The sequence below is a fragment of the Caulobacter sp. genome (genome assembly GCF_039596335.1).
Lineage (GTDB): Bacteria > Pseudomonadota > Alphaproteobacteria > Caulobacterales > Caulobacteraceae > Caulobacter.
In genome coordinates, this window is record NZ_JBCNJZ010000009.1 from 168397 (window position 1) to 225100 (window position 56704).

Sequence of the window (56704 nt, forward strand, 5' to 3'; positions counted from 1 at the left end):
GAACGGCGCGACGTCGCGAACCGGAGCCCCATGGGTGGGCCACAGGGTGTCGAAGTTCCGCGCTCGCACCTTGGCCAGGCTGGCGAAATAGTCGCCCATGTCGCCGTCGGGCGGGGTGATGACTGTGGTCGACCAGCCCATGATGTGGTCGCCGGCGAACAGGGCGTTTTCTTCCTGTAGTGCGAAGCAGACATGGTTGGACGTGTGTCCCGGCGTGAAGATCGCCTCCAGCGTCCAGCCCGGACCGGTCAGCACGTCGCCGTCGGCCAGGGTCACGTCGGGCCGGAAGCGGTCGTCGGCGCCTTCTTCCAGCGCCGGCGCGTCGCTGGCGTAGGGCGACGGGGCGGGCAGGCCGTAGACCTTGGCGCCGTGCAGCTTGGCCAGCGGATGGGCGAGGGGCGAGTGGTCCAGGTGGTGGTGCGTGACCAGCACATGGGTCACCCGCTCGCCGGCCAGGGCCGCCTGCAGGGCCTCCAGATGCTCGGGCTGATCGGGGCCGGGATCGATCACCGCCACCTCGCCCCGGCCCACGATGTAGACGCCCGTGCCGGTATAGGTGAACGGCCCCGGATTGCGCGCGATCACCCGGCGGATCAGTGGCGAGACTTGGTCGCCGCGGCCGTACTCGAATTCCAGTTCGCGGACGAAGGGGATCATCGGGACCTCAGAAGCGGCGCCGGTCTTGCGATTTAACCTCCCAGTAACCCTAGGAGACCGGCCATGGCGGCGGATGCGGCGATTTTTGTCTCAAAACGGCTTCAGCGCGCCGCCTTTGCCGTCCTGTGTATCATCATGGCGCAGTTCGCGCTGGCCAGCTGCCAGCCCGAACCGACGCCGATGGCGGCCCGCCAGGCGCTGGGCCAGTAGACACTAGACGTTCAGGGGATCAGCCGGGCAGCACGCCCGACAGGTCATAGCCCGCCTGGCGGCCTTGCTCGACCAGGGTCGCGCGGTCCTCGCCGGCCAGGGCCTGGCCGATCGACCAGGTGACGATCGAACGGGTGCCTGAGCGACAGAAGGCCAGCACCTTGCCCTCGGCCGCTTCCACCGCCGCCTTCACCGCATCGACCTGCTCCTGAGTCGGGCCGCCGCGCACCGGCGCGTGCAGATAGTCCATGCCCGCCGCGCGCACCGCCGACTCGATCGCGGCGCTGGACGGCTGGCTGGGGTCCTCGCCATCCGGACGGTTGTTGATCACCAGCACGAATCCCTCGGACGCTGCGCGCGCCATGTCGGCCTCGGTCACCTGCGGGGCGACGGAAAAGGAGTCGGTGACGGGGCGAAAATCGCTCATGGGCGGGTCGAGGCTCTTACTGGCGCGGCGCGATCCGCCGCGGCTGACATCTTCGGGGGCAGGGGGCGCCTACGCAATGGCCAGGGCGTGGTGAAGGGTGTCCAGAAATACAGCTCATCGAGGCTGGAAACTCTTGCATTCAGCTTGGTTGTTAAAAAACTTTCACACCTAACAGCGCTCATCGAGGCATGATTTGGTGGAAGTCAATCGCTGAGCGCAATTAATCGGCGGCTTTTGGGCTTCCTGTAAATTCGGGAAACGATGATTTTCTGAAGTCGAAAATTCCTGAAAAATCAGTTCCCTGATCCGAGCTTCGGCGGGGCGATCATATTTGCCGACCGCGGATCTACGGAAAAGCGGCGACGCTGTGGCGTTTTTGCGACAGCTGGGCGGGATGTCGATTACATTTTTGCAATGACAATTGACCCTAAGCGGCGGCCGCTCCTAACGTCGCCTCCAACCGGGGGAAATGTTTTCCGGGACACCAGTGATCTCGTGGCGCACTTCGGCGGATTTCCGCTCCAGGTCGGACAAAGTTTCTAGAGGGGTTTTTGTCCGATTTGCCGCCTGCGCCACGTACAGAGGGGATTTTGATGAACATGAATTCCACTAAGGGCAGCGTTCGCGCGCGCCTGATGACGACGTCGCTGCTGGCTGGTCTGGCCGCAATCGCGACGCCTGTCGCCGTTGGCGTGGTTGCCACGGCGATTCCGACCCTGGCCAGCGCCCAGGACTACACGAGCGGCACCCTGTCGGGCACCGTCGTCGACAGCAATGGCCAAGCGGTCTCGGGCGCCCAGGTGACCGTGAAGTCGACGGCGCAGGGCTTCACCCGCACGGTCGCGACGGACAGCAACGGTCAATTCCGCGTGCCGCTGATCGCTCAAGGCGCCTACTCGGTCGCGATCACCAAGGAGGGCTTCCGCCCGACCAGCGATGGTTCGCTGGGCGTTCGCGCCGGCGCCGAGAGCTCCTACAACTTTACGCTGGCGGCCGTTGGCGAGTCTGTCGATGAGGTCGTGATCACCGCGACCGCCAACCCGCAGCTCGACTTCTCGCAGACCACGACCGGTCTGGCGATCGACGTCGAAGACCTGCAGAAGCAAGTTCCGATCGGCCGTAACATCACCTCGCTGGCCCTGCTGGCGCCGGGCGCGGTTGAAGGTTCGTCGACCAACTTCCGTGGTCAGACCTCGATCAGCGGCTCTTCGGTCGCTGAAAACGCGTTCTATTTGAACGGCATGAACATCACGAACTTCGATAACTATATCGGTGGTTCGCGCGTTCCGTTCGAATTCTACAAGTCGGTCGAAGTGAAGACCGGTGGCTATTCGGCCGAATTCGGTCGCGCCACGGGCGGTATCATCAACGCCGTGTCGAAGTCGGGTTCGAACGACTTCACCTTCGCCGTGCACGGCAACTGGTCGCCGGCTTCGCTGGAAAGCGCCCAGAAGGACACCTACCAAGTCCGCGGCAAGCTGCGTGAGACGAACAACAAGGACATGGTGATCGAAGCCGGTGGCCCGATCATCAAGGACCGCCTGTTCTTCTACGGTCTGGCCCAGCTGAACGACAACGAATCGCGCAGCGCCTCGATCGCCGCTGGTTCGTACAATGTCGACCGCATGAAGGACCCCTTCTACGGCGTGAAGCTGGACGGTTACATCACCGACCGTCAGCACCTGGAATTCACCCTGATCGACACGCAGCGCGTGACGAAGCGTGAGAGCTTCGCCTACACGTTCGCCAACAACACCGACACGATCGGCGCCGCCCTGCCGGGTACGCGCTACGAAGACGGCGCCACCAGCTACGTCGCCAAGTACACCGGTTCGTTCACCGACTGGTTCACCCTGTCGGGCGCCTACGGCCTGAACAAGGACCGTGGCGCGACGCGTTCGGCCCTCGGCGGCTCGCCGCTGGTTCAGTCGTCGGTCGCCGCTGGTTCGAACAACTCGACGGCGACGCGTCGCGTCAGCTTCCAGAACTCGTCCGCTCAAGACGCGCCGCGCAACACCACGCGCGAATTCTATCGCGTCGACGGCGACTTGTACTTCAAGCTGCTGGGTGATCACCACATCCGCGCCGGCTATGATCGTGAAGACCTGACCCTGATCCACCAGTCGGTTCGCAACGGCGGTGGCAACTATGTCTACCGCGAAGGCTCGTCCACCGATCCGCGTGGCGTGCCGGCGGGTCGCTACTACCTCGACGTCCGCACCTTCACCGGTGGTGGTTCGTACTTCTCGCGTAACCAGTCGATCTACATCCAGGACTCGTGGGACGTCCTGCCGAACCTGACCCTGAACCTGGGCGTTCGTCGCGATAAGTTCCAGAACCGCGGCATCGACATCGCTGGTGAAAAGGGTCCGGTCTTCGTCAACTTCGATAACGAAGTCGGCGCGCGTCTGGGCTTCACCTGGGATCCGGGTAACGACGGCGCGAACAAGATCTTCGGTAACTACGGCCGCTACTATCTGCCGGTCGCGTCGAACACGGCGTACCGTCAGGCTTCGGCGATCCTCGATCAGACCTCGTACTTCCTGCTGCCGGCTGGCTTCCAGCTGTATCTGCCGGGCACGACGACCGTGAACACCGCCCAGGTGAACCCGGTCACCGGTCTGCCGCTCGCCGGCATCGGCACCCAGATCACCGGTTTCGCCAACTCGGGCATCTGTCTGCCGGGCGGCGTCGGCACCGCGGGCGTCCGTGGTTGTACGGTCCGTAACAACGGCACCATCCAGCCCTTCGAAGCCAACATTTCGAAGGACCTGAAGTCGACCGCCGACGACGAGTACATCCTGGGTTACGAGCGTCGCTTCGACTCGCTGTGGAAGGCCGGCGTCACGCTGACCTACCGCAAGTCGCTGCGCGCCGCCGATGACGTGGCCGTCGACTCCGCCGTTCTCGCCTACTGCGCCGCCAACCGCATCGCGGGCTGCGAGGACACTTGGAGCGGCTTCCACCAGTACACGATCATCAACCCGGGCCTGGGTCAGACCATCACCCTGTCGGACCCGCTCCCGGGCGAGACGACGGCGCGTACGATCACCTTCACGGCTGAGCAGCTGAAGTACCCGAAGGTTGACCGCCAATACATCGCGCTGCAGTTCCAGTTCGACCGCGCCTTCGACGGCAAGTGGGCTCTGAACGGTTCGTACACCCTCTCGGAATCGAAGGGTAACTACGAAGGCTACGTGAAGACCGACTACGCGGGCGGCCAACAGGACGCCGGTATCACGGCCGACTTCGACACCCCCGGTCTGACCGAGGGCGCCTACGGCCTGCTGCCGAACCACCGTGGCCACGTGTTCAAGGCCTTCGGTTCGTACCAAGTGTTCGACAACTTCCTGGTCGGCGCCAACGCGCTGGTCACGTCGGGCCGCAAGTACGGCTGCATGGGCTTCAACCCGAACGACCCGATCCTGAACAGCGCCTACGGCGCGCTGTCGCACTACTGCGATGGCAAGATCTCGCCGCGCGGCTCGGTGTTCAGCGACCCGTGGACCTACCGCCTCGACCTGTCGGCCCGCTACACGGTTCCGTCCTACGGCTTCCTGCCGGAGAACGGCCTGACCCTGCGCGCCGATATCTTCAACGTCTTCAACACCCGCCGCTCGGTCGAGCGGAACGAGTTTGGTCAACTCGACAGCGGTGCGATCAACCAAGACTACCAGAAGGCCATGTCCTACATGCCGCCTCGCTCGGTTCGTCTGGGCTTCGACCTGGTCTTCTAATTCGAAGATCGGATCGTCCGAAAAGGGAAGGGCGGGCCGCAAGGCCCGCCCTTTTCCTTTGGTGGCGACATAAACAAAAAGGGCGGCGCGAGAACGCGCCGCCCTGTGTCGTTCAGGTCATCAAGCTTCAGGGGGGCGGCTGGCCATAGGTCGCGAAGAACGGCGCCAGGTGTTTCTCGTAGCGCTTCCACTGATCGATGGCGCGCGTGTTGATCGGCTGGCGAACCTGGCTGGCGCTGGTGGTGATGACTGCGCGTTCGGTCTGGTGGAAGGCGTCCAGCCCCTCCTGGAAGGGCAGGCCGCAGTGCTCCAGGATCCGCGCGATCCATGGCTGGGGATCGGCCACCAGCTCTTCGTAGGGCACGGTCAGGATTGCATCCGGGAACAGCTGGGACCAGTGTTCGTAGAGTCGGTCCTCGTCGGCCATGTGACGACCGATGTCCTCCAGCGACCAGCTCCAGGCCAGCCCGCCTGCGAAGTGGCTGCGGAAGCAGGACAGCGCCACGTCGCCGGGCGAGCGTCGCATCCAGATGAAGCGAGCGTTAGGCAGAACCTGGTGGATCACGCCCACGAAGCGGGTGTGGTTCAGAGTCTTGTCGACGACGCGGCCGGTCGGACCGAAGCGCTCATTCAACAGATGGAGATAGGCCGCGCCAAATCGAGCCCACGCCTCGGCGCCGTCGGGGCGGAAAGCCATGCGGGTAATGTCGGCGGGGGCGTAGCCGCCCAGCTCCGTCGTCGCGACCCGGAACAGGTTCAGCTCGCCGCCGTCGACCACGTCGGCGTGGCTGGCCAGGATCTGCTCGACCAGAGTGGTGCCCGAGCGGGGCATGCCCAGAACGAAGATCGCCCGGTCGCTGTCCACGCCCGTAGCCGGCAGCTTGGCCAGCGCATCGGCCGTGAAGCCGGCGATCACCTCGTCCACGAAACGTCGGGAGCCGGCGGCGTCGTGGGGCGCTCGGGCGCGCGCGAGGCGAGCGCCGCGCGCATAGGTCTCGAACGCTCGGTCAGTGTCGCCAAGGTCGTTATAAGCCTTGCCCAAGGCGTAGAGCAGGGCGCTGAGGGTCTGGTCGCCCAGATCGGTGGCCAGGCTCTCCATGGCGGCGATATCCGCATCGCCAGCCTCGAAGCGCTTGAGATCGGCGATCGTCAGCCAGCTGACCGCGGTCAGCTCCGGCTGCTCAGACAGCGCGATCGCCATCCGCAGGTGCTCCAGGGCCGACTCTGTCTGGCCAAGCTGCGCATAGCCCGTGCCGATCAGATGATGCAGGCGCGCGTCGGGACGGGGGGCGTTGGGCAAGAAGGCTTCCGTCGCCTTAATCGCCCCCGCCACGTGACCCAGTTGAGCCAGCATGGCCCCATAGGCCAGACGCCGCTCGGTGTCGTAGGGCTGCATAGCCACGTAACGTCGCATGGCCGTCCGGGCGGCGGAGACCTCGCCCAGGGTGGCGGCCAGCTTGGCGACGTCGCCCCAGCGGTCGTCCAGGTGCCCATCCTGTTCGGCGAGCTTGACGATGATGGCGGCGGCCCCGGCGCGGTCGTTTGCCGAGAGGCGACGTACGGCTTGGGCCAGCGGGTCGGCAGCGCTGAAATTCATGGACGTCTCGAGAAATCGGTTAGGAGAACGCAGACGGCGACCGCAGTGCATACGGTCGCCGTATCGTGCTTAGTTTAAACTTACCGCACCGGCGTGTCGGCCAGCACCGAGGCCCCGCCCGGCGCGGCGCGGAGGCGGGCCTTGGCCATCTCGTCAAGGATCGCCTGCGAGCGCGGATCGCCCATCACCCAGGCCGCGGCCGCCAGGGTGCGGGCCGAGGTCTCGCTGACGCCCAGGATCTTCTCGAAGGCCTCGAACGGCGACGGCGCGCCGTCCATGCGCTTGAGCCTGACGTCGTCCTTCAGCTTGGCCAGGGCCTTGGCCTTGTCGACCGCGTCGTAGAAGCCGCCCAGCTGGTCCACCAGGCCCAGGGCCTTGGCCTGCTCGCCCGTCCAGACGCGGCCTTTGGCGATCTCGCGCACGCGGGCCGGCGGCAGCTTGCGGCCCTCGGCCACGCGATTGATGAAGCCGGCATAGATGTGGTCCATCCAACCGGCGAACTTGGCGCGCTGGTCGGGCGTAAAGCCCTGACCCGCGGCGAAGGCCTCGGAATAGTCGCCGCCGACGTGCAGCGGGCGCGAATCCACGCCGAAGCGGGCCAGGGCGTCGCCCACCGCGAACTTGCCGCCATAGACGCCGATCGAGCCCGTCAGGGTCGAGGGCTGGGCGACGATCGAGTCGGCCGCGCTGCTGATCCAGTAGCCGCCGGAGGCCGCATAGGTGCCCATGCTGACCACGACGGGCTTGCCGGCCGCCTTGGCCGCCTTCACAGCCGCCAGGATCTGCTCCGAGGCGGTGTCCGAGCCGCCGGGCGAGGAGACGCGGAAGACGATCGCCTTGACGTCCTTGTCCTCCGTCGCAGTCTTGAAGGCCTGGGCGACCTCGTCGGAATAGACGTTGCTGTCGCCGCCGAACGGCGAGGCGCCGCCACCTGCGCCGGTAACGATCGCACCCTCGGCGCCGATCACGGCGATGGCCGGGCCGGTCTTGATCGTCGGCGGCTTGGAGCGCGAAGCATAGTCGCTGAAGTCTATCAGCTTGGCGTTCTTGCCGGCCTTTTCCAGCGCCAGGGCCTGGATGTCGCTGACTTGGCCGACCTTGTCGATCAGGCCCTTTTCCTGGGCCTCCTGGGCGCTGTAGGGCCCGCTCTCGAGGGTCTTGATCAGCTGGGCCGGCTCACGCTTGCGATCGACCGCGGCGTGGGTCAGGGCCGAGCTGTAGACCGAGCCCATCCACGACAGCGCCGACTCCCGGTGGGCCGGGGTGTAGTCGCTCTGCAGATAGGGGTTCACGGCGTTCTTGTACTCGTAGCGCTGCTCGTAGTCGGCCTTGACGCCGTACTTGTCGAAGAAGCGCTTCAGGAACATCGTCTCCGACGAGACGCCGACCGCCTGGAAGCTGGAGTCCGGCTGCATCCAGACCTCGCTGGCGGCCGCGCCGACCATGTAGGTCGAGGTGATAATGCCGGCCGGATAGAGGCCCTGGCTGTGGGCGTAGACCGGCTTCTTGCTGGTCTCGCGGAAATGCTTGAGGGCCAGGCGCAGTTCGTCGGCCGCCGCGGGGGCCATGCCGCTCTCGGGCAGGCGCACCAGGATCGCCTTGACCTTGTCGTCCTTCTCGGCGCGCCGCATCGTCTCGATGACCGACAGCACCGATGTGCCGCTGGAGCCGAAGGCCGCGAACGGGCTCTTGGGCGCCTGGTCGGTCAGGCCGCTGCGCAGGTCCAGCTGCAGCACCGCCTGGGCAGGCACCGGCGTCGGGCGCGCCGCGCCCGCGGCCATCACGATCAGCAGGAAGGGCACCCCGACCACGAACAGCAGAAGGCCGACGAACACGCCGGCGACGGTCAGGAAGAACTGCTTCATCGGAGAACCTGCTCTCGAAAATCAGCGACAAGCTAATCATGGTTCGCGTTGCGACCAAATGAAGAGCGCGCAATGCGGGAGCGTTCCCGCGACTCGAACGCAAAGCGCCGCTTTCGCGGCGCCCAGTGTTCTGTATTCTCTGAGATTTTTCCCGCTTCTGGTTAGCGGGGGAAAGTGGTCGGAGTGGCAGGATTTGAACCTGCGACCCCTGCGTCCCGAACGCAGTGCTCTACCAGACTGAGCCACACTCCGACTTGGAGGCCGGCCTTATAGGCAGGGGTTTCGGAGGACGCAAGCGCCTTTTTTCAGGTTCGTGTCAGGGGCTGAAAAAAGATCTGAAATGGCCTGTTGCATCCGTCCGAGTCGTGAGCTATCTCCACCGCCTCGCCGAGCCCTGACGGGTTTCGCCGTTCCTGCTGGGGAATGGTGTAATGGTAACACTGCGGTTTTTGGTACCGTCATTCTAGGTTCGAGTCCTAGTTCCCCAGCCACTTCTCTCCAAGCGATCAGAATTCGTTCGGGCCCCGCCGGGGGCTTGGCTTGGTCTGCGGATCCCCTGAATTCGACTGTGCTGACGGCTGCCTGAAATCCCTGGCTCCGCAAGGGATAGGCCAGGCCTGCCGCTCTTCCCGCAAAGTCGAACTGCGCCGTCGCCTAGTCGACGCATGAGTGTATAGCGGCGTTCGCGTTCAACGCTTACGTGCTGATCGAATTTCGATTCGCCGATCTCCGGTATTGGCGCGCTGTAAGCCTGTTGAGTCGGCAATCGAGTTCGCAGTTGCGAGATAGAGCGGCGTCGGATCGAACTGCGATGGGTCGACCGTGTCTGAAAACAAGATCATCGTCGCTATAGTTGACGCGAAATTTGCCTCGTTGACCGATCTCAATGACCGTCAATTGTTACGATATGTCACGAACCTGGAGAGTTTCTGACGTCGAACTACTTGTTTTTCTGATGAGAGGGTGTAACTCCGGACAAATAGGGGAATGGAGTTATGATCGTGGAAGACAAAGCGACCCTGATCGAGCTTACGGCTGAAATCGTCGCCAACTATGTGGCCAATAACTCTACGCCGGTGTCGGACCTGCCTGCGCTGATCCGCGCGACGCATGATGCGCTGGCGAACATCGGCGCTCCGCCCGCGCCGACCGTCGAGACGGTCAGCAAGGCGACGCCCGCCCAGATCCGCAAGAGCATCACTCCCGAAGCCCTGATCAGCTTCGAGGACGGCAAGCCCTACAAGACCCTGAAGCGCCACCTGACCACCCACGGCATGACCGTGGCCGAATACAAGGCCAAGTGGGGTCTGCCCAACGACTACCCGACCACGGCTCCGGCCTACAGCGAGGCGCGCTCGCAGATGGCCAAGGCTCTGGGGCTGGGCCAGGGCGGCCGCAAGACCAAGGCGCCGCGCAGCCGCAAGGGCTGATCGGCTCCAAGCCTTCGAAAATACGAGAAGGGGACGCTCTAGGGGGCGTCCCTTTTTTGTTGGGGATGAGTTGGCTCGCGGATCAGGCCGCGCCGGCCTGATCTTCGGCGGAGCTTTCCTCGACGCACAGCACACGGGCCAGGGTCTCAACCAGGCGCGGCACCTCCACCGGCTTGGCGACCAGAGCGTCCATGCCCGCATCGCTATAGAGTGTGCGTTCGTGGCTCAGGACGCTGGCGGTGACGGCGATGATCGGGGTGCGAGGGCGGCCGGTCTGGCGCTCACGCTCGCGGATCATGCGGCTGGCCTGGACGCCGTCCATGACCGGCATGTGGATGTCCATCAGGATCGCGTCCCAATGCCGGCGCTCCCACATCGCCACGGCGTCGTGACCGTCCACCGCGAACTGGCCCACCACGCCCAGATGGCCCAGCAGGGTCAGCAGCACGGCGCGGTTGGTCTGGTTGTCGTCCACGACCAGGATCTGCGGCGCGCCGGCCTCGCCCAGGTCGGGGCTGGCGATCTCGGGCAGCGGATCGTTGGTCGAGGCGACGCGGGGCAGGGGCACGCTGACGGTGAAGCGCGCGCCGCCTTCCCGGGGCGCGGAGAAGGCGATCGTGCCGCCCATCAGCTCGGTCAGGGTCTTGCTGATCGCCAGGCCCAGGCCCGAACCGCCGGCCTGGCGGGTGCTGGAGCTGTCCAGTTGGGCGAACTTGGTGAAGAGGCGCTCGCGCTGGCTCTCGGGGATGCCCGCGCCGGTGTCGGTCACATGGGCCGTCAGGTTGGTCTCATCACCCTCGATCAGCACCCGGACGCCGCCGAAATCGGTGAACTTGACAGCGTTGGAGATCAGGTTCGACAGCACCTGGCGCAGGCGCTCGGCGTCGCCCAGTCGCCAGCCGGCCGCGCTGGGAGCGATGTCCAGGCTGAAGGCCAGGTCCTTCTCGCGCGCCAGGCCGTCATAGAGCCGACGCAGGGCGTCCAGCTGGGCGCACAGGTCGAACGGTTCGGCGACGATCTCGACCTTTCCGGCCTCGATCTTGGAGATGTCCAGGATGGCGTTGATGACGCTCAGCAGCGACTTGCCGGAGGCGGTGATGGTCTCCAGGCGCAGGCGCTGGTCGGGCGTCAACTCGCTCGAGGCCATGATCTGGGCCATGCCCAGCACGCCGTTCAGCGGCGTGCGGATCTCGTGGCTCATGGTGGCCAGGAACTCGGTCTTGGCGCGGTTGGCGGTCTCGGCCGCAAGGGCCAGCTCCTGGGCTTCGGCCTGCAGACGGCGCTTGTTGGTCAGCTCACGCTGCAGTTCCTCGGTCAAGGCTTCGCTGGCCAGGCGCGCGCGCACTTCGCGGCCCATGGCGCCGCGCATCATGCTCGACATGCCGATGGCGGCGAAGGCTCCGGCCAGGCCGATGAACATGTACTGCGCCACCGGATCGCCTGGCGCGCGTCCCGCCATCCAGGCCAGGCTGCCGACGGACGCGGCGACGCTGGTCAAGGCGACGCGGCGGCTGGGCGCGGCGGTCGCGAAGACCACAGCCATCAGCACGAAATAAACCAGCTTGGCCGGTTCGAAGTGCAGCAGCTGGTAGGCTAGGGTGTTGCCCAGGAACAGGGCGTTCATGCCCAGCACCAACAGTTCCAGCCCAGGACCGGTCAGCCTCCCTTTGCCCAAGGCGAACCAACTGGCGAAGGCATAGAGGGCCGAGACCGCCGACAGGCCTTCCAGCACGGCGAAGGCCGCGCCGGTCTCGTAGTAGGGGTGGGAGAGGCTGATCAGGGCATAGTAAATCGCAGCCGCCATCAGGTAGCCGCGCGCGATCGGCACATAAGCGCGCATCAGCGCTACCTGCGCCGGCCGCGTTTCTTCTGTCCGTGACGTCGCCAAACCTGATCCCCAACTGGATATCGAGGCCGAGATCTAGCGCCTACTGGTTAAACTTTGCTTGGAACGCGGGTATTTCAGACGCCGCTGAGCCTCATTCCGGGGGCGTCAGGGGGCGTCTCGCCGCCGCCGTTCAACGGCCGCTGCATCCAGACCAAATCCACCCAGCGGCCGAACTTGTGGCCCATCGCCGGGAAAACGCCTTGCTTTTCAAAGCCCATGGCGGCGTGCAGGCCGATCGAGGCGGTGTTCTGGCTATCGCCGATCACCGCGCACATCTGCCGTAGGCCCAGGCCCTCGCAGGCTTCAATCAGCGCGCCCAGCAGCGCCTTGCCGACGCCCTTGCCCACCGCCTTGGGCGAGACATAGACGCTGTCCTCGACCGTATAGCGATAGGCCGCGCGCAGGCGGAACGGGCCGGCGTAGCAATAGCCGACCACCTCGCCGTCCAGTTCGGCCACCAGATAGGGCAGGCCGCGGTCCAGGAAGGCCGCGCGCCGGCGGCCCATTTCGGCCTCGTCCGGCGGGACCTCCTCGAACGTGCCAAAGCCGTTCAACACGTTCCAGGCATAGACGGCGGCGATCGCCGGCACGTCGGCGTCGGTCGACGCCCTGATCAGTAAGCTCACGCCTTGGTCCAACCCTTCTCGACCGCCCAGACGGCGAAGGCGTAGTCCAGGGCGATCTCCTTCAGGAAGTCAAAGCGTCCCGACGCGCCGCCGTGGCCGGCGTCCATATTGATCTTCAGCAGGACAGGATTGCCGCTGGTCGTGGCAGGTCGCAGCTTGGCGACCCACTTTTCCGGCTCCCAATAGGTGACGCGCGGGTCCGACAGGCCGCCGGTGGCCAGCACCGCCGGATAGGGCTTGGCCTCGATGTTGTCGTAGGGGCTGTAGCTGGCGATGTAGTCGTAGGCCGCCTTGTCCTCCAGCGGATTGCCCCATTCGGGCCACTCCGGCGGGGTCAGGGGCAGGGTGGTGTCGCTCATGGTGTTGACCACGTCGACGAACGGCACCGCCGCGATGATCCCGGAGAACAGGTCCGGGCGCATGTTGGTGATCGCGCCCATCAAGAGGCCGCCGGCCGAGCCGCCATAGGCCACGGTGTTGGCGGGCTTGCCGTAACCGGCCGCGTGCAGGTGCTCGGCGCAGGCGATGAAGTCGGTGAAGGTATTCTTCTTCTTGAACTTCTTGCCGTCCAGGAACCAGCCCCAGCCCTTTTCCGAGCCGCCGCGCGGGCAGGCCGTGGCCCAGATCCAGCCGCGATCGACAAGACTGAGGTTCCGGATCGAGAAGCTGGGCTCCATGGCGATGCCATAGCTGCCGTAGCCGTAGAGAAGCAGCGGGGCCGAGCCGTCTAGCTTGGTCCCCTTCTTCATCAGGATGAAGATCGGCACGTCCGTGCCGTCGCTGGCCTTGGCGTTCAGGCGCCGGGTCTCGTACTGGGCCGGATCGTGGCCCGAGGGGATTTCCTGGGTCTTGCGCAGGGTGCGGGTGCGCGCGGCCATGTCGTAGTCGAACCACTGCCGGGGCGTGGTCATCGAGTTGTAGACGAAGCGCAGGGTGTCGGTGTCGTACTCGTAGCCGCCTTCCAGGCTGAGCGCGTAGGCCTGCTCGTCGAAGGCTATGGCGTGCTCGGCGCCATCAGCGGCCGTGACGGTGACGCGGTTGAGGGCGTCGACCTTCTCAAGGCGCACGAACCACTTCTTGAACGCCATGGTCCCGGAGATCAGGCGGCCCGGCTTGTGGGCGACCCAGTCCTTCCAGTTGGCCTTGCCCGTCGCGGTCTCAGGCGTCGTGATCAGCTTCCAGTCGACCGCGCCGTCGGCGTTGGTGCGGATCACGAAGTGGTCGTTCCAGTGCTCGACCTCATAGCGCACGCCCACCTCGCGGGGGTGGAACACCACCGGCGCGGCGGTCGGGGTCGCGGCCGGGATGATCAGCGCCTCGCTGGTCTCCTGGTTGCCGCACGAGATGACGACGAACTTGTCCGAGCTGGTGACGCCGACACCGATGAAGAAACCTTCGTCGGGCTCGTCATAGATCAGCACGTCGTCCTTGGCCGTGCCCCTGGCCGGACGGCGATAGATCTTGGCCGGGCGGCCATTGTCGTCGCGGAACGTCCAGAACAGCCACTGGCTGTCGGGCGAGAAGCAGAAATCGCCGGTCGAGCTTTCCACCGGGCTTTCCAGCACCGCGCCGCTGGCCAGGTCCTTGACGTGCACGCGGTAGACTTCCGAGCCCTGCTCGTCGACGGCATAGGCATAGAGTTTGTGGTCGGGCGAGTGGCCGGCCGCGCCGACCTGATAGAAGGCCTTGCCCTTCGACTCCTTTTCCTCGTCCAGCAGCACCGTCTCGGCGCTGCCGTTACGCGGCTTGCGGGCGTGAATCGGGTGCTGCGCGCCCTTGTCGTAGCGGGTGTAATATTCAAAGGCGCCGTCGGGGGCGGGCACCGAGGCGTCGTCCTCCTTGATGCGTCCCTTCATTTCCGCAAATATTTTGGCCTGCAGCGCCTCGGTCGAGGCCAGCATCGCCTTCGTGTACGCATTTTCTTCGGTCAAGTGTGCCTTGACGTCAGCCTTGATCAGGCTGGGGTCGCGCAGGACCTTTTGCCAGTTGTCGTCCTTCATCCAGGCATAGTCGTCGACACGCGTGCGGCCCAACTGCTCGATGGTCTTGGCGACCTTCTTGGCGACCGGCGGCTGGGGGCGTGCGGCGTCTGAAGACATGGGAGATCCGAAAGCTGTTCCAGGGAGGACTGTGGAGGCAGACGTAAGCGTCGCGGCGGCGCTCGTCATCATTTGGCGGCGGTTCATGCGCAAATTTCCCCCGATCGGACACAACGCGCGACTGCGTCAGAACGACAACTTGCGATGCGAGATTCCTGTGGTCAAATTCACTCACGCGTCGGGCGCGTCACTTTAGTAAGCGTAACAAGGGGGCGACATGGTCTGGGATCTTTCCGTCGACCTGATCAAGGCGACGGTCCAACTCGAGCAGCCGTTAGGCGACGGTTCGCGCACCGTCGGCACGGGTTTCCTGATTTCCGATCCGACCCCGGACGGCAAGCCGCGCACCATTCTGATCACCGCCGCGCACGTCTTCGAAAAGATGCCGTCGATGTCGGCCAAGATCGGCTACCGCATCCAAGGCTCGGAAGGCGCCTGGCGATATGATCCCGAGACCCTGAAGATCCGCGACGGCGACCATCCCCTGTGGGTCAAGCACCCCAGCCGCGACGTCGCGGCCATGGTGGTTGAGGCCCCGCCGGAGTTCGTCAAGGCGGCGATCCCGATCAATTACCTGGCCCAGGACGACACCTTCAACCAGTACAACCTGGGTCCGGGCGACGAGATGATGGCCCTGGGCTTCCCGCGCGGCCTGGCCGCCAACCCGGCCGGCTTTCCGATCCTGCGTTCGGGCCGCGTGGCCAGCTATCCTCTGGCCCCGGCGACCAGCTTCCCGACCTTCCTGATGGACTTTGCTGTGTTCCCCGGCAATTCGGGCGGCCCGGTGTTCATGGCCCAGGGCGCGCGTCGTCGTCCGGGCGGCAGCGAAAGCCAGGAGGTCCAGTTCGTGGCGGGCCTGTTGACCCAGCAGGTCGAGCTCTCGGGCGAGCGCCTGGAAATCGGCATCGTCACTCACGCCAAGTTCATCCGCGAGACCCTGGCCATCCTGGACAAGCTTCCGGGCGCGACCATCACCCAGGCGCGGGCCGCCAAGCCCGAACCGATCATGCCGGGCGCGACCCCGGCGGCGGCGGTCTCGGCCATGGCGATGGGCGCGTCACACTAAGCTCTGCTGGAGGAACAAGTTTCCGACCCGGCCCGTTTCTTCTGCAACGCAATATCGCGCAGCAAACAGGAGCGAGAGCCATGAGCACCAATCGTGTCGAAGGCGCTATCGATAAGGGCGTGGGCGCCGTGAAGGAAGCCGCCGGCAAGGCCACGGGCAACGAACGCCTGGAAGCCGAAGGCGCTGTCCAGAAGGCCAAGGGCGACGTTCAGAACAAGGTCGGCAAGGCCCAGGACAAGATCGGCGACGCGATCAAGCACTGAACACCCGCCTACGACTAAACGAAGCGGCCGCCGGAGCGATCCGGCGGCCGTTTTGCGTTTCTATTCATCCGTCTCCCTATTCGCCGGTTTCATTGACGAAGATGAAGACCGTCTTGCCGCGCGACAGTGGCTCCCAGCCGGCCTCGATGGCCGAGGCGATCGCCTTGGCGATCAGGCGCTGCGGGATCTGCGAGGGCTTCAGCTGCGGTGCGTTGAACTTCGGGCGCGGACCGGGCGGAAACTCGATCACGACCTCGCGCTGGCCTTCCTTGTGGTGGACGCTGATCGCCTTGCCATGCCGCTCCGACGGGTCGTGCGACCACTGGGGCTGACGGTGGAGGTGCCAGACATAGAGGTCGCCATCGACCTCGATCTCGAATTCCGGAGCGAGTTTGTTGCTTGCCATGGCGCGGTGTTAACGCGACGAGCGCGTTCAGGCCACCCCGGCGTGCCTCACGCCTCTTCGTAGGTCGCCGCGTAGTCGACCGGGAAGTTCACCGAACGGGCGATGAAACAGACCTTGTGGATCTCGTGGTGGATCGCGTCGGCCTTGACCAGGTCCGCGCCGCGCTCGACGATGATGTGCGGCTTCAAGGTGGCGCGGACGAAGTGACCGGCGCCGTCGGGCGTGCTCTCGCCGACCCCGATCGGCTGGTCGCGATAGCCGCGCACCACGATGCCGGCGCTGCTGGCCAGGTGCAGGTACCACAGCATGTGGCAGGCGCTGAGCGATGCGATCAGCAGGTCCTCGGGATTGTGCAGGGTCGGGTCGCCGCCCAGCAGCGGGTCGTTGGAGCAGGCGACCGGCGGCTTGCCCGGCGTGGCGATGGTCCAGGTGCGGTCATAGCCGCGATAGGTCCGCGTGCCGTCGCCGCGGTCGCCGGTCCACTCGATTAGACTGGTATAGTCGTGCTGCTTGGCCATCAGCGGTCCTCAGGGGCGACGTTCTTCAGCCGCGCGGTCATGGCGGCGATATCCTCGCGGCTCCAGCGGCTGTGTTTGCGCGTCGCGCTCGCCGGATGGAAGCCCAAGCCCAGTGAAATGTCCGGATGGCGATAGGCCTGCCGCGGCCGGATTGGGCGCGGTGTCAGGCCGCCGCCGCAGGTCGGGCAGACATTCTCCAGCACCGCGTCGGCGCAGGGCGCGCAATAGGTGCATTCGTAGCTGCAGATCCGCGCGCTCGTGGCGTCGGGCGCCAGGTCGCGGTCGCAAAGTTCACAGTTGGGACGCAGGTCGAGCATGCAAAACCCCTGGCGGTAGGTCCGCTCGCTAACGCAAGCCGCCGCCAGGGGAAATGACGTAGATCCCTCGATTTCAGCCGGACTTTAGGCCCCGTAGATCACCGAGATCGTTTCGGCCACGCAGGCCGGACGTTCTTCGCCCTCGATCTCGATGGTGCATTCATTCTTCATCTGCAGGCCGCCCGACTTGGGCTCGGCGGCGAGCAGCTTCTGGCGCATGCGCACCCGCTTGCCAACCCGCACCATGCCGGTGAAGCGGACCTTGTCGCAGCCATAGTTGATGCCGCGCGTGACGCCGGTGACGCGCAGGATGTCCGCGCCCAGCATCGGGATCAGCGACAGGGTCAGATAGCCGTGAGCGATCGGGCCGCCGATCTCCTTGGTGGCGCGCTCGACGTCGACATGGATCCATTGATGGTCGCCGGTGGCCTCGGCGAACTGGTTCACGCGCTCCTGGCTGACCTCGACCCAGTCGGACACGCCGATCTCCTGGCCGACCAGCGACGCGACGTCGGCGTAGGCGACTTCCTTCATGGTGTTATCTCCCTCGAACAGTTGTTTGGATAGTGACCAGCCCAAGGGAGGAAGGTCAACCGGGGACGGCGCGCCTCAGACGATCCGGCTCTCGCCCTTGCCCCAGTAGGCGTCGCGGATCAGGCGTTTGTAGAGCTTGCCGGTGGGGTGACGGGGCAGCTCGGCCATGAAGTCGATGCGGCGCGGGGACTTCACGTGGCTGAGATTGGCGCGGGCGAAGGCCATCAGTTCGGCGGCCAGCTCGTCGTGGTCGCCGGTCCAGGCCAGGGGCTGGATCACCGCCACCACCTGCTCGCCCATCTCCTCGTGCGGCGCGCCGACCACGGCGGCGTCGGCGACCTTGGGGTGGGTGATCAGCAGGTTCTCGATCTCCTGCGGATAGATGTTCACCCCGCCGGAGATGATCATGAAGCTCTTGCGGTCGGTCAGGTAGAGGTAGCCTTCCTCGTCGACCCAGCCCACGTCGCCCAGCGTCGTCCAGCCGTGCTGATTGTAGCTCTCGGCCGTCTTGTCGGGGGCGTTGTGGTAGTTCACCGCCGGCCCGTTGGCGAAATAGACCGTGCCCTCGGTGCGCGGCGGCAGGGCGTCGCCGCTCTCGTCGCAGATGCGCAGCTCGCCCAGCACGGCCTGGCCGACGCTGCCCTTGTGGGCCAGCCAGTTCTCGGAATTGATCCAGCAGAAGCCGTTGCCCTCGGTGCCGGCGTAGTATTCGAAGATCACCGGCCCCCACCAGGCGATCATCTGTTCCTTGACCGGGATGGGGCAGGGCGCGGCGGCGTGCACCGCCGACTTCATGCTGGAGACGTCGTATTTCGCCCGAACTGCCTCCGGCAGTTTAAGCATCCGCACGAAGTGGGTCGGGACGAACTGGCCGCAGTTGACCTTGTGCTGCTCGATCAGGGCCAGGGCCGCTTCCGGCTCGAACTTTTCCATCACGATGACCGTGCCGCCCAGCTTGTGGACGGTCATGCACCAGCGCAGCGGGGCGGCGTGATAGAGCGGGGCAGGCGAGATGTAGACGCTGTCGCCCGAGAAGCCGAACAGCCCCTGCGCCATCATCTGCAGGGCGTGCGGGGCGTCGATCGGCCCGCCGCTGAGGGCCGGCTTGACCCCCTTGGGGCGGCCGGTCGTGCCCGACGAATAGAGCATGTCCGAGCCGGCGGTCTCGTCGGCGACGGGCGTGGTCGGGCAGCCGGCGCGGGCCTCTTCCAGTCCTGCATAAGGACCGTGCGGACCGCCGACGGCGAACAGGGCCAGATCCGGGACCAGGGCGGCGATCTCGTCGATCAGAGGACCCATGGCGGTGGAGGTGATGAACACCCTGGCCCCGCAATCCTGCAGGATGTACTCGGCCTCGCTGGCCGTCAGCTTGGTCGAGATGCAGACGAAATAGAGCCCGGCGCGCTGGGCCGCCCAGGCGACCTCGAAGAAGCGGGCGTTGTTCTCCATCAGGATGGCGATGACGTCGCCGGTCGTCAGGCCCAGCGACCGGAACAGGTGTGCGCCCTGGTTCGAGCGGGCGTCCAGCTGGGCGTAGCTCACGACCTCGCCGGAGCCGGCCATGATGTAGGCCGGCTTGTCGGCCTGGCTCTGGGCGTGGAGGTAGGGGTGCATGTCCGGGACCTCTTTTTGAACTGTCATCCCGGACGGCCAAAGGCCGAGCCGGGACCGCAGGAAGCTCTGAGTTTGCTGCGGTCCCGGCTCTCCGCTTCGCTGCGGCCGGGATGACAGCTTGGGTTAGGCGGCTACCGCTTGCTTGGCCGCTTCGCGGATCATGTCGCTGGCCTTTTCGGCGATCATGATCGTGGGGGCGTTGGTGTTGCCGGAAACCAGGCGGGGCATGACCGAGGCGTCGACGACCCGCAGACCTTCCAACCCACGAACGCGCAATTGCGCGTCCACGACGGCCATCGGCCCCTGACCCATCTGGCAGGTGCCGACCGGGTGATAGATGGTCGAGCCGCTGAGCCGCGCGAAGTCCAGCAGCTGCTCGTCGGTGCGGACCTCGCCGCCCGGGTTCATTTCGCTGTCGATGTAGGGGGCCAGGGCCGGGGCCTCGCCGATCTTGCGGCCCCACTTCAGGCCCGCCACCGCCACCTCCTGGTCCAGCGGATCGGCCAGGTAGTTGGCGAAGATCGCTGGGTAGACCGACGGATCGGCCGACCTGATACGGATGTGGCCGCGGCTCTCGGGACGCAGCTGGCACGGGGCGATGGTCAGGCCGGGCGCGGCCTCCAGCTCCATCTTCTGCTCGTTGACCAGCTTCTCCAGGTCCATGGTCGCGGGCAGGATGTGGAACTGGATATCTGGTCCGGCCAGATCCGGACGAGACTTGCAGAAGGCGGCGATGTGTGCGGCCGATAGGGTCAGCAGGCCCTTGCGCTGGAAGAGGTAGCGCAGCGCCTCGCCGGCCAGGCGGCCGCCCTTGGATAGCTCGTTGACCGAGACGACGCCGGGCTTGAGCCGATATCGCACGCTCATCACGTAGTGGTCCTGCAGGTTCTCGCCGACGCCGGGCAGGTCGGCGACGAGCGGAATGCCGTGCTGGGCCAGCAGCTCGGCCGGACCCACGCCCGACAGCTGCAGCAGTTGTGGCGAGTTGATCGCCCCGCCGGCCAGGATCACTTCCGCGCGGGCCTTGGCGACGCGCTTGACGCCGTTCTGGGTGAATTCGACACCGACGGCGCGCTTGCCCTCGAACAAGACCTTGCCGGCCAGGGCGTTGGTCTCGACCTTCAGGTTCGGACGGTTCATGGCCGGGTGCAGATAGGCCACCGCCGCCGAGCAGCGTTGGCCGTTCTTGACCGTCAGCTGGTAGTAGGTCGCGCCCTCCTGGGCCGAGCCGTTGACGTCGTCGTTGCGCGGGATGCCGGCCTGGGCGCAGGCCTCGACCACGGCGTCGGAGACGGGATGCTTGGTGGTGACATCCGAGACGTTCAGCGGTCCGCCCGTCGCGTGCCAGTCGCAGCCGCCGCGCTCCTGGTGCTCGGCGCGGCGGAAGTAGGGGGCGACGTCGTCCCAGGCCCAGCCTTCGCAGCCCAGCTGCCGCCAGCCGTCATAGTCGGCGTGCTGGCCGCGGATGTAGAGCAGGCCGTTGATCGAGGACGAGCCGCCCAGCACCTTGCCGCGCGGCCACACATGGGTGCGGCCACCCGTGCCGGGGTCGGGCTCGGTCTGGTACAGCCAGTTGACCTTGGGATCCTTCAGCGTCGACGAATAGCCGACCGGAATGTGGATCATCATGTTCGAGGCGAACTGGGAGAGGTTCTTGGTGGGGCGATCGTCGCCGCCGGCCTCCAGCAGCACGACCTTGAACTTCCCGCCCTCGGACAGGCGCGCCGCCAGCACGCAGCCGGCCGAGCCTGCGCCCACGATCACGTAGTCGGCCTCGATGATCCCGGTCATCGCTTCTCTCCCTTTGCCGTCCGCGTGTCTCCGCGTGATCGGCGTTCAGTTGAGAGCATGAACCCAGCTTTTGCGATCGTGCAAGTTGCCGTCGCGGCGCCGTTGGCGGGGCAGGGGGCTTGTCTATCGTTGGGTCAAGGAACGACGTTCGTGAAAAGCGCGGGAGGAACGCCATGGACCTGATCAGCCAGACGGTGGTGGACGGCATTGCCGGTCCCGGTGCGCCGCCGACCTACCCGACCCTGGGCGACATCGACCTCGCCGACATCTTCCGCTTCACCCAGGGCCAGCCCTGGGCCGACTTTGCGCGGATGCGCCAGGACGCGCCAGTCATGTGGCATCCCGAGCCGTTCGGCGGGCCGGGCTTCTGGGCCCTGACGCGCTACGAGGACGTGCAGCGGGTCAATGGCGACCCCGAGACCTTCTCGTCGCAGCGCGGCGGGATCCTGATGTCGATGGGCGCGCCGGAAAAGCGTCACGCCCTGCTGTTCCGGGCGTCGATGGACACCATGATCAATCTCGACGCGCCGCATCACCTGCAGCTGCGTCGCGAGCACATGCCCTATTTCACGCCGGGCTATCTGCGCGGCCTGACCGACCGGGTGAAGGGCGAGGTCACCCGCCTGCTGGACGCCATGGAGCCGCAGCTGGCTGGCGGGGCGGCGATCGACATGGTCGAGACCTTCAGCTCGATCCTGCCGCTGTTCACCCTGTGCGAGATCCTGGGCGTGCCGCCCGAGGATCGCCCGCGCTTCCTGAAGTGGATGCACTATCTGGAGCGCGCCCAGGACCTGGCGGTGCAGAATGCCGCCGCACCGGTCGCCCCGACCCTGGAGCTGATGCAGTTCGTTCAGGACTTCAACAACGGCGTCGAGGAGATGTTCGACTACGGCCGCACGATGCTGAAGAAGCGTCGCGACGACCCGCAGCAGGACCTGATGACCGCCATCGCCCGCGCCCAGGTCGACGGCTCGCTGCTGGCCGACGAGTATCTGGACGGCTCGTGGCTGCTGATCGTGTTCGCGGGCAATGACACGACCCGCAACACCCTGTCAGGGGCGATGAAGCTGCTGACCGAGTTCCCGGACCAGAAGCAGCGGCTGATCGGCGATCCCTCGCTGCTGCCCGGGGCGGTGGACGAGTTCATCCGCATGGTCAGCCCGGTGATCTACATGCGCCGCACGGCTACGCGCGATGTCGAGATCAACGGCCAGCTGATCCGCGAGGGCGAGAAGGCGGTCATGTACTATGGCGCGGCCAACCGCGATCCGGCGATGTTCGAGAACCCTGATCAGCTGGACGTGACCCGCGCCAACGCCGGCAAGCACATCGCCTTCGGCTACGGACCGCACACCTGCATCGGAAAGCGCGTGGCCCAGATCCAGCTGGAAGAGGCCTATCGCCAGATCCTGGCGCGCTTCCCGGATCTGGCCTGGACCGGTGAGATGGAGATCGCGCCCAACAACTTCGTGCACGCCATCAGCAAGCTGGGTGTGCGGCGCGGCTAGGGCGGTTGCGAGCCTTTCATACGCATGTTTGAGTGACGTCAAAGCCTGGAGGACCACCCATGTCGCAACCGACCTTCGAGACCCTGCTGTACGATGTCGAGGACGGGATCGCGACGATCACCCTCAATCGCCCGGACCGGATGAACGCCTTCACCGCCCGGATGATGAAGGACATGATCGAGGTGTTCGACATCACCGACGCCGACGACGCGGTGAAGGCGGTGATCGTCACGGGCGCGGGCCGGGCGTTCTGCGCTGGGGCCGACCTGGGCGGCGGCGGCGGCACCTTCGACCGCTCCTCGCCCCAGGCGGTGGAACGCGAAGAGGGCAAGGTCGGCGACGTCTATCGCGATGGTGGCGGTCGCGTGACCCTGCGCATGTACGACAGCCTGAAACCCATCATCGGCGCCATCAATGGCGCGGCGGTCGGCGTGGGCGTGACCATGCAGCTGCCGATGGATATCCGTATGGCCTCGACGGCCGCCAAGTTCGGCTTCGTGTTCGCCCGTCGCGGTATCAATCCCGAGGCCGCGTCCAGCTGGTTCCTGCCGCGCCTGGTCGGCCTGCAGACGGCGCTGGAGTGGTGCTACACCGGCCGGGTGTTCGACGCCCAGGAGGCGCTGGACCGCGGCCTGGTCCGCTCGCTGCACCAGCCCGACGACCTGCTGCCGGCCGCCCGAGCCCTGGCCCGCGAGATCGCCGACAACACCGCCCCGGTCTCAGTGGCGATCACCCGCCAGCTGCTGTGGCGCATGGCCGGCGCGGCCCACCCGATGGAAGCCCACATGGCCGACAGCCGGGCCATCCAGTCGCGCGGCGCGTCCGGCGACGCCAAGGAGGGCGTGACGTCGTTCCTGGAGAAGCGCACGCCGGTCTATCCGAACAAGGTCTCGGCCGACCTGCCCGACATCTGGCCGGAGTGGAAAGAACCGGAATTCCGGTAGGGCGAACACGGCGCGGGGGCGCTTTGTCGCGCCTCCGCTCACGGCCCGTTAATCACGTTCTGCTCTCTTCCGACGGATGAGCGATCCCGCGCTGACACCGCCGTTTGCAGAGCCCGAGGCCCCCAAGCCGGCGCCGCGCTCGCGCACGACCCTGCTCAAGCGCCTGGCTGACGTGGTCTGCCTGCCGACCAGCCGCATCAACGCCTTCGAGCGGTCGATGACCGCCGACCTGCTGGTCGAGATGCTGCGCGACGCCAATGTCACCGAGCGCGAGAAGGTCGCCCGGCGTCTGGCCATGCTCAACGAAATGCCCGGCGTTCTGGTGCGCCTCTTGCTACGCGACGAACTGCCGGTGGCCCGCTGCCTGTTGGTCGACGCCGAGAAGCTGTCGGACGCCGACCTGATCAGCTGCCTGTACCACGCCTCGATGGATCACCGCCGGCTGATCGCCCAGCGGCGCGGCGTCAGCGAGGTGGTTGCCGACGCCCTGATCGACATGGCCGAGGCGCCGGTCATCGAAACCCTGCTGCGCAACGACCTGGTCAAGATCAGCCACCAGGGCGTCGAGAACGTCGTGGCGGCCACGCGCGACGCCCAGCACCTGATCCCGCTGCTGCTGCGCCGCGCCGAGCTGCGGCCCAGCCACGCCTATGTCATGTTCTGGTGGGCCGACGCCGAGGCGCGCAGGACCATCCTCCAGCGCTTCGCGGTGTCGCGTGAGATCCTGCAGGACGCTGTCGGCGACGTCTTCGCCCTGGCCTCGGCCGAGGGCTGGCAGGACCCGCTGTCGCGCAAGGCTCTGCAGTTCATCGAGCGCCGCCAGCGCAACCGCGCCGCCATCGCCAAGAGTCCGTACGAAAGCCTGGACGAGGCCGTCACCGCGGCCGAGGGCGGGGTGACCCGCGAGATCGCCGAGGAGATCTCGTATCTCTCGGGCCTGAAGCCGATGACCGGCGCCAAGATCTTTACCGATCCGGGCGGCGAGCCGCTGGCCATTCTGTGCAAGGCCACCGGCCTGCCGCGCAATTGCGTGCGCCAGTTGTGGCGCGGCCTGCGCCGTCAGGAGGTCGACCGCAGCGGCGTGATCGACCACGCCCTGGAGCGGGTGCTGACCGTCTACGACACCATCGCCGTCGATCGGGCCCAGACCGTGCTGCGCTACTGGAACTGGTCGCTGACCTCGGCGCTGACCCCGGCGCTGATCAAGGCCATCCGCGAGGGCGACGAGGCGGCGATCGACGAGTACTCGGCTCCGCAACGTGCCGCTATGCTGGCGCTTGCTCGCGACTTCGGACGATAAAAAGGGATATCGCTGATCTTCGAGTTGGTCGGCGGTTTAGGTTCAGGAACTCAACCTCCCTTACTCATCATATGATGGGTTGAGCGTTTGGCTTGAACACTGCACCATTACAGATGATCTCTTGATGACAGCGTATTGATCGGCGCAGGCAATCTTTGTATGCACGCCTCGATTGGTGTCTGAATCGGTTCGGATACCCGCAAGATTTGGCGACTGGCGAGGCCTTATGGAAGATCAATCGGATCTCATCGAGATGACGGCGGGTATCGTCTCCGCCTATGTTGGCAACAACACGGTCGCGACCGCCGACCTGCCGGCCCTGATCAAGCAAATCCATAGCGCCCTGGCCGCCGTCGGTTCGCCGGCCGCCGAGCCGGCCGCCCCGCCGAAGGAACCCGCGGTTCCGCTGAAGAAGTCGATCACCCCGGACTATCTGATCTGTCTGGAGGACGGCCGGAAGTTCAAGTCGCTGAAGCGCCACCTGCGCACGAAGTACGACATGACCCCAGAAGACTACCGCGCCAAGTGGGGTCTGCCGAAAGATTACCCGATGGTCGCGCCGAACTACGCCGAGGCCCGTTCGAACCTGGCCAAGCAGATGGGCCTGGGGCAGGGCGGTCGTAAGCCCGCGCGCAAGGGCAAATAGCCGAGTCTGAACAATAGCTTGGCCGTCTCGCGCGGCCGGAGCCGCAAGCGCCCGTCGTCCGAACTCGGACGGCGGGCGTTTTCGTTCCTGGTTGACTCTCCCCGGGAATCTCTCTGCGCGGGGTGTTTTTTGCTGGACGCCGATTCGTTCCTTAAGCGATAGTGAATCGAAGTGATTCCAAAGGCTTGTTAAGGACTCTGAAGATGTCCGCGCAACTGAGCGCATCCGCTACGGCGGCGCGCGCTCACCAGGAGATGTTCGCCTATTGGGCGTCCCTCCGCCGGGGGGCGAGCCTCCCGGCGCGCGTCGACCTGCACCCTTCGAGCATGAAGCGGCTGTTGCCGACGGTGTCGCTGATCGACGTCGTCGACCAGCCGCGCGACTACCGCCTGCGCCTGGCCGGCACGGGCCTGTACGGCGTCTACGGGCGCGAGATCACCGGCCGCATGATCGGCGATGTCTACAACACCGCCGCCAGCGACTACTGGCGCAAGGAGCTGGACAAGGTGGTCGAGGAGCGCCGTCCCGGCGTCGGCGTCCACAGCCTGGCCTGGCGCGGCACGCCGCACATGTCGATCCTGTGGCTGCGCCTGCCGCTGGCCAGCAACGGCAAGGACGTCGACATGATCCTGGGCTACGACGCCGTGGTCGGCGCCCAATCCGAAGGTATTTCGGGCATCCGCGCGGCCTAAGGCCCCGAGCCTACCCCTCCAGGAACGCTTCCACTTCGCGGCGGCTCGGCATCGAGGGCGCGGCGCCGGCTTTCTGCACCGACAGGGCGGCGGCGGCGTTGGCCATTTCGACGGCTTCGCGCAGGTCCATGTTGGCGGCCAGGGCCGCGGCCAAGGCGCCGCAGAAACAGTCGCCGGCCCCGACGGTGTCGATCGCCTTGACCTTGCGGCCTTCGACCAGGAAGGCCTCGTCGCGGCGCACCGCGGCCACGCCGGCCGAGCCCAGGGTGACGATGATCGTCTGGTCCGGGCGGCTCATCAGCTTGCGGGCGGCGACCGAGACCTGCTCCAGGCGCACCGGTTCGTGATCCAGCTTGGCGTAGGTGGCCAGCTCGGTCTGGTTCAGGATCAGGATGTCGGTCAGCGGGAACAGGGCCGCGCCCTGCGGCAGGGCCGGGGCGGTGTTGAGGATCCGCAGCGCGCCCTTGGCTGCGCCGGTGCGGAACAGGGCCTCAATGGCGTGGGCGGGCGTCTCCAGCTGGCAGAGCAGCACGCGCTGGCCCTCCAGCGGGGTGGCGGTGACCTGCTGCGGGGTGACCGTGGCGTTGGCGCCGGCGGTGACCACGATCATGTTCTCGGCGCTGTTAGCGACCCAGACGTGGGCCTGGCCGGTGGGCACGCCCTCCAGTTCGACGACGTCGGCCACCTGCACGCCATAACCGGCCAGCTTGGCCTTCAGGCTCTTGCCGGAATCGTCGCCGCCGACCGCGCCCATCAGGCGGGTAGGGGCGCCCATCCGCGCGGCGGCGACCGCCTGGTTGGCGCCCTTGCCGCCCAGGAACAGTTCCAGCGACAGGCCAGCCACGGTCTCGCCGGGGCGCGGTAGGTCATCGACCCGCGCCACCGCGTCCAGATTGATCGAGCCGAGAACGAATACAGTCATGTGCGTGGTCTTCTAAGGTGCTGGAACGGCTAACCGCCGCCGCCTCCGCGCTGGAAGCTTTCGACGAGGCTGCCGGCGACGAGTCGCCATCCGTCCACTAGCACGAAGAAGATCAGCTTGAATGGCAAGCTGATGGTGGCGGGCGGCAGCATCATCATACCCATGCTCATCAGCACGCTGGCCACGACCAGGTCGATGACCAGGAACGGGATGAACAGCAGGAAGCCGATCGAGAAGGCGCGCTTCAGTTCCGAGATCATGAAGGCCGGGGTGACGACCTGCAGCGGCAGCTCCTGGGCGTTCTGGGTGCGGGGCGTCTTGGACAGGCGGACGAACAGGGCCAGGTCGTCGCGACCCACCTGGCTGAGCATGAACTGCTTGACCGGACCGCCGGCGGCGTCGACCGCGGCGGGCAGCTCCATCTGGTTGTCCAGCAGCGGCTTGATGCCCGCGTCGTACGAGCGCTCGAAGGTCGGGCCCATGACGATGGCGGTCAGGAACAGGGCCAGGCTGATGATCACCGGGTTGGGCGGGCTCTGCTGCACGCCGATCGCGGTGCGCAGCAGGCTCAGCACCACCACGATCCGCACGAACGAGGTGGTCATGATCACGATCGACGGGGCCAGCGACAGCACCGTCATCAGGCCGACCAGCTGGACCACCCGCTCGGTCAGGCCCGCGCCCGTGCCCAGGTTGATGTTGATCGCCGACTGGGCGGCCTGGGCCGTGGCGACGGCCGGCATGACCGCGCAGGCGAAGGCCGCCAGCACCGAGATGATCGCCGCGCGGCGTAGGTCCGCCGCATTGGCGCCGGTCACCGCCTTGAGGAGGTCGCGCATCAGGCCACGGGCTCCGGATCGGAAACGGTTTCAGGGGGGGGCGCGGGGCGGGGCTGCGGGACCCAGTCCAGCAGCTTACCGTCGCCCAGCAGCACCAAGCGCTCCTCGCCGTCCAGGTTGACGATCAGCAGGCGGCGGGTGGGATCCAGCACCAGGCTCTCGACCACCCGCATCCGGCGGTCCTGCCGCGCGGCGATCATCCGGCCCACCGCGTCGGGACCGAACTTGCGCAAGGCCCAGGCGGCCAGGCCGATCAGGCCCAGGGTGACCGCCAGCGCCGCCAGGGCGCGGATGAATTCGATAGGGTCCATGGACGCCCAAGAAGCCAGGAGAGGCGAGACAACATAGCGCAGGGGATCGCCCCCACATGCCCTGGTGTGCCTGACGCTTCTTAATGCGGGATTAACCCTGTTTCTTCACCATGATCGCCATGGGTCCGGATGATCTTCCCCTTTTCGGCATGCTCAAGAGCCGCCTCGGTTATCTGACCGAGCGCCAGAAGCTTGTCGCCCAGAACGTGGCCAACGCCGACACCCCCGGCTATCGCCCGTCGGACCTCAAGACCTACAGCTTCCAGGCCTCGTTGATGAACCAGGCCTCAGGCTCGCCCTATCGCGGCGGCGTCGCGGCCCCGACCGGGGGCGTGCGGATGATGGAGACCTCGGCCTCGCACATGGCCCCGTCCAAGGCCCCCAGCGCCTGGCGCGCGTCGGCGGGGACGGACTCCGAGGTCACGCTCGACGGCAACGCGGTGTCGCTCGAAGACCAGATGCTGAAGATGACCGACGCGCGGATGAACTACGACGCGGCGATCAGCTTCTATCAGAAATCCATGAACATGCTGCGCACCGCCGCGCGCAAGCCCAGCGGCTAAGGAGCTAGGCGATGCCCGAGATCAAGTCCAACTCGCTGGCGACCATGGCCGTGGCCTCGTCGGCCCTGCGCGCCCAGCAGGGCCGCATGCGCGTCATCGCGGAAAACATCGCCAACGCCAATTCGACGGCGCGCACCGCTGGCGGCGACCCCTATCGCCGCCAGGTTCCGGTGTTCAAGCCGACCCGGGTTTCGGGCGCCGAGGGCGTGCAGATGCTGCGCGTCGATCCCGACCGCGCCGACTTCAAGACCGAATACGATCCGGGCAACCCGGCCGCCGACGCCAAGGGCTACGTCAAGCTGCCCAACGTCAACACGCTGGTCGAGGCGCTGGACATGAAGGACGCCCAGCGCGCCTACGAAGCCAACCTCAACGTGATCGAGACGGCCCGCGCCATGGAAGCGCGCACCCTCGACATCATCAAGAAGTAGGGGATTAGGCGATGATCACCGCTCTGGCGGCCGCCAAGGCCTATGCCTCGCAAGGCGCGATGGGGATCGGCTCGGTCGGTTCGATCGGCGGCGCCGACAAGAAGGGCGTCGACTTCGGCGACATGCTGAAGTCGGCCATGGAAGGCGCGGCCAAGACCTCGAAGGTCGCCGAAAGCAAGATCGCCGCCCAGGTCGCCGGCAAGGCCGAACTCGTGGACGTCGTCACCGCCATCAGCTCGGCCGAGGCTAGCCTGGAAACCGTGATGGCCGTCCGCGACCAGGTGATCTCGGCCTATCAGGAAATCATGCGCATGCCGATCTGACGGCGTCTTTCGCCTCTCCGCATCGAGCAAAGAAAATGGGCCGCGTCCGGGGAGGACGCGGCCCAAGTTGCTTCAGGGGAGGATAAAGGACGCTACGCTTACAAAAGGGGTGGTTCAGAAGTTGAGGAACGTCTTGGCGACCGTGAACAGGCCGCCCCATACGATCGCGTTCAGCACGGCGGCCACCAGCACCGCGAAGCCCAGCGGCCACTGACGCACGGGGCGACGGGCGGGACGGGGATCGAACGGGCGGGCTTGCGTGATGACGGACATGAGGCGCTCCTTGAACCTGCCCTCATGGTCGAGATTGACTCGGCCTGTGCGAACCTGACGACCTGTCGCGCGCCGCCTTGTCGCACCTGAGATGTGAGTCAACGCTCGGGACGGCGAACAGTTGATTCTTTCGCCGCCCCGGAGTCCCGATGACCGCCATCGTCCTCGACAAGGTCAGCAAGTCCTACGCTGGCCGCACGGTGCTGGCCGAGACCTCGCTTGAGATCGCCAAGGGCCGGTTCGTCGCTCTGGTCGGCGGCTCGGGCGCGGGCAAGACCACGCTGCTGAAGCTGATGAATGGGCTGTCGACGCCGACGTCCGGGCGGGTGCTGGTCGAGGGGGCGGACATTGCGCAACGGCCGGGACCGGAGCTGCGGCGGGGGATCGGCTATGTCTTCCAGGAGATCGGCCTCTTCCCGCACATGACAGTCGATCAGAACATCGGTGTCACCCCGGACCTGCTGGGCTGGCCGCCGGCGCAGATCGCGGCGCGGGTCGACGAGCTGCTGGATTTGGTGGCCCTGCCGCGCGAGGTCGCGAAGCGCGCGCCGTCGCAGCTGTCGGGCGGCCAGCGCCAGCGGGTTGGCGTGGCTCGGGCCCTGGCGGCGCGCCCCTCGATCCTGCTGATGGACGAACCGTTCGGAGCGCTTGATCCGGTGACCCGGACGGCCCTGGCCGACGATGTGCGGGCGCTGCATGACCAGCTGGGTCTGACCACGGTGATGGTCACCCACGATGTCGGCGAGGCCCTGCTGCTGGCCGATGAGGTGGTGGTGATGGCCGACGGCTGGGCGCTGGCCCATGCGTCGCCGCGCGAGTTGCTGGCCGGCCATCCGGACCCTGTCGTCGCCGACCTGATCGCCGCCCCGAAGAAACAGGCCGAACGTCTCGCGGAGCTGGCTCGTGGCTGATCGTTTTTCCGCCGCCCTGGCCGTCCTGCCCGAGCGCCTGGGCTGGCACGTCGCGCTGTCGGCGTCGGCCCTGGCGCTGGGCCTGGCCATCGCCTTGCCGTTGGGGATCGCCGCCGCCCGTAATCCGCGCCTGAAGTGGCTGGCCCTGGGCGCGGCCGGGCTGGTGCAGACCATTCCCAGCCTGGCGCTGCTGGCGCTGTTCTATCCGGTGCTGCTGCTGCTCTCCGGTCTGGCCGCGAAGGTGCTGGGCCATGGCTTCCCGGCCCTGGGATTCCTGCCGTCGCTGCTGGCCCTGACCCTCTATTCGATGCTGCCGATCCTGCGGAACGCGGCGGCGGGCGTCTCCGGCGTCGATCCGGCCGTGGTCGAGGCCGCGCGCGGCGTGGGCATGACCGACCGCCAGCGGCTGTGGCGCGTGGAGCTGCCCCTGGCCGCGCCGGTGATCATGGCCGGGGTGCGCACCGCTGCCGTCTGGACGATCGGCGCGGCGACCCTGTCCACGCCCGTCGGCCAGACCTCGCTGGGCGACTACATCTTCTCCGGACTGCAGACCGAGGACTGGGTGGCGGTGCTGGTCGGCTGCGCGGCTTCGGCGGGCTTGGCGCTGGTCGTTGATGGCCTGCTGGGTCTGATCGAGGGCGGGGTGGCGCGGCGGGAGCCGAAGAGGCTCTGGGCCGGTGGCGTCGGCCTGGCTGTGGGTCTGTTGGCGGCAGTCGCGCCTCTGGCTGGCGCGGCCTTGTCGCAGGGCCAGCCCGCCTATGTGATCGGGGCCAAGAACTTCTCCGAGCAGTACATCCTGGCCGAGCTGATGGCCGGCCGGGTGGAGCGCGAGGGGGCGAGCGTCCAGCGCCGCGTCAACCTGGGCTCGGTCATCGCCTACCGCGCCTTGGCCAGCGGCGAGATCGACGCCTATGTCGACTATTCCGGCACCTTGTGGGCCAACATCCTGCAGCGCACGGACAACCCCGGCCGCCAGGCGGTGCTCGACACGTTGCGCAAGGACCTGAAGGCCCGCGACGGCGTGGTGCTGCTGAACGCCCTGGGCTTCGAGAACGCCTATGCGCTGGCCATGCGCCGCGACCGTGCGCAGGCGCTGGGGATCACGACCCTGACCGATCTGGCGGCCAACGCCCCGCAGCTGACCATGGGCGGCGATCTGGAGTTCTTCTCGCGGCCGGAGTGGAAGAGCGTCGAGACCGCCTACGGCCTGAAGTTCAAGTCCAAGCGCCAGTTCCAGCCGACCTTCATGTACCGCGCGCTGGCGGGGGGCGAGGCCGACGTGATTTCGGCCTTCTCTTCGGACGGTCGGATCGCGGCGGATGATCTGGTGCTGCTGGCCGATCCGAAAGGCGCGCTGCCGCCCTATGACGCGGTGATCCTGGTCTCGCCGAAGCGGGCCGGGGACCAGCGGCTGCTGGACGCCCTGGCGCCGCTCTCCGGCGCCCTCGACGTCCAGGCCATGCAGGCGGCCAACTACGCGGTCGACCGCGACACGGGCAAGAAGAGCCCGGCTGAGGCCGCCGCGATGCTGGCGCGCTAGAGAATCCCCGGCAGGTCCAGGCCCTTATCCCGTGCGCATTCCAGGGCGATGTCGTAGCCCGCATCCGCGTGGCGCATGACGCCGGTGGCCGGGTCGTTCCACAGCACGCGTTCGATGCGCTTGGCGGCGGCGTCGGTGCCGTCGCAGACGATGACCATGCCCGAGTGCTGCGAGAAGCCCATGCCCACCCCACCGCCGTGGTGCAGCGACACCCAGGTGGCGCCCGAGGCGGTGTTGAGCAGGGCGTTCAGCAGCGGCCAGTCCGACACCGCGTCTGAGCCATCCTGCATGGCCTCGGTCTCGCGGTTTGGCGAGGCGACCGAGCCGCTATCCAGGTGATCGCGACCGATGACGATCGGAGCCTTCAGCTCGCCGCTGGCGACCATCTCGTTGAAGGCCAGGCCCAGGCGGTGGCGATCGCCCAGGCCGACCCAACAGATGCGCGCCGGCAGGCCCTGGAACTTGATCTTCCGGCCCGCCATGTCGAGCCAGTTGTGCAGGTGCGGATTGTCCGGGATCAGTTCCTTGACCTTGGCGTCGGTCCTGGCGATGTCCTCGGGATCGCCTGATAGCGCCGCCCAGCGGAACGGACCGATCCCCCGGCAGAACAGCGGGCGGATATAGGCCGGCACAAAGCCCGGGAAATCGAAGGCGTTGGCGACGCCTTCCTCCAGCGCCATCTGGCGGATGTTGTTGCCGTAGTCGACGGTCGGCACGCCGGCGGCCTGGAAGTCCAGCATCGCCTGGACGTGGACGGCCATCGAGGCGCGGGCGGCCTTGTCGACGCGGGCCGGCTCACGCTCGCGGGCGTCAGCCCACTGGTCCAGGCTCCAGCCGGCCGGCAGGTAGCCGTTGATCGGATCGTGGGCGCTGGTCTGGTCGGTCAACAGGTCGGGACGCACGCCGCGCTTGAAGAGCTCCGGCAGCAGCTCGGCGGCGTTGCCCAGCAGGCCGACCGAGATCGGGGTCTTGGCTGCGCAGGCCTCCTCAATCCAGGCCAGGGCCTCGTCGACATTGTCGGTGGACTTGTCGAGATAGCCGGTGCGCAGGCGCATCTCGATCCGCGAAGGCTGGCACTCGATGGCCAGGCACGACGCCCCGGCCATCACCGCCGCTAGCGGCTGCGCCCCGCCCATGCCGCCCAGGCCCGCGGTCAGCAGCCACTTGCCCGAAAGATCGCCGGCATAGTGCTGGCGGCCCATCTCGACGAAGGTCTCGTAGGTGCCCTGCACGATGCCCTGGGCGCCGATATAGATCCACGAGCCGGCGGTCATCTGGCCGTACATGGCCAGGCCCTTCTTATCGAGTTCGTTGAAGTGCTCCCAGTTGGCCCAGCGCGGCACCAGATTGGAGTTGGCGATCAGCACGCGCGGCGCGTCGGCATGGGTGCGGAAGACGCCGACCGGCTTGCCGGATTGCACCAGCAGGGTCTGGTCGTCCTCGAGCCGGCGAAGGGTCTCGACGATCTTGTCGTAGCTCTCCCAATCTCGGGCGGCGCGGCCGATGCCGCCATAGACGACCAGCTCTTCCGGGCGCTCAGCGACGTCGGGGTGCAGGTTGTTCATCAGCATCCGCAGCGGGGCTTCGGTCAGCCAGGACTTGGCGGAAAGCTGCGTCCCGGTGGCGGGGTGGATAACGCGGGTGTTGTCGCGGCGGGTCATGCTTTGCTCCGGGCAAAGGAAAGGCAGGCGTTGAGGACGTCTTCGAGCACGCGCCGCAGCGGCTCGGCGCGGTCGGCGTGGAAGGGCGTGGGCCAGGTGTCGGGCGTGGGCGGCTCGGCCGGGTCTTCCATGTAGCCCCGGCAAGCCAGCTCCATCTGGATCGCGTGGACGCCGGTGGCGGGCTGGCCGTAGTGGCGCGTGGTCCAGCCGCCCTTGAAGCGGCCATTGGTGACGCGCGAGCCTCCCGAGGCGTCGCAAGCGGCCTCGACGGCGATGGTCAGTTCGTCGGCGCACGACGCACCGCTGTTGGTCCCGAGATTGAACTGCGGCAGCTCGCCGTCGAACAGGCGCGGTACGCGCGAGCGGATCGAGTGGGCCTCGTACAGCACCACAGTCGGATGCAGCCCGCGCAGGCGGTCGATCTCCTCGCGCAAGGCGGCGTGGTAGGGCGCAAAGTACAGGGCCCGGCGGCCGTCGATCTCGGCGGCGTTCGGGCCGCCGTCGCGATACAGCGGCTCGCCGTCAAAGGTGGTGGTGGGACACAGCTCCGTCGTCGCTTGGCCCGGATAGAGCGAGACGCCCGACGGGTCGCGATTGACGTCGATGACCGTGCGCGAGATCGCCGTTCGCACGATCGTCGCGCCTAATCCCTGGGCAAAGGCGTAGAGCCGGTCGATCCACCAGTCAGCGTCCTTCAGGCCCAGCCACGGCGAGACGAGGCGAGCCGCGATCTCCGGCGGGATCTCGGTGCCGGTATGCGGCAGGCTGACGATCAGCGGGGCGTCGCCGCGCGTGACCCGCAGCCAGCTCATGCGACCAGCCCCGGCAACTCACCCGCCGCGTCGATCACCGCGCCCGAGCGGACCAGGGCGTTGGCGGCTTCCATGTCCGGGTGGAAGTGGCGGTCGTCGTCCAAGTGTGGGACCTGGGCCCGGGTCAGGGCGCGGACCGCCTCCAGGGCGTCGCTGGACTTCAGCGGCGCATGGAAGTCGCAGCCCTGGGCGGCGGCCAGAAGCTCGATGCCCAGCACCGCCATGGCGTTCTCGACCATGCCCAGTAGGCGCCGCGCGCCATGGGCGGCCATCGAGACGTGGTCTTCCTGGTTGGCGGAGGTCGGGATCGAGTCGACGCTGGCCGGATAGGCCTTCTGCTTGTTCTCCGAGACCAGGGCGGCGGCCGTGACCTGCGGGATCATGAAGCCGGAGTTCAGGCCCGGCTTGGGCGTCAGGAAGGCCGGCAGGCCCGACAGCGCCGGGTCGACCAGCATGGCGATGCGGCGTTCGGCGATCGAGCCGATCTCGCAGACGGCCAGGGCGATCATGTCGGCGGCGAAGGCCACCGGCTCGGCGTGGAAGTTGCCGCCCGACAGCGCTTCGTCGGCTTCCGGGAAGATCAGCGGATTGTCCGAGACGCCATTGGCCTCGGTCTCCAGCGTCGTCGCGGCTTGGCGCAGGACATCGAGGGCTGCGCCCATGACCTGCGGCTGGCAGCGCAGGCAGTAGGGGTCCTGGACGCGCTCGTCCTCCTTCAGGTGCGAGGCGCGGATCGCCGAGGACGCCATCAGGCCGCGCAGGGCGGCGGCGGTTTCGATCTGTCCGGCATGGCGGCGCAGGGTATGGATGCGCGGGTCGAACGGCGTGTCCGAGCCCTTGGCGGCTTCGGTCGACAGCGCGCCGGTGACCAGGGCCGACTGGAACAGGCGCTCGGCGTCGAACAGGCCGGCCAGGGCGTTGGCGGTCGAGAACTGGGTGCCGTTCAGCAGGGCCAGGCCCTCCTTCGGGCCGAGCGTCAGAGGGGCGAGGCCGGCCTTCTTCAGCGCCTTGGCGGCGGGCTTGCGCTCGCCGTCGACGAAGATCTCGCCGACCCCGATCATGGTCGCGGCCATGTGCGACAGCGGGGCCAGGTCGCCGGAGGCGCCGACCGAGCCCTGGCATGGCACCACCGGGGTGAGGCCCTGTTTCAGCATCAGCTCCAGCATGCGCACGGTCTCGACCCGCACGCCCGAGGCGCCCTGCGCCAGACTGGCCAGCTTCAGGGCCATCATCAGGCGGATGACCGGCACGGGCGACGGTTCGCCGACCCCGGCCGCGTGCGACAGGACGATGTTGCGCTGCAGGGTCTCGAGGTCTTCGTCGCCGATGCGGACGCTGGCCAGCTTCCCGAAGCCGGTGTTGATGCCGTAGACCGGCTCGCCCTTGGCCAGGATGCGCTGCACCGCGGCCGCGCTTTCCGCGATCACCGGCCAGGCGTCTTCGGCCAGTGTCGCGGTCGCCCCGCGATAGATCGCCTTCCAGTCGGCCAGCGGCACGGCGCCGGGATTCAGAACAAGCTCGCTCACTGGCCTCTCCACACGCGCGCATGGAGCGGGTTGAAGCCCATGCGATAGACAAGTTCGGCGGGACGCTCGATGTCCCAGATAGCGAGATCGCAGGCCTTGCCGGCCTCCAGCGTCCCGCAGGTGTTCAGCAGATCCAGCGCCCGCGCGGCCTCGCGCGTCACCCCGGCCAGGCACTCCTCCACCGTCATGCGGAAGAGGGTGGCGGCCATGTTCATGACCAGCAGCGGCGAGGTCAGGGGCGAGGTGCCGGGGTTGCAGTCGGTGGCCAGGGCCATCGTAACGCCGGCCGCCCGCAGCGCGGAGATCGGTGGGGCCTTGTGCTCGCGGGTGAAGTAGTAGGCGCCGGGCAGCAGGGTCGCGACGGTGCGCGAGGCGGCCATGGCGGCCACGCCGGCCTCGTCCAGATGTTCCAGGTGGTCGGCCGACAGGGCGTCGAACTCGACCGCCAGCGCAGCGCCGTTGAGGTTCGACAGTTGCTCGGCGTGCAGCTTGACCGGCAGGCCGTGGTCGCGGGCAGCCTCGAATACGCGACGGATCTGCTCGGGCGAGAAGCCAATGCCTTCGCAGAAGCCATCAACCGCATCGGCCAGGCCGCGGGCGGCGATGGCGGGGATCATAGCTCCGCAGACCAGATCGACATAGGCGTCCGGATCGTCGCGATATTCCGGCGGCAGGGCGTGGGCGCCCAGGAACGTGGTGCTGATCCCGACACGGCGGATGTCGGCCAGGGCGCGGGCGGCGCGCAGGCTCTTGATCTCATCGTCCAGCGACAGGCCGTAGCCGGACTTGATCTCGACCGTGGTGACGCCCTCGGCGATCAGGGCGTCCAGGCGGGGCAGGGCGGCCTGGATCAATTCGTCCTCGGTCGCCGCGCGGGTGGCGCGCATGGTCGAGACGATGCCGCCGCCGGCCCGGGCGATGTCCTCGTAGCTGGCGCCGGCCAGACGCAGCTCGAACTCGTGGGCGCGGTCGCCGGCGAAGACCAGGTGGGTATGCGGGTCGATCAGGCCGGGGGTGATCCAGCGACCTTCGAGGTCGATGGTGTCGGCGGCCTCGAAGGCGGGAGCGTCCTCTGCTGAGCCGGCATAGGCGATGTCGCCGTCGAGGCTGGCGACGACGCCGTGCTCAACGATGCCCAGCCCTTCCCGCTCGGGGGCGAGGGTGGCGAGACGAGCGTTGATCCACACCCGATCACAGCGCATGAGCCTGCCTCCAAACCACGGGACGCGCCCTTGCGGCGCGCTTCAATATGTATAGACATATTTGCGAACGATGAGGCTTGTCCAGTGACCGACGCGCAAATTCCTGAAGCTTCCACGGTGGTCTGGTGCGAGAGCGCCCTGCTGGCGGACGGCTGGGCCCGGGGCGTGAAGTTCACGATCACCGACGGCCGTATCGGACGCATCGACACCGACACCTCGGCCGGTGACGCGCAGCGGCTGGGGCCCGCGCTGCCGGGCCTGGGCAATGTCCATAGCCACGCCTTCCAGCGCGCCATGGCGGGCCTGGCCGAGACGCGCGGCGAAACGGGCGACAACTTCTGGACCTGGCGCGAGGTGATGTACCGCTTCCTGGAGCGGTTGGACCCCGACATGGCCCAGGCCATTGCCGCCATGAGCCAGGTCGAGATGCTGGAGGGCGGCTTCACGCGGGTGGGCGAGTTCCACTACCTGCATCATGCGCCCGATGGCAGGTTCTACGACAACCCAGCCGAGATGGCGGCGCGGATGGCGGCGGCGGCGGAAGAGACGGGGATCGGCCTGACCTTGCTGCCGGTGTTCTACGCCCACTCGAACTTTGGCGGCCTGCCGCCCACCGACGGCCAGAAGCGCTTCATCCATGACGTCGACGGTTTTGCGCGGCTGGTCGAGGCTTGCCGCGAGATCGTCGCGCCCCTGCCCGAGGCGGTGGTCGGGATCGCCCCTCACAGCCTGCGCGCGGTGACGGGCGATGAGCTGACCGCCATCCTGCCGCTGGCCGCCGGCGGGCCGATCCACATGCACGTGGCCGAGCAGACCAAGGAGGTTGACGACTGCCTGGCCGCCACCGGCGCGCGCCCGGTCCGCTGGCTGATGAACCACACCGAGGTCGATAAGCGGTGGTGCCTGATCCACGCCACCCACATCAACGCCACCGAGACCGAACGCCTGGCCAAGAGCGGCGCGGTGGCTGGACTCTGCCCGGTGACCGAGGCCAATCTCGGCGACGGCATATTTCCGGCCCCGGACTATCTGGCCGCCGGCGGAAGCTTCGGGATCGGGACGGACTCCAACATCGTGATCGACGCGGCCCAGGAACTGCGGACCATGGAATACGCCCAGCGCCTGAGCCGTCGAGCCCGCAATGTCCTGGCGGGCGGCGCGCGCCGCTCGACTGGCGGCGACCTGTGGCGCGCGGCCATGATCGGCGGGGCCCAGGCCCTGGGCGTCGGCCGCGGTGGCCTCCGTCGCGGCGCGCCGGCCGACTTCATCACGCTGGACGCCAACCATCCGAACCTGGTCGGCCGCGCCGGTGACACTCTGATCGACAGCCTGGTCTTCGCCGGCGGCGGGATCGACACCGTCTGGCGGCACGGTAAGCAGCTGGTCTCCGGCGGCCGCCACCACGCCCGCGACGCGATCACTGCGCGTTACGTCCAGACCCTGAAGGCCCTGCTGGCGTGACCGGACCGCTGCACCAGCGCATCCGCTCGGAGATCGAGGGCCACATCCGTTCCGGCGCCTGGGAGCCCGGCCATCGCGCGCCGACCGAGGCCGAGCTGATGGCCCAGTACGGCTGCTCGCGGATGACGGTGAACAAGGCCATGACCGCCCTGGTCGAGGCCGGGCTGATCGTGCGCCGCAAGCGGGCAGGCTCCTTCGTGGCCCGGCCCAAGGTGCACGCGCCGGTGTTGAACATTCCCGATATCCAGTCCGAGATCGTTGCGCGGGGCGAGGCCTACGCCTTTCGCCTGCTGTCGCGCGCGGTGCGGGCGGCCGACCGCGACAACCCCGACGAGGTCGAGTTGGCGGCGGGCGGCAAGCTGCTGGCGCTGGACGGCGTGCACGACGCCGGTGGCCGGCCGTTCGCCCTGGAGCGTCGCCTCGTCTCCCTGACGGCCGCGCCGGCCATGGAAGCCGCCGACTTAGTGGTGATCCCGCCCGGCGTCTGGCTGCTGGAGAACGTCGCCTGGACCGAGGCCGAGAGCCGCATCAGCGCCGTCAACGCCGACGCTGACGACGCCCGCCTGCTGGCCCTGGACGAGGGCGCGGCCTGCCTGATCGTCGATCGCCGCACTTGGCGCGAGGGCCAGCACGTCACCCGCGTGCGCCAGGTCTTCCCCGGCGAGGCCTATGACCTGGTGGCGCGGTTCGGCCCTGGCGCTTAGCCTGTCGCCCGACTCAAGGAGAGGCCCCATGGATCTGCACGCGCTGACCGTCCCGACCTATGTCCAGATGCTCAAGGGCCTGACCGGCCAGCTGGCCAAGGGCGAGGCCCTGGTCGCCGAGGAGGGGAGCGCCGCGCAGGACCTGCTTGGCGCGCGCCTGGCGCCGGACATGTTTCCGCTGTCGACCCAGGTCCGCTATGCCTGCACCCAAGCCAGCGAGGTGCTGCGCTATCTGACCGGCGCCGAGCCGTTCGCGCCGGCGGAAGACGCTGCTGACTTCGACGGCCTGCGCGCCCAGTTGGCCGACGCCATCGCCCGCCTGGAGGCGACGCCCGCTTCGGCCTTCGACGGTGTCGCCAGCCGCGAGATCACCGTGACCCTGCCCAACGGCATCGTCTTCGACGTGACGGGCGAGCAGTTCGTCCGCGACTGGGCGCTGCCGCAGTTCTACTTCCACCTGAGCATGGCCTACGCGATCCTGCGCCACAAAGGCGTGGCGCTGGGCAAGCCCGACTGGGTCAGCCACATGTTCGCCTATATCCGCCCCGGCACGCTGCCCGGTGGCTGAGGCGGGCGCCCATCCCGCCCACGGCGCGGTGCTGCTGCTGATCGACCTGCAGAAGGCGATCGACCATCCCTCGTGGGGCGTGCGCAACAACCCGGACGCCGAGGCCCATCTGGCGGCGCTGCTGGCGTTGTGGCGCGGCAAGGGCTGGCCGGTCTGGCACGTGCGCCATGACTCGGTTCACGCCACGTCGCACTACCGGCCGGGCCAGCCGCTGCATGCCTTCCGGCCGGGCGCGGAGCCGCAGGACGGCGAGCCGGTGATCGGCAAGCAGACCAACAGCGCCTTCATCGGCACGACCCTGGAAGCCGACCTCAAGGCGCGCGGCGATTTGCGCCTGGTCGTGGCCGGCGTGATCACCAACAACTCGGTCGAGGCCACCGTCCGCATGGCCGGCAATCTGGGCTTCACGCCCTGGCTGGTCGAGGACGCCGGCTTCACCTTCGGGCGGACGGACTTCGACGGCGTCGAGCGCACGGCGCAAGAGGTCCACGCGATGAGCCTGGCCAATCTGGATGGGGAATATTGCACGGTGATCCGCACACGCGATCTGATCGCTTGAGGCGGAAGGTCCTGGTGGCGGGGGGCGGGATCGAACCGCCGACCTGTGGGTTATGAATCCACCGCTCTAACCATCTGAGCTACCCAGCCGGACCAGGAGGCGCGGCTTATAGGCGAGAACGGCGCGGGATTTCAAGCCCGCCTTATTCCGAGACGATCGCCGCCGTCACCGCGCCCAGGGCCTTCACCGCTTCCGCGGGCGCCAGCTTGACCTGCAGGCCGCGCTGGCCGCCGTTGAGGAACACGTAGGGCTCGGCCAGGGCGGCTTCTTCCATGACCGTCGGCAGGCGCTTCTTCTGGCCGAAGGGGCTGACGCCGCCGACCTTGTAGCCGGTGATGCGCTCGGCGTCGGGCACCGGCGCCATGGCGGCCGACTTGCCCTTCAGGGCGGCGGCCAGCTTCTTCATGCTGACCTCCTTGTCCGAGGGCAGGATGGCGCAGGCGGGTTTGCCGTCCAGCATCACCACCAGGGTCTTGAGCACGCGGGCGGGGTCTTCGCCCAAAGCCTCTGCAGCCTGCAGGCCGACACGTTCCGAACCCGGATCGTAGTCATACGTATGCAGGTCGAAGGCGACGCCGGCCTTGGTCAGTGCGATCGTGGCGGGGGTGCTTCTGGACATGGGCGGCGTGATAGCCCAAGTCCAGCCCGGCTTGGAATACGGATCAGTGATGACGGCTTTCGATCGACGGACCCTGCTGCGTGGCGCTTTCGGTTTGGGCGCGACGGGACTGCTGCCCGGCTGGGCGCGCGCGGCCGACCCCGGGCGCTCGCCCGCGGCGCTGACCGGCGAGGAGATCAAGCTGACCATCGGCCATGCGGCGGCGCGGATCGACGGCAAGGCCGGCCACGCGGTCACCGCCAACGGCACGCTGCCCGGTCCGCTGATCCGGCTGAAGGAAGGTCAGAACGTTCGCATCGCGGTGACCAACGCGCTGCACGACGAGGACACCTCGATCCACTGGCATGGCCTGCTGCTGCCGTTCCAGATGGACGGCGTGCCGGGCGTCAGCTTCCCGGGCATCAAGCCGGGCGAGACCTTCACCTACGAATTCCCCGTCCGGCAGTCGGGCACCTACTGGTGGCACAGCCATTCGGGGCTGCAGGAGCAGATCGGCCTCTATGCGCCTATGATCATCGACCCGGCCGGCGAAGACCCTATTCCCTATGACCGCGAGCACGTCGTGGTGCTGTCGGACTGGAGCTTCCTGCATCCGCACGAGCTGTTCCGGAAGCTGAAGGTCAATGCCGGTCACTTCAACATGCAGCGCCAGACGGTCGCCGGCCTGCTGGCGGGCCAGGATCAGGCGCTGAAGGACCGCGCCGAGTGGGCCAGGATGCGGATGGATCCCACCGACATCGCCGACGTCACGGGCTCGATCTACACCTATCTCGTCAATGGGCACGGGCCTGGCGACAACTGGACGGGCCTGTTCGCACCCGGCGAGCGGGTGCGGCTGCGCTTCATCAACGCAGCGGCCATGACGGTCTTCAACGTCCGCATCCCGGGGCTTGGCCTGGACGTCGTGGCCACCGACGGCCAGCCGGTGTCGCCCGTACGCGTCGACGAGTTCCAGATCGCCCCGGCCGAGACCTTCGACGTCATCGTCCGGCCGACGGAGGATCGCGCCTTTACCTTGGTGGCCGAGGCTTCGGACCGCTCGGGCATGGCCCGCGCCACCCTGGCCCCGCGCGCCGGCATGACCGCCGCTGTCCCGCCGCTGCGCAAGCGCCCTGTGGCGACGATGAAGGACATGGGGATGGGCGACATGCACCAAGGCATGGATATGCCAGGGATGGACATGTCGATGCGGGCTCAGAGCAACGCGCCGAACGTACCGCTGACGCCCGGCGTCCAGACCATCTCGCCGATGCCGGCCGACCGCATGGCCGAGCCGCCGCAAGGCTTGGCCGATGTCGGTCACAAGGTGCTGACCTACTCGGATCTGGCCAACCTGAACGCGCCCGAGGACCCCCGGCCGCCCGAGCGGACGGTCGAGATCCACCTCACCGGCAACATGGAGCGCTTCATGTGGGCGTTCGACGGCGAGGCCTATGGGCCGGTCAAGAAGCCGATCCCGTTCCGGCGCGGCGAGCGGGCGCGGGTGGTGCTGGTCAACGACACCATGATGGCCCACCCGATCCACCTGCACGGCCACTTCTTCGAGCTGGTCAACGGCCAGGACCGCCAACCGCTGAAGCACACGGTCAATGTCGCGCCGGGCGGCAAGGTGGCCTTCGACTTCACCGCCAGCGAACCGGGTGACTGGGCCTTCCACTGTCACCTGCTGCTGCACATGCATGCGGGGATGTTTAACGTCGTCACCGTGCGGCCCCTGGAAGGGGAGGGCGCGTGATGTTGCTGCTGCTTCTCCTCGCCGCCGGCCAACACGAGCACCATCAGGCCGCGCCGACACCTGCGCCCGACCCCCACGCCGGTCACCACATGCCGGCCCTCGCGGCTGATCCCCATGCGGGTCACCAGATGGCGCCGCCGCCGGCCGCTGATCCGCACGCGGGGCACGACATGTCGGGCCATGCCGGCCACACGATGAGCGCCCCCGCCGCCAGCGCCGCGCCGCCGCCGGTCCCGACCGACCACGCCGCCGAGCGCTTCCACACGCCGGAGGCCATGGCCGCCGCCCGCGCGCAGCTGGCCAAGGAGCATGGCGGCGGCAGCTTCTGGACCGTCCGCGCCGACCAGGCCGAGCACCGCTTCCGCAAGGGCGCCGACGCTCAGGCCTTCGAGGGCGAGGCCTGGTGGGGCAATGACTTCGACAAGTGGGTGATCAAGGCGCGCGGCGAGCGCGTGGACGGCAGCGGCTGGGAGAGCGGCGAGTTCGAGGCCCTGAAGGCCTGGACCGTCGGGCCGTATTTCGACCTGCAGGCCGGTGTCCGCTACGACCTGGCTCCGAAAGGCCGGACCTATGCCAGCCTCGGTTTCGAGGGCCTGGCCCCGTATTGGTTCGAGGTCCAGGGCGCGGCCTATATCTCCGACCAGGGCGACGTCTCGGCGCGAGCCGAGGCCTCGTACGACCTGCGCCTGACCCAGAAGCTGATCCTGCAGCCGCGCGTCGAGGCCGATGTCGCCAAGGCGGGCGCAGCGCGGCTCGAGGGCGGTTTGCGCCTGCGCTACGAGTTCAAGCGCGAGTTTGCGCCCTATGTCGGCATCGTTCGCGAGCGGGCTTTCGGCCCGGCGGTGGTCGTCGGCGAGCGGGCGGGGAGCACGGCGGTGGTGGTCGGCGTCCGCGCCTGGCGCTGAGCCACCCTATCGTAACGGATAGCTTGCCGCCGACGTAAGCCTGCCCCAACATTCGTTTGATTGGCCGTAGAGCTGACGAACAATGGGAGCAGGCATGGCCGACGCGATCGACTTCGACCGCATGAACACCCTGGGCGATGTCGCCCGCTATCATGCGGAGGCTCGTCCCGACGAGGTCGCGTTCAGTTTCGAGGGGCGCGACACCAGCTTCGCCGCCTTCGACCGCCATTCGAACCAGGTGGCCAACGCCCTGATCGCGGCGGGCCTCTCGACCGGCGACCGCATCGCCTATGTCGGCAAGAACAGCGACTGGTACTTCGAGCTGCTGATCGGGGCCGCCAAGGCCGGCGTGGTGACCACGCCGATCGGCTGGCGCCTGGCCGCGCCCGAGATCGCCTATATCGTCGGCGACAGCGACGCCAAGATGGTCTTCGTCGGTCCCGAGCTGATCGACCATGTCGAGGCGGTCGCCAGCGAGTTGTCCTGCCGTCCCACCGTGATCGCGATGGAAGATGGCAGCCCCTATCAGACCTTCGAGACCTGGCGGGACATGCAGCCCGAAAGTGATCCGGCCAAGCCGGTCGCGACGTCGGACATCGCCATCCAACTCTATACCTCGGGGACGACGGGGCGGCCCAAGGGCGCGATGCTGACCCACGACAACCTCCTGGCCATGCGCCGCGAGGCCTCGAAGACGCCGCTGGCCTGGAACCAGTGGGGGCCCGAGGACGTCAGCCTGGTGGCCATGCCGGTGGCCCATATCGGCGGCACCGGCTGGGGTCTGGTCGGCCTGCTGAACGGCGCCAAGGGCGTGGTGGCCCGCGAGTTCGATCCGTTCAAGGTGCTGGACTATATCGAGAAGGACCGGGTCTCGAAGATGTTCATGGTGCCGGCCGCGCTGCAGATCGTGGTGCGCCAGCCCCGAGCCCGCGAGGTCGACTATTCGCGGCTCAGCCACATCCTCTACGGCGCCGCGCCCATTCCGCTCGATCTGCTGCGCGAGTGCATGGAGGTGTTCGGCTGCGGCTTCGTCCAGCAGTACGGCATGACCGAGACGACCGGCACGGTGGTCTATCTGCCGCCCGAGGATCACGACCCGGCCGGCAATGCGCGGATGCGGGCGGCGGGCCTGCCGATGCCGGGGGTCGAGATCAAGGTCATCGACGAGGCCGGCGCCAGCGTGCCGGCCAACACGGTGGGCGAGGTGGCGGTGCGCTCGCGCGCCAACATGGCCGGCTACTGGAAGCTGGGCGACGCCACCGCCAAGACCATCGACGCCGACGGCTGGCTGCGCACCGGCGACGCCGGCTATCTGGACGGGGACGGCTATCTGTTCATCCACGACCGGGTGAAGGACATGATCATCTCGGGCGGCGAGAACATCTATCCGGCCGAGGTCGAGAGCGCCGTCTACGGCCACCCGGATGTGGCCGAGGTGGCGGTGATCGGCGTGCCCGACGACAAGTGGGGCGAGGCGGTCAAGGCGGTGGTCGCCCCCAAGCCCGGCGTCACGCCGGATCCGGAAGCGATCATCGCCTTCGCCCGGACGCGGATCGCCCATTTCAAGGCGCCCAAGAGCGTTGACTTCGTGTCAGCGCTGCCGCGGAACGCGTCGGGCAAGATCCTGCGCCGGGAGCTGCGCGCGCCGTATTGGGAAGGGCGCGAGCGGCAGGTGAACTGACGCGAAAAGGTTCTCCCCCGCGATGCGGGGGAGGTGGCCCGAAGGGCCGGAGGGGGCAAGCTGGACGCATGCCGCATTAGCCCCCTCAGTCGCTCCGCGACAGCTCCCCCGCATCGCGGGGGAGCATCTTCCCTACTTCCCCGCCACCGTCAGGCTCTTGGCCGCCAGCGTCACTTCCGCCGTCGACGAGATCTTCCGCGACGACGCGCCCAGGGACACGTCATAGGCGCCGGCGGCGATCGACCAGCCGTGGGCCTTGCCGTCCCAGGTGGCCAAGAGACGCGGATCGACGGTCAGGCTGACATGCTGGGTCGCGCCCGGCGCCAGGCTGACCTTCTTGAACCCAGCCAGACGCTTGGGCGCTTCCCAGCCGCCGGCCTTGGGCCCGACATAGACCTGCGGCACGTCCTTGCCGGCGCGGGCGCCGGTGTTCTTGACGTCGAAGCTGACCGTGACCTTGTCGCCGGCCGCCACGGCCTTGAGGTTCGAATAGGCGAAGGTCGTGTACGAGAGGCCGTGGCCGAAGGCGAACAGCGGTTCGATCTGCTTGGCGTCGTACCACTTGTAGCCGACCGCGGCGCCTTCGATGTCGTAGTCGATGTCGAACAGTTCTTCGGGCTTCTTCGGGTCGCCATCCAGCTTGGGACGCGGCAGGTCGGCCACGCGCTTGGGGAAGCTGACGGGCAGGCGGCCCGTGGCGTCGACCTCGCCGGTCAGGACACGGGCGATGGCCTCGCCGCCGGCTGTGCCCGGGAACCAGGCCTCGACCACAGCCCCGACCTTGTCCAGCCACGGCATTAGCACCGGGCCGCCGGTGATCAGCACCACCACGGTCTTCTTGTTGGCCGAGGCTACGGCATCGATCGTGGCGTCCTGGTTCTTGGGCAGGTCCAGGGTCGCGACGTCCCACGACTCGGTGGTCCACTGGTCGGCGAAGACCAGGGCCAGATCGCTCTGCGCGGCCAGCTTGGCGGCGCGGGCCGGGTCCGTGCCGTCGTCATAGACCAGCTTGGCGCCGGGGTAGCGCTTGGCCAGAGCTTTGAGCGGCGAGGACGGATAATAGATCATCGGACCCGGCCAGGTGGCGGGCTCCAGGCCCTGCACCGCGCGACCGCCGGCCGGATAGACCTGCGAGGAGCCGCCGCCCGACAGCACGCCGACGTCGGCATGGGCGCCGATCACCGCGATGGTCTTGGCGGTCTTCGCGAGGGGGAGGAGACCGCCCTCGTTCTTCAGCAGGACGATGCCTTCCTCGGCGTCAGCCTGGGTGATCTTGGCGTGGGCGGCCAAAGTGGCGGCGGGCAGGCTGTCGGGCGCGCCGGCCAGCGGGTGGTCGACCGCGCCGCTGGCGAACAGGGCGCGCAACACGCGGCGGGCCATGTCGTCGACGCGGGCCTGGCTGACGCGGCCGGCGGCAAGGTCGGCCTTCAGCGGCTCGCCGAACCAGGGCTGCTTGTCGAAGGCTTCGCCGGCCGACTGCTGGTCGAGGCCGGCATTGGCCGCCTTGGCCGACGAGTGGTCGGCGCCCCAGTCCGACATCACATAGCCCTTGTAACCCCAGTCCTTCTTCAGGACGGTGTTCAGCAGCCAGTCGTTCTCGCAGGCGTAGACGCTGTTCACGCGGTTGTAGGCGCACATCACCGAGTGCGGGTCCGACTGCTCGATGGCGAACTGGAAGGCCAGAAGGTCCGAGGTGCGGGCCGCTGCGTCGCTGATGTTGGTGCTGTGGAAGAAGCGGCCGGTCTCCTGGCCGTTCAGGGCGTAGTGCTTGATCGTCGAGACGATGTGGTTGGACTGGATGCCGCGGATCTGGGCGGCGACCATCACGCCGGCCAGCCAGGGGTCCTCGCCGCCATATTCGAAGTTCCGGCCGTTGCGGGGCTCGCGCATCAGGTTGATGCCGCCGGCCAGCTGGACGTTGAAGCCCGAGTCGCGAGCCTCCTTGCCGATCATCGCGCCGCCCTGCTGGGCCAGCTCGGGATTCCAGGTCGCGGCGGTGGCGATGCCGGCGGGCAGGGCGGTGCGTTCGCGCAGGCCCTGGCGGGCGCCCTGGGTGGCGACGCCGACGCCGGCGTCGGTCTGCCACTGGCCCGGAATGCCCAGGCGCGGCACGCCGGCGATGTAGCCGGCCGAGGCGTCGCGCGAGTCGGGATGGCGCGTGTACTTCGGCTTCATGTCAGCGCCGAAGTAGCCGAAGATCACGGTGAACTTCTCGTCGCTGGTCATGGCCGCCAGGGCCAGGTCGGCGCGCTTGTCGGCGTCCAGCTTGGGGTTCAGCCACGGATGGGCAAGCTTAGCGGCGGGGGCTTGAGCCAGGGCGGGCGCGGTCGTCAGGGCCGGGATCGCGGCGCCGATCATCAAGGCGAGCGTCAGGCTCTTCCAGGTCGTCCGTTGCATGTTTCCTCCGTCGTGGGTCTGGCGTCCCGCGCGGTCTTCCGCGTCGGGACGGGATGTCAGGGTCTTCGGCTGCGGGCCGGACCGGTGGACTCGCGCACCACCAGGCTGTGCTGCGCGAGGAAGGGGGTGTTGGACCGGCCGGCGCCCTCGTTGGCGCTCCACGCCGCGAAGGTCTGCATCGCGCGCAGGGCCATCTGGTCGAACGGCTGGCGGATGGTGGTCAGGGACGGCCAGATCACTGCGGCGATCGGCACGTCGTCGAAGCCGACCACTGACAGGTCGTCGGGAATGCGCAAGCCGCGGCGCTGGGCTTCCATGCAGGTGGCGGCGGCCATGTCGTCGTTGGCGGCGAAGATCGCGGTCGGCGGATCCTCGATGTCCAGCAGGGCCTTGGCCGCGTCGATGCCGGTCTTGAAGGTGAAGTCGCCCGGCACGATCAGCTCAGGCGAGGGGCGCGGCAGGCCGCGCGCGGCATAGGCCTCGAAGAAACCGTTGCGGCGGTGGGTGCTGGCGGCGTGGTCCGGATGGCCGGCGATGTGGCCGATCCGCGTGTGGCCCAGCGAGAACAGATGCTCGACCACCTCGCGGGCGGCGGCGCGGTCGTCCATGCCGATGGCCGGAAACTGCGGGTCGGGCGTGGTGGGCGTGATCAGCACGCAGCGCACGTCCAGCTCGCGCATCAGGTCCTTCATCGGGCCGAAGTCGCACTCGGGCGGCAGCAGGATCATCTCGCGGATGCCGCTGTCGCGCACGAAGGCGCGGACGCGGTCGGCCCAGCCGGGAACGGGACCCTCGGTTAGGTCGACCGACAGGTGGCGCCCGCTCTCCACGCAAGCCAGCAGCAGGGCGTGGTGGACGCGGGTGTGATAGCCGCCCGACGGGTCGCCCATCAGTACGCCAACCGAGCCCGATCCCTGCGAGCGTAGGCTGCGGGCCACGGCGCTGGGCTGGTAGTCGAGGGCGTTCATGGCCGCACGGACACGGTCGCGCGTCTTGGCGCTGACGCTCTCGTGATCGTTGAGCACGCGGGAAACGGTCTTGGGCGAAACGCCCGCCCGTTCCGCCACGTCGTTGATCGTCGTCATGAGTCCCCGTGTCCGCTCCACCGCCAAGCTTGCCGGCCAGCCCATCAGGGAAAGGCGGCCGCGACAAGGCGACAGATGACGCGACCTGTAACCGGCTTTGTCCCTGCTGTCATCCTTCGGGACAAAAATGGGTCATTTATGGGTCATTATTCGGGACATTTACAGGACATTTTTCGGCGAAAACGCTTGGCGGATCGTGATTTTTCAGGGGACCTGACATCGCGTCCGGCGAGAGAGGCGAACTTTAGGGCGCCACCGGTGTCGCCGTTGGGGAAGTCCTTGAATTACTGGGGAAGGTTCTGAGTTTTGGGGCGCTGAGATGGCGATTTCAGCGCCCGTGGCCCGCTCTCCGGCCGCCCGCTCGCCGCTCCGAAAGCCTTATGGTCCGGGAATGACAACGTTGACATTCTTGTTGACTTGTCCGGGACAATTGCGCGAGTGTCACAATGTTCGATGAAGGCGCGGGGCCAGAATCGGATGTCCGGGCGCCGGGGCCTAACCGCCTCAACGTTCCTCGAGAGCCGCCGACAAAGAGCGGGGGCGCGAGGCGCGGGCGACCAACAAGAACGAGATAATTTGGGGAGCGAGGAATTGTCACAGGAAGCAAGGAAAACTGCGCTTGCGCGCGGTCTGACGCTGGCGCTGGTCGCCGGTGCGTCGCAACTGGCGTTGGCCTCCGGAGCCTTCGCTCAGGAAGTCAACGACACGCAGATCGAAGAAGTCGTCGTCACCGGCGTCCGCGGTTCGCAGATCAAGTCGGTGGACGTGAAGCGCCGTGAGGCCGCCATCGTCGACGCCATCTCGTCGGAAGACATCGGCAAGCTGCCCGACGTCACCATCGCCGACTCGCTGCAGCGGATCTCGGGCATCCAGATCCAGCGCGATGCGGGCGAGGGCAAGACCGTCAACATCCGCGGTCTGCGCCAGGTCATCACCCTGCTGAACGGCGAACAGTATCTCAGCGCCGGCAACATGGGCGAAGCCCAGCCGAACCTGCTGGACGTGCCGTCGCAGCTGATGAACCAGGTGCTGGTCTACAAGTCGACCGATCCGCGCAACGCCCTGTCGGGCATCTCGGGCACCATCGACCTGCGCACCCGCCGTCCGTTCCAGTTCGGCGAAGGCCTGACCTTCACCGGCGCGGCCGAAGCCCAGCGCGGCGAACGCACCAAGAAGGACGACTATCTGGTCAACGGCGTCGTCAACTGGCGCAATGATCGCGTCGGCGTGATGGTCGGCGCGGCGCTCAGCGACTCCAACCTGGGCAACAACTATTCGGGCGCGGTCAGCCTGTCGGGTAACAACGACTGGGGCGGCGGCTTCCCGAGCAACTTCATCTCGCCGCACGGCTACGAGAGCTTCAACCGGGTGGTCGAGCGCAAGCGTCTGGGCCTGAACGCGGCGGTCGAGTTCGATCTGGGCGAGGGCTTCACCCTGATCGCCGAGGGCTTCTACGCCAAACTCGACGAGTACAACCGCGCCATCGGCATCAATATCTCCAACCGTTGGGACGGCGGCGCGTTCGGCGCGTGGACCAAGCCGACGGCGTCGACCTCGGCCGGCAAGAACTGGCTGGCGGTGGACGAGTACGACATCGACGCCTGGTGGGTGAACTCCTTCAGCGTCAACCGTACGACCAAGTCCAAGACCAAGAACTTCAACCTCGAGCTCAACTACGACAACGGCGGTCCGTTCACCTTCGAGGCCCGGGCCATCCGCGCCGACGGCGACCGTCTCAGCATGAACGGCCAGGCCCAGGGCGACCTGAGCAACTGGCGCTATGCGCCGGGCCGCTTCAACCTGTTCCGCGACGCGGCCGACCGCACGCGCGGCACGTTCTATCCCAAGGCCATCTGCGACAAGTTCACGGCCGCGCGCCGCACCAACGCGATCACCGGCAGCGCCGGCGGCTGCTATCTGGATCCGAACCCGCTGGGCTACGGCCAGAACCCGCAGCTGCACTACAACATCAGCGGTGATCACCCGGTGTGGAGCGGCTTCGACCGTCCGATCTCGGGCGGCCTTGGCGCCGGCAAGTCCCTCAAGGACTACATGGCCAACAAGGACAGCTACGCCATCGGGGCCTTCTCGTCGGAAGGCAACAACGAAGTCGAGTCGGACATGAACGTGTTCCGCGCCGACGGCCACTACAAGTTCGACGACAAGCTTCTGGGCTTCATCACCAAGGTCGACGGCGGCGTTCGCCAGAGCCAGCGCTCGGTCGAGGTCGAGCAGTTCCACCTGTTCTCGGGCTTCTACGGCAATACGCCGGGCGCGGTGCAGGCCAACGGCTCGCCCGTTCCGGCCGGCGGCTGCGAGGCCCAGTGGAAGGCCATCGACGTCGTCATGAACCAGAACCAGTGCCAGGCGGGCGAATTCGTGCCCGATCCGGTCACCGGTCTGCCGGTGTTCCAGGGCTATACGATCAATGCCCCGACCAGCCTGTCGACCTACAACAACGTGCTCTGGGTCGACGACCTGGGCGGCATCACCAGCGGCATTCCCGGCTTCTGGGCGATCGACCCGCGCGACTTCGACGACGCCAAGGCCTTCCACGAGAAGGTGTTCGGCGGCGCCATCCGCGTGCAGGTGCCGGGCCAGACCTTCGACGTCACCCTGCGTGAACAGAGCGCCTACGGCGCGGCCAACTTCGAGATCGGCCGTCTGTCGGGCAATGTCGGCCTGCGCGTGATCGAGACCGAACTGACGGTGAAGCAGAACCTCACCGGCGACACCCGCAACTACGGCGACACCAACGCCGACGCCGGTGATCAGCTGACGCGGCGCAAGTACACCGACTGGCTGCCGTCGCTGAACGCCACCTATGACGTCACCGACAACCTGAAACTGCGCTTCGCCTACAGCAAGACCATGCAACCGCTGGATCTGCAGCGTTACGGCGGCGGTCTGAAGATCAACACTTCCGACTGCGGCTGCGCGCAGAACATCCGCTACGTCACCAGCGCCGAGTCCTCGGGCAACCCGATGCTGAACCCGTGGCGGTCGAACAACTTCGACGGGGCGGTCGAGTACTACTTCGGTCGCGCCTCGATGATTAACGTCTCGGCCTTCCTGCTGAAGATCAACAGCTTCGTCACTGACGGCGTCACCACGGGTCGCTTCCCTGACCAGGACGGCGTGATCCGCCGCACAGTCAACGTCACCCTGCCCATCCAGGGCGATGGCGGCGAGGTGAAGGGTCTGGAAGTCGGCGCCAAGCTGGCGGTCAGCGACTTCATGCCGGACGCCGGCTTCCTGTCGAACTTCGGCGTGGACACCAACTACACCTACTCGCCCAGCAAGGAGTCGCGTCTCGGCTTCGACGGCAAAGAACTGCCGTTCACCGACAACTCCAAGCACCAGTACAACCTGATTGGCTGGTACCAGGACGACAAGCTGCAGGTCCGCGTCGCCTACAACTATCGCACCGACCGTCTGGCCGAGGTGATGAGCAGCGCGATCCCGATCTATCAGAAGAGCACGGGCTATGTGGACGTGAATGTCAGCTACAACATTCGCGACAACATGACCGTCTACTTCAACGGTTCGAACGTGACCGGCGAGATCGAGGATTACTACGCTCGCTTCGGTGACGGTAAGACCCAGTACATCAAGCAGAACGAGTTCGAGCCCCGCTACACGGTGGGTCTGCGCGCTCGCTGGTAGTCGTCGAGTAAACCCCTCTCACCTCCTGCGGCCGCCGTGGATATCCACGGCGGCCTCTTTTTTTGAGAGGCGAGATGCGGCGTGCGCCGCTAGTCTCGGTTCAACCGGGTCCTCGAGAATCCGGACCATTTACTGACCGGGAGGGTCGCATGCGGGACAACAGAATCCGCAAGCTGGTGATCGTCGGCGGGGGCACCGCAGGCTGGATGGCGGCCGCGGCGTTGCGCCGGCACTTCCAGGGCGGGCCGCTGGAGATCACCCTGGTCGAGAGCTCCGAGATCGGCACGATCGGCGTGGGCGAGGCGACCATTCCCACGATCCGCGGCTTCTACCAGCAGCTGGGCCTGACCGACATCGAGGTGATGCAGGCCACCCAGGCGACCTGCAAGCTGGGCATCCGCTTCGACGGCTGGGTGCGACCCGGCCAAGCCTTCATCCATCCCTTCGGCCTGTTCGGCCAGGACCTGCGCGGCACGCCGTTCCACCACTACTGGCGCAAGCTGGCGCAGGCCGGCGAGGTCACCGACATCGCCGACTATTCGCTGGGCGCCTCCCTGGCGCGGGCCGGCAAGTTCATGGCCCCTCAGCGCAATCCGTCGTCGCCGCTGGGGATCTTCGACTGGGCCCTGCACTTCGACGCCAGCCTGTTCGCCCAGCTGATGCGCCGGGTGGCGCAGGACAACGGCGTGCGCCGGATCGACGCCAAGATCACCAAGGTCAATCTGGACGCCGAGACCGGCCACGTCGCCTCGCTGGACCTGGACACCGGGGCGAGCCTCGACGGCGACCTCTTCATCGACTGCTCGGGCTTTCGCGGCCTGCTGATCGAGGAGGCGCTGCAGACCGGCTACGAGTCCTGGAGCGACACCCTGCTGTGCGATCGCGCCTGGGCCGTGCAGAGCGAAGGGCAGGGCGAGCCGCCCCCCTATACCGACGTCACCGCCCAGAGCGCAGGCTGGCGCTGGCGCATCCCGCTGCAGCATCGCTACGGCAACGGCTACGTCTTTTCCTCGCGCCACATCAGCGAAGAAGACGCCCTGGCCGAGCTGAAGGCCGCCGTGCCCGATCCGCTGCTGCACGAGCCGCGCCTGATCCGCTTCAACCCCGGCCGCCGCAAGCAGGCCTGGAACAGGAACGTCATCGCCCTGGGCCTGTCGTCGGGCTTCCTGGAGCCGCTGGAAAGCACCTCGATCGCCCTGATCGAGACCGGCATCGAGAAGATCAAGGCGCTGTTCCCGGACCGCGACTTCGCGCCCGAGCTGGCCGACGAGTTCAACGACTGGTCCAAGCGCGAGATGGAGCGCGTGCGCGACTTCATCATCCTGCACTACTGGGCCAACAAGCGCGGCGACACGGTCTTCTGGCGCGACTGCAACGCCGTGACCCTGCCCGACACCCTGCAGCAGAAGGTCGACCTGTGGACCCGGCGCGGCCACTTCATCCGCTATCGCTGGGAGATGTTCCATCCCGCCAGCTGGCTGGCGATCTATGCGGGCTTCGAGCTGTTGCCCGAGACGATCGACCCGTCGCTGGACGGCATCGACCCCCAGACCCTCAGCGCGCCTCTGGCCGAGATGCGCAAGGCCATCGCCGAGGTGGTGGCTTCAGCCCCGCCGCACGGCGTCTTCCTCGAACAGTACTGCCGTCCGGTCGCGATGGCGGCCCAGTAGGATCAGACCGATGACCGACACCAATCCCAACGCCATTCGGAAGATCGTCATCGTCGGCGGCGGTTCGGCCGGCTGGATCTGCGCGTCCATGCTCTCGCACTTCTTCCGCAAGGACGGCGGCCATAGCAGCCCCTGTGAAATCGAATTGATCGAGAGCGAGCAGATCGGCACGGTCGGCGTCGGCGAGTCGACGATCCCACCATTCCTGCAGCTGATCTCCAGCCTTGGGCTGGACGAGCGCGAGTTCATCCAGGCCACCCAGGCCGGATTCAAGCTGGCCATTCGCTTCGAGAACTGGCGCAAGAAGGGTGACGTCTACTACCACCCGTTTGGGTCCATTGGCGGTCCGATCGGTCCGCATGAGTTCTACCAGTGCTGGCTGCGCGCCAAGGCCAACGGCCACCCGTCTGCGCTGCAGGACTTCGCTCCGGCCAGCATCATGGCCGACCAGTGGAAGTTCATGCTGCCGGACAAGATGTCGAAGACCTTGCTGTCCAACGCCAAATACGCGCTGCACATCGACGCCAACCTGGTCGCCAAGTTCCTTCGCAAGTTCTCGGAGGATCGGGGCGTCACGCGCGTCGAGGGCATCGTCGATCAGGTGGTCACCCGCAATGACGGCTCGATCGAGAAGGTGGTCCTGCAGAACGGCCACGAGGCTTCGGGCGATCTCTTCATCGACTGCTCGGGTTTCCGTTCAATTCTGAACGGCAAGGCGATGGACACGCCGTTCATCGACTGGTCGGACGTGCTGCTCAACGATCGCGCGATCACTGTGCAGACCGAGAACATCCAGCAGCCGCACCCCTATACCCTGGCTTGCGCCCAGGACTTCGGTTGGCGCTGGCGCATCCCGCTGCAGCACCGGGCCGGCAATGGCTATGTGTTCTGCTCCAAGTACATCAGCGACGACGAGGCCCGTCACGTGCTGCTGAGCCAGGTCGAGGGGACGCCGATCACCGACACTTGGCTGGTGCCGTTCAAGACCGGCATGCGCAGCAAGCTGTGGAACAAGAACTGCGTCGCTATCGGCCTGGCCGGCGGCTTTATCGAGCCGCTGGAATCGACGGCCCTGCACCTGATCTATCGCGGCATGGACTACCTGTTGCGGTTCTTCCCCGATCGTGATCTCGCGCCGTCCTTGCAGGCCGAATACAATCGTCGCATGGCCGCGGACTACGAAGAGATCCGCGACTTCATCGTGCTGCACTATCAGACCACCCAGCGCGACGACACGCCGTTCTGGCGCGAGTACCAGAAGGTCGAGCAGCCTCAGAGCCTCAAGGAGCGGATCGAGCTCTTCCGCGAAACCGGGACGTTGCGGGACGGCGTCGACGACATGTTCCGCGCCCCGTCCTGGCAGTCGGTGATGGAAGGGATGGGCATCCGACCCAAGCGCTACCAGCAGTTGGTCGACGTCGTGCCTTATGACGTGATCCGCCAGGCGCTGGACGCCTCGGCGCCGATCATCCGCCAGAATGTGTCGGGCCTGCCCGACCACGGCGAGTTCCTGGCCAGGCATTGCCCAGCCCCGCCGCCACCGCCGCCGCCCGAGCACCGGCGACCGAAGGCGGCGGCGCCGGCAGCCGTCTAGAGAAGCGGGCCTAGACCCGCTTCATCGACAGGATCTTCACCGGCGGGTTCAGGATCTGGCCCTTCATCGACGGCACGTTGGTGACGCCGTCGGTGCGGCCGGCCAGGATCTTCTTCACGACGTCCATGCCCTGGACGACATAGCCGAACACCGCATAGCCCTGGGCCGCGTCGGACTTGCCCGGCTTGGCGTCCAGATAGGGCTGGGCGCTGGCGCAGATGAAGAAGTCGGCCGTGGCCGAACCCGGCGCGTCGCGGCCCATCGAGATGGCGCCGGCCTTGTGCTTAAGGCCCGTCTTCAGCGTGCTCTCGTGGGCGATCGGCGGGGCGCGGCGCGAATAGAGCTTGGGCTGCCCCTGGATCGAGCCGGCGCCCGGCGCGCCCTTGGCCCGGTTGGCGCGGAAGAACTGCCCGTCGTCGAAGCGATGCTTGTCGACATAGTAGAGGAAGTTCTTGGCCGTGATCGGGGCCTTCTGATCCTCCAGCTCGACGACGATCGTGCCCTTGTCGGTGACGATGGCCACGCGCGGCTTGGCGGCGGCCAGGGCGGGCGAGAACGGGAAGGCGGCGAGAGCGCCGATCAGCGCGCGGCGGGCGATCTTCGAGACGGTC

The 56704-nt window shown here is 67.2% G+C and carries 49 protein-coding genes, 3 tRNA genes and 1 pseudogene (2 of these 53 running past the window's edge); 26 read left to right on the top strand and 27 right to left on the bottom strand.

Annotated elements, in window-relative coordinates:
* Positions 1-657: the 5' portion of an MBL fold metallo-hydrolase gene (locus tag ABDW31_RS19650; protein WP_184721911.1), read on the bottom strand. Its footprint begins 234 nt before the window's first position; 657 of the gene's 891 nt are visible here — the first part of the coding sequence; the start codon lies at positions 655-657; the stop codon falls past the left edge of the window.
* A 63-nt stretch (positions 658-720) separates the two neighbouring features.
* Between ABDW31_RS19650 and ABDW31_RS19655 the strand changes: the two genes are divergently transcribed.
* A complete protein-coding gene (locus ABDW31_RS19655; protein WP_172263583.1) occupies positions 721-867 on the top strand; it encodes a hypothetical protein in 147 nt (48 codons plus the stop codon).
* A gap of 19 nt (positions 868-886) precedes the next feature.
* Here the strand turns inward: ABDW31_RS19655 and ABDW31_RS19660 are convergent, their stop codons facing one another.
* Positions 887-1294: a TIGR01244 family sulfur transferase gene (locus tag ABDW31_RS19660; protein WP_184721908.1), complete on the bottom strand. Its 408-nt coding sequence runs from the start codon at positions 1292-1294 to the stop codon at positions 887-889.
* A 593-nt stretch (positions 1295-1887) separates the two neighbouring features.
* Here ABDW31_RS19660 and ABDW31_RS19665 point away from each other — a divergent pair.
* A complete protein-coding gene (locus ABDW31_RS19665) occupies positions 1888-5031 on the top strand; it encodes a TonB-dependent receptor (protein ID WP_343699438.1) in 3144 nt (1047 codons plus the stop codon).
* A 127-nt stretch (positions 5032-5158) separates the two neighbouring features.
* On the opposite strand, the gene ABDW31_RS19670 is transcribed toward ABDW31_RS19665, so the two are convergent.
* The 3 genes from ABDW31_RS19670 to ABDW31_RS19680 all read right to left on the bottom strand — a co-directional run bounded on the left by ABDW31_RS19670 (position 5159) and on the right by ABDW31_RS19680 (position 8745).
* On the bottom strand, positions 5159-6628 hold the full coding sequence (locus ABDW31_RS19670) for a sulfotransferase (protein ID WP_184721905.1): 1470 nt from the start codon (positions 6626-6628) through the stop codon (positions 5159-5161).
* Positions 6629-6708: 80 nt separating this feature from the next.
* The gene (gene sppA / locus ABDW31_RS19675; protein WP_184721902.1) at positions 6709-8493 is read right to left on the bottom strand and encodes a signal peptide peptidase SppA; all 1785 of its coding nucleotides are present in this window, start codon (positions 8491-8493) and stop codon (positions 6709-6711) included.
* A 175-nt stretch (positions 8494-8668) separates the two neighbouring features.
* A tRNA-Pro gene (locus tag ABDW31_RS19680) sits at positions 8669-8745 on the bottom strand.
* Positions 8746-8910: 165 nt separating this feature from the next.
* Here ABDW31_RS19680 and ABDW31_RS19685 point away from each other — a divergent pair.
* Together ABDW31_RS19685 and ABDW31_RS19690 are read left to right on the top strand one after the other, a co-directional pair.
* Positions 8911-8984 (top strand) — tRNA-Gln (locus ABDW31_RS19685).
* Between the two features lie 510 nt (positions 8985-9494).
* A complete protein-coding gene (locus ABDW31_RS19690) occupies positions 9495-9923 on the top strand; it encodes a MucR family transcriptional regulator (protein WP_184721899.1) in 429 nt (142 codons plus the stop codon).
* 82 nt (positions 9924-10005) lie between these two features.
* Here ABDW31_RS19690 and ABDW31_RS19695 read toward each other — a convergent pair whose 3' ends face one another.
* The 3 genes from ABDW31_RS19695 to ABDW31_RS19705 all read right to left on the bottom strand — a co-directional run bounded on the left by ABDW31_RS19695 (position 10006) and on the right by ABDW31_RS19705 (position 14623).
* The gene (locus ABDW31_RS19695) at positions 10006-11763 is read right to left on the bottom strand and encodes an ATP-binding protein (RefSeq protein WP_184721896.1); all 1758 of its coding nucleotides are present in this window, start codon (positions 11761-11763) and stop codon (positions 10006-10008) included.
* Positions 11764-11885: 122 nt separating this feature from the next.
* Positions 11886-12437, bottom strand: coding sequence for a GNAT family N-acetyltransferase (locus ABDW31_RS19700; RefSeq protein WP_184721893.1), 552 nt, complete (start codon positions 12435-12437; stop codon positions 11886-11888).
* A complete protein-coding gene (locus tag ABDW31_RS19705) occupies positions 12434-14623 on the bottom strand; it encodes a S9 family peptidase (RefSeq protein WP_184721890.1) in 2190 nt (729 codons plus the stop codon). Before ABDW31_RS19705 ends, ABDW31_RS19700 begins: the two co-directional genes overlap by 4 nt.
* Before the next feature lie 130 nt (positions 14624-14753).
* Between ABDW31_RS19705 and ABDW31_RS19710 the strand changes: the two genes are divergently transcribed.
* Entirely contained in the window at positions 14754-15602 is an 849-nt protein-coding gene (locus ABDW31_RS19710) for a serine protease (protein WP_184721887.1), read from the top strand.
* Between the two features lie 80 nt (positions 15603-15682).
* A pseudogene (locus tag ABDW31_RS19715) lies at positions 15683-15876 on the top strand (CsbD family protein); the annotation flags it as partial.
* A 65-nt stretch (positions 15877-15941) separates the two neighbouring features.
* Here ABDW31_RS19715 and ABDW31_RS19720 read toward each other — a convergent pair.
* From ABDW31_RS19720 to ABDW31_RS19745, 6 genes are all read right to left on the bottom strand, one after another.
* Positions 15942-16271, bottom strand: coding sequence for a hypothetical protein (locus ABDW31_RS19720; RefSeq protein ID WP_184721880.1), 330 nt, complete (start codon positions 16269-16271; stop codon positions 15942-15944).
* A gap of 47 nt (positions 16272-16318) precedes the next feature.
* On the bottom strand, positions 16319-16789 hold the full coding sequence (locus ABDW31_RS19725; protein WP_184721877.1) for an OsmC family protein: 471 nt from the start codon (positions 16787-16789) through the stop codon (positions 16319-16321).
* Complete coding sequence (locus ABDW31_RS19730) at positions 16789-17106, bottom strand: DUF1272 domain-containing protein (RefSeq protein WP_184721874.1); 318 nt, start codon at positions 17104-17106, stop codon at positions 16789-16791. The genes ABDW31_RS19725 and ABDW31_RS19730 overlap by 1 nt, the downstream gene beginning before the upstream one ends.
* Before the next feature lie 84 nt (positions 17107-17190).
* Positions 17191-17640, bottom strand: a complete 450-nt coding sequence (locus ABDW31_RS19735; protein ID WP_184721871.1) for a MaoC family dehydratase — start codon at positions 17638-17640, stop codon at positions 17191-17193.
* Between the two features lie 75 nt (positions 17641-17715).
* A complete protein-coding gene (locus ABDW31_RS19740; RefSeq protein ID WP_184721868.1) occupies positions 17716-19254 on the bottom strand; it encodes an acyl-CoA synthetase in 1539 nt (512 codons plus the stop codon).
* Between the two features lie 123 nt (positions 19255-19377).
* The gene (locus ABDW31_RS19745; protein ID WP_184721865.1) at positions 19378-21045 is read right to left on the bottom strand and encodes a choline dehydrogenase; all 1668 of its coding nucleotides are present in this window, start codon (positions 21043-21045) and stop codon (positions 19378-19380) included.
* Positions 21046-21218: 173 nt separating this feature from the next.
* On the opposite strand from ABDW31_RS19745, the gene ABDW31_RS19750 reads away from it, so the two are divergent.
* The 5 genes from ABDW31_RS19750 (at position 21219) to ABDW31_RS19770 (ending at position 26135) form a co-directional block, all read left to right on the top strand.
* Entirely contained in the window at positions 21219-22553 is a 1335-nt protein-coding gene (locus ABDW31_RS19750) for a cytochrome P450 (protein WP_184721863.1), read from the top strand.
* A gap of 59 nt (positions 22554-22612) precedes the next feature.
* The gene (locus ABDW31_RS19755) at positions 22613-23497 is read left to right on the top strand and encodes a crotonase/enoyl-CoA hydratase family protein (protein ID WP_184721860.1); all 885 of its coding nucleotides are present in this window, start codon (positions 22613-22615) and stop codon (positions 23495-23497) included.
* A gap of 76 nt (positions 23498-23573) precedes the next feature.
* Positions 23574-24797 carry a DUF2336 domain-containing protein gene (locus ABDW31_RS19760; protein ID WP_184721857.1) on the top strand — a complete coding sequence of 408 codons (1224 nt, stop codon included), beginning with the start codon at positions 23574-23576 and terminating at the stop codon, positions 24795-24797.
* 226 nt (positions 24798-25023) lie between these two features.
* Complete coding sequence (locus tag ABDW31_RS19765) at positions 25024-25443, top strand: MucR family transcriptional regulator (protein WP_184721854.1); 420 nt, start codon at positions 25024-25026, stop codon at positions 25441-25443.
* Between the two features lie 197 nt (positions 25444-25640).
* Positions 25641-26135 carry a PAS domain-containing protein gene (locus ABDW31_RS19770; protein ID WP_184724158.1) on the top strand — a complete coding sequence of 165 codons (495 nt, stop codon included), beginning with the start codon at positions 25641-25643 and terminating at the stop codon, positions 26133-26135.
* 10 nt (positions 26136-26145) lie between these two features.
* Here the strand turns inward: ABDW31_RS19770 and ABDW31_RS19775 are convergent, their stop codons facing one another.
* Genes ABDW31_RS19775 through ABDW31_RS19785 form a run of 3 tightly spaced genes read right to left on the bottom strand, consistent with a single transcriptional unit; the run spans position 26146 to position 28207 of the window.
* Entirely contained in the window at positions 26146-27057 is a 912-nt protein-coding gene (locus ABDW31_RS19775; protein WP_184721851.1) for a ribokinase, read from the bottom strand.
* Between the two features lie 29 nt (positions 27058-27086).
* Entirely contained in the window at positions 27087-27899 is an 813-nt protein-coding gene (gene fliP / locus ABDW31_RS19780; RefSeq protein ID WP_184724155.1) for a flagellar type III secretion system pore protein FliP, read from the bottom strand.
* Entirely contained in the window at positions 27896-28207 is a 312-nt protein-coding gene (locus ABDW31_RS19785; RefSeq protein WP_184721848.1) for a flagellar biosynthetic protein FliO, read from the bottom strand. The genes fliP and ABDW31_RS19785 overlap by 4 nt, the downstream gene beginning before the upstream one ends.
* A gap of 119 nt (positions 28208-28326) precedes the next feature.
* Between ABDW31_RS19785 and flgB the strand changes: the two genes are divergently transcribed.
* The 3 genes from flgB to fliE are packed head-to-tail and all read left to right on the top strand — an operon-like array spanning position 28327 to position 29524.
* Positions 28327-28770 (top strand): flagellar basal body rod protein FlgB, encoded by a 444-nt coding sequence (gene flgB, locus ABDW31_RS19790; RefSeq protein ID WP_184724153.1) that lies wholly within the window; start codon positions 28327-28329, stop codon positions 28768-28770.
* Between the two features lie 11 nt (positions 28771-28781).
* Positions 28782-29201 (top strand): flagellar basal body rod protein FlgC, encoded by a 420-nt coding sequence (gene flgC, locus ABDW31_RS19795; RefSeq protein WP_184721845.1) that lies wholly within the window; start codon positions 28782-28784, stop codon positions 29199-29201.
* Between the two features lie 11 nt (positions 29202-29212).
* The gene (gene fliE, locus ABDW31_RS19800; protein ID WP_184721842.1) at positions 29213-29524 is read left to right on the top strand and encodes a flagellar hook-basal body complex protein FliE; all 312 of its coding nucleotides are present in this window, start codon (positions 29213-29215) and stop codon (positions 29522-29524) included.
* Between the two features lie 114 nt (positions 29525-29638).
* Here fliE and ABDW31_RS19805 read toward each other — a convergent pair whose 3' ends face one another.
* On the bottom strand, positions 29639-29797 hold the full coding sequence (locus ABDW31_RS19805; protein WP_184721840.1) for a hypothetical protein: 159 nt from the start codon (positions 29795-29797) through the stop codon (positions 29639-29641).
* A 149-nt stretch (positions 29798-29946) separates the two neighbouring features.
* Here ABDW31_RS19805 and ABDW31_RS19810 point away from each other — a divergent pair, with 149 nt between their 5' ends.
* Positions 29947-30708, top strand: coding sequence for an ATP-binding cassette domain-containing protein (locus ABDW31_RS19810; protein WP_184721838.1), 762 nt, complete (start codon positions 29947-29949; stop codon positions 30706-30708).
* Entirely contained in the window at positions 30701-32248 is a 1548-nt protein-coding gene (locus ABDW31_RS19815) for a glycine betaine ABC transporter substrate-binding protein (protein WP_184721836.1), read from the top strand. The genes ABDW31_RS19810 and ABDW31_RS19815 overlap by 8 nt, the downstream gene beginning before the upstream one ends.
* Here ABDW31_RS19815 and hutU read toward each other — a convergent pair.
* From hutU to hutI, 4 genes are read right to left on the bottom strand one after another with little or no spacing between them, the layout of a single operon-like run.
* Positions 32245-33909, bottom strand: coding sequence for a urocanate hydratase (gene hutU / locus ABDW31_RS19820; RefSeq protein ID WP_184721834.1), 1665 nt, complete (start codon positions 33907-33909; stop codon positions 32245-32247). The two genes, ABDW31_RS19815 and hutU, sit on opposite strands and share 4 nt — an antisense overlap.
* A complete protein-coding gene (gene hutG, locus ABDW31_RS19825) occupies positions 33906-34721 on the bottom strand; it encodes an N-formylglutamate deformylase (protein WP_184721832.1) in 816 nt (271 codons plus the stop codon). Before hutG ends, hutU begins: the two co-directional genes overlap by 4 nt.
* On the bottom strand, positions 34718-36259 hold the full coding sequence (gene hutH, locus ABDW31_RS19830) for a histidine ammonia-lyase (RefSeq protein WP_184721830.1): 1542 nt from the start codon (positions 36257-36259) through the stop codon (positions 34718-34720). The genes hutG and hutH overlap by 4 nt, the downstream gene beginning before the upstream one ends.
* Positions 36244-37449: an imidazolonepropionase gene (hutI, locus tag ABDW31_RS19835; protein WP_184721828.1), complete on the bottom strand. Its 1206-nt coding sequence runs from the start codon at positions 37447-37449 to the stop codon at positions 36244-36246. The genes hutH and hutI overlap by 16 nt, the downstream gene beginning before the upstream one ends.
* A gap of 84 nt (positions 37450-37533) precedes the next feature.
* Here hutI and ABDW31_RS19840 point away from each other — a divergent pair, with 84 nt between their 5' ends.
* From ABDW31_RS19840 to ABDW31_RS19855, 4 genes are read left to right on the top strand one after another with little or no spacing between them, the layout of a single operon-like run.
* Positions 37534-38910: a formimidoylglutamate deiminase gene (locus tag ABDW31_RS19840; RefSeq protein WP_184721826.1), complete on the top strand. Its 1377-nt coding sequence runs from the start codon at positions 37534-37536 to the stop codon at positions 38908-38910.
* Complete coding sequence (gene hutC, locus ABDW31_RS19845; protein WP_184721824.1) at positions 38907-39614, top strand: histidine utilization repressor; 708 nt, start codon at positions 38907-38909, stop codon at positions 39612-39614. Before ABDW31_RS19840 ends, hutC begins: the two co-directional genes overlap by 4 nt.
* A gap of 28 nt (positions 39615-39642) precedes the next feature.
* The gene (locus ABDW31_RS19850) at positions 39643-40182 is read left to right on the top strand and encodes a DUF1993 domain-containing protein (protein WP_184721822.1); all 540 of its coding nucleotides are present in this window, start codon (positions 39643-39645) and stop codon (positions 40180-40182) included.
* Positions 40175-40741 carry a cysteine hydrolase family protein gene (locus ABDW31_RS19855; RefSeq protein WP_221444732.1) on the top strand — a complete coding sequence of 189 codons (567 nt, stop codon included), beginning with the start codon at positions 40175-40177 and terminating at the stop codon, positions 40739-40741. The genes ABDW31_RS19850 and ABDW31_RS19855 overlap by 8 nt, the downstream gene beginning before the upstream one ends.
* Before the next feature lie 12 nt (positions 40742-40753).
* Here ABDW31_RS19855 and ABDW31_RS19860 read toward each other — a convergent pair.
* Together ABDW31_RS19860 and ybaK are read right to left on the bottom strand one after the other, a co-directional pair.
* Positions 40754-40830 (bottom strand) — tRNA-Met (locus ABDW31_RS19860).
* 53 nt (positions 40831-40883) lie between these two features.
* Entirely contained in the window at positions 40884-41360 is a 477-nt protein-coding gene (ybaK, locus tag ABDW31_RS19865; protein WP_184721820.1) for a Cys-tRNA(Pro) deacylase, read from the bottom strand.
* A 46-nt stretch (positions 41361-41406) separates the two neighbouring features.
* On the opposite strand from ybaK, the gene ABDW31_RS19870 reads away from it, so the two are divergent.
* The 3 genes from ABDW31_RS19870 to ABDW31_RS19880 all read left to right on the top strand — a co-directional run bounded on the left by ABDW31_RS19870 (position 41407) and on the right by ABDW31_RS19880 (position 45681).
* A complete protein-coding gene (locus ABDW31_RS19870; protein WP_184724149.1) occupies positions 41407-43095 on the top strand; it encodes a copper resistance system multicopper oxidase in 1689 nt (562 codons plus the stop codon).
* Positions 43095-44000, top strand: a complete 906-nt coding sequence (locus ABDW31_RS19875; RefSeq protein ID WP_184721819.1) for a copper resistance protein B — start codon at positions 43095-43097, stop codon at positions 43998-44000. Before ABDW31_RS19870 ends, ABDW31_RS19875 begins: the two co-directional genes overlap by 1 nt.
* Before the next feature lie 94 nt (positions 44001-44094).
* On the top strand, positions 44095-45681 hold the full coding sequence (locus ABDW31_RS19880) for a fatty acid--CoA ligase (RefSeq protein ID WP_184721817.1): 1587 nt from the start codon (positions 44095-44097) through the stop codon (positions 45679-45681).
* A 132-nt stretch (positions 45682-45813) separates the two neighbouring features.
* Here ABDW31_RS19880 and ABDW31_RS19885 read toward each other — a convergent pair whose 3' ends face one another.
* A complete protein-coding gene (locus tag ABDW31_RS19885; RefSeq protein WP_184721815.1) occupies positions 45814-48078 on the bottom strand; it encodes a beta-glucosidase in 2265 nt (754 codons plus the stop codon).
* A gap of 56 nt (positions 48079-48134) precedes the next feature.
* Positions 48135-49163: a LacI family DNA-binding transcriptional regulator gene (locus ABDW31_RS19890; protein WP_343699439.1), complete on the bottom strand. Its 1029-nt coding sequence runs from the start codon at positions 49161-49163 to the stop codon at positions 48135-48137.
* A gap of 591 nt (positions 49164-49754) precedes the next feature.
* On the opposite strand from ABDW31_RS19890, the gene ABDW31_RS19895 reads away from it, so the two are divergent.
* The 3 genes from ABDW31_RS19895 to ABDW31_RS19905 all read left to right on the top strand — a co-directional run bounded on the left by ABDW31_RS19895 (position 49755) and on the right by ABDW31_RS19905 (position 56093).
* Positions 49755-52829, top strand: coding sequence for a TonB-dependent receptor (locus ABDW31_RS19895; protein ID WP_184721811.1), 3075 nt, complete (start codon positions 49755-49757; stop codon positions 52827-52829).
* Between the two features lie 149 nt (positions 52830-52978).
* Positions 52979-54499 carry a tryptophan halogenase family protein gene (locus tag ABDW31_RS19900; RefSeq protein WP_184721809.1) on the top strand — a complete coding sequence of 507 codons (1521 nt, stop codon included), beginning with the start codon at positions 52979-52981 and terminating at the stop codon, positions 54497-54499.
* Positions 54500-54509: 10 nt separating this feature from the next.
* Complete coding sequence (locus ABDW31_RS19905; RefSeq protein WP_184721807.1) at positions 54510-56093, top strand: tryptophan halogenase family protein; 1584 nt, start codon at positions 54510-54512, stop codon at positions 56091-56093.
* 10 nt (positions 56094-56103) lie between these two features.
* On the opposite strand, the gene ABDW31_RS19910 is transcribed toward ABDW31_RS19905, so the two are convergent.
* Positions 56104-56704: the 3' portion of a peptidylprolyl isomerase gene (locus tag ABDW31_RS19910; RefSeq protein ID WP_184721805.1), read on the bottom strand. The gene runs 2 nt beyond the window's last position; 601 of the gene's 603 nt are visible here — the last part of the coding sequence; the start codon is cut by the window's right edge — 1 of its three bases falls inside, at position 56704; it ends in the stop codon at positions 56104-56106.

Coding starts and splice junctions, on each gene's coding strand:
- ABDW31_RS19805 (WP_184721840.1), bottom strand. CDS start 29,797: ATGTCCGTCATCACGCAAGCCCGCCCGTTCGATCCCCGTCCCGCCCGT.
- flgC (WP_184721845.1), top strand. CDS start 28,782: ATGCCCGAGATCAAGTCCAACTCGCTGGCGACCATGGCCGTGGCCTCG.
- ABDW31_RS19905 (WP_184721807.1), top strand. CDS start 54,510: ATGACCGACACCAATCCCAACGCCATTCGGAAGATCGTCATCGTCGGC.
- ABDW31_RS19670 (WP_184721905.1), bottom strand. CDS start 6,628: ATGAATTTCAGCGCTGCCGACCCGCTGGCCCAAGCCGTACGTCGCCTC.
- ABDW31_RS19660 (WP_184721908.1), bottom strand. CDS start 1,294: ATGAGCGATTTTCGCCCCGTCACCGACTCCTTTTCCGTCGCCCCGCAG.
- ABDW31_RS19730 (WP_184721874.1), bottom strand. CDS start 17,106: ATGCTCGACCTGCGTCCCAACTGTGAACTTTGCGACCGCGACCTGGCG.
- ABDW31_RS19710 (WP_184721887.1), top strand. CDS start 14,754: ATGGTCTGGGATCTTTCCGTCGACCTGATCAAGGCGACGGTCCAACTC.
- ABDW31_RS19875 (WP_184721819.1), top strand. CDS start 43,095: ATGTTGCTGCTGCTTCTCCTCGCCGCCGGCCAACACGAGCACCATCAG.
- ABDW31_RS19720 (WP_184721880.1), bottom strand. CDS start 16,271: ATGGCAAGCAACAAACTCGCTCCGGAATTCGAGATCGAGGTCGATGGC.
- ABDW31_RS19705 (WP_184721890.1), bottom strand. CDS start 14,623: ATGAACCGCCGCCAAATGATGACGAGCGCCGCCGCGACGCTTACGTCT.
- ABDW31_RS19900 (WP_184721809.1), top strand. CDS start 52,979: ATGCGGGACAACAGAATCCGCAAGCTGGTGATCGTCGGCGGGGGCACC.
- ABDW31_RS19850 (WP_184721822.1), top strand. CDS start 39,643: ATGGATCTGCACGCGCTGACCGTCCCGACCTATGTCCAGATGCTCAAG.
- ABDW31_RS19745 (WP_184721865.1), bottom strand. CDS start 21,045: ATGACCGGGATCATCGAGGCCGACTACGTGATCGTGGGCGCAGGCTCG.
- hutI (WP_184721828.1), bottom strand. CDS start 37,449: ATGCGCTGTGATCGGGTGTGGATCAACGCTCGTCTCGCCACCCTCGCC.
- ABDW31_RS19775 (WP_184721851.1), bottom strand. CDS start 27,057: ATGACTGTATTCGTTCTCGGCTCGATCAATCTGGACGCGGTGGCGCGG.
- sppA (WP_184721902.1), bottom strand. CDS start 8,493: ATGAAGCAGTTCTTCCTGACCGTCGCCGGCGTGTTCGTCGGCCTTCTG.
- ABDW31_RS19695 (WP_184721896.1), bottom strand. CDS start 11,763: ATGCGCGCTTATGTGCCGATCGCGCGCGGCTACCTGATGGCGGCTGCG.
- ABDW31_RS19880 (WP_184721817.1), top strand. CDS start 44,095: ATGGCCGACGCGATCGACTTCGACCGCATGAACACCCTGGGCGATGTC.
- ABDW31_RS19785 (WP_184721848.1), bottom strand. CDS start 28,207: ATGGACCCTATCGAATTCATCCGCGCCCTGGCGGCGCTGGCGGTCACC.
- ABDW31_RS19885 (WP_184721815.1), bottom strand. CDS start 48,078: ATGCAACGGACGACCTGGAAGAGCCTGACGCTCGCCTTGATGATCGGC.
- ABDW31_RS19765 (WP_184721854.1), top strand. CDS start 25,024: ATGGAAGATCAATCGGATCTCATCGAGATGACGGCGGGTATCGTCTCC.
- ABDW31_RS19755 (WP_184721860.1), top strand. CDS start 22,613: ATGTCGCAACCGACCTTCGAGACCCTGCTGTACGATGTCGAGGACGGG.
- fliE (WP_184721842.1), top strand. CDS start 29,213: ATGATCACCGCTCTGGCGGCCGCCAAGGCCTATGCCTCGCAAGGCGCG.
- ABDW31_RS19725 (WP_184721877.1), bottom strand. CDS start 16,789: ATGGCCAAGCAGCACGACTATACCAGTCTAATCGAGTGGACCGGCGAC.
- ABDW31_RS19655 (WP_172263583.1), top strand. CDS start 721: ATGGCGGCGGATGCGGCGATTTTTGTCTCAAAACGGCTTCAGCGCGCC.
- ybaK (WP_184721820.1), bottom strand. CDS start 41,360: ATGTCCAGAAGCACCCCCGCCACGATCGCACTGACCAAGGCCGGCGTC.
- ABDW31_RS19890 (WP_343699439.1), bottom strand. CDS start 49,163: ATGACGACGATCAACGACGTGGCGGAACGGGCGGGCGTTTCGCCCAAG.
- ABDW31_RS19665 (WP_343699438.1), top strand. CDS start 1,888: ATGAACATGAATTCCACTAAGGGCAGCGTTCGCGCGCGCCTGATGACG.
- hutU (WP_184721834.1), bottom strand. CDS start 33,909: ATGACCCGCCGCGACAACACCCGCGTTATCCACCCCGCCACCGGGACG.
- ABDW31_RS19760 (WP_184721857.1), top strand. CDS start 23,574: ATGAGCGATCCCGCGCTGACACCGCCGTTTGCAGAGCCCGAGGCCCCC.
- ABDW31_RS19750 (WP_184721863.1), top strand. CDS start 21,219: ATGGACCTGATCAGCCAGACGGTGGTGGACGGCATTGCCGGTCCCGGT.
- ABDW31_RS19740 (WP_184721868.1), bottom strand. CDS start 19,254: ATGCACCCCTACCTCCACGCCCAGAGCCAGGCCGACAAGCCGGCCTAC.
- ABDW31_RS19810 (WP_184721838.1), top strand. CDS start 29,947: ATGACCGCCATCGTCCTCGACAAGGTCAGCAAGTCCTACGCTGGCCGC.
- flgB (WP_184724153.1), top strand. CDS start 28,327: ATGGGTCCGGATGATCTTCCCCTTTTCGGCATGCTCAAGAGCCGCCTC.
- hutG (WP_184721832.1), bottom strand. CDS start 34,721: ATGAGCTGGCTGCGGGTCACGCGCGGCGACGCCCCGCTGATCGTCAGC.
- ABDW31_RS19735 (WP_184721871.1), bottom strand. CDS start 17,640: ATGAAGGAAGTCGCCTACGCCGACGTCGCGTCGCTGGTCGGCCAGGAG.